Origin of the sequence: Paenibacillus pasadenensis (assembly GCF_023715725.1) — a bacterium.
GTDB classification, from domain to species: Bacteria; Bacillota; Bacilli; order Paenibacillales; family Paenibacillaceae; genus Paenibacillus_O; species Paenibacillus_O pasadenensis_A.
The window spans coordinates 173,015-230,685 of record NZ_JAMBOT010000001.1; the positions used below are offsets into that span (position 1 = coordinate 173,015).

At 54.4% G+C, this 57,671-nt stretch carries 50 protein-coding genes (2 of these 50 running past the window's edge); 7 read left to right on the top strand and 43 right to left on the bottom strand.

The window, feature by feature from the left end; translation table 11 throughout:
- A protein-coding gene (locus M3223_RS00815) for a glycosyltransferase family 2 protein (RefSeq protein ID WP_251558004.1) crosses the window boundary here: on the bottom strand, positions 1 to 156 show its beginning. The gene continues 1,128 nt to the left of window position 1, outside the view; the window shows 156 of its 1,284 coding nt (coding positions 1-156); it begins with the start codon at positions 154 to 156; its stop codon lies off the left edge, out of view.
- A 169-nt stretch (positions 157 to 325) separates the two neighbouring features.
- On the opposite strand from M3223_RS00815, the gene M3223_RS00820 reads away from it, so the two are divergent.
- Positions 326 to 1,825, top strand: coding sequence for a phytoene desaturase family protein (locus M3223_RS00820; protein ID WP_251558007.1), 1,500 nt, complete (start codon positions 326 to 328; stop codon positions 1,823 to 1,825).
- 103 nt (positions 1,826 to 1,928) lie between these two features.
- Here M3223_RS00820 and M3223_RS00825 read toward each other — a convergent pair whose 3' ends face one another.
- From M3223_RS00825 to corA, 14 genes are all read right to left on the bottom strand, one after another.
- Complete coding sequence (locus tag M3223_RS00825) at positions 1,929 to 2,105, bottom strand: hypothetical protein (protein WP_251558009.1); 177 nt, start codon at positions 2,103 to 2,105, stop codon at positions 1,929 to 1,931.
- Between the two features lie 315 nt (positions 2,106 to 2,420).
- Positions 2,421 to 2,828, bottom strand: coding sequence for a monovalent cation/H(+) antiporter subunit G (gene mnhG / locus M3223_RS00830; protein ID WP_251558011.1), 408 nt, complete (start codon positions 2,826 to 2,828; stop codon positions 2,421 to 2,423).
- Complete coding sequence (locus M3223_RS00835) at positions 2,821 to 3,096, bottom strand: Na(+)/H(+) antiporter subunit F1 (protein WP_251558013.1); 276 nt, start codon at positions 3,094 to 3,096, stop codon at positions 2,821 to 2,823. The genes mnhG and M3223_RS00835 overlap by 8 nt, the downstream gene beginning before the upstream one ends.
- A complete protein-coding gene (locus M3223_RS00840) occupies positions 3,096 to 3,572 on the bottom strand; it encodes a Na+/H+ antiporter subunit E (protein ID WP_251558015.1) in 477 nt (158 codons plus the stop codon). Before M3223_RS00840 ends, M3223_RS00835 begins: the two co-directional genes overlap by 1 nt.
- Positions 3,573 to 3,578: 6 nt before the next feature.
- On the bottom strand, positions 3,579 to 5,078 hold the full coding sequence (locus M3223_RS00845) for a Na+/H+ antiporter subunit D (RefSeq protein WP_251558017.1): 1,500 nt from the start codon (positions 5,076 to 5,078) through the stop codon (positions 3,579 to 3,581).
- Complete coding sequence (locus M3223_RS00850; RefSeq protein WP_251558019.1) at positions 5,071 to 5,409, bottom strand: Na(+)/H(+) antiporter subunit C; 339 nt, start codon at positions 5,407 to 5,409, stop codon at positions 5,071 to 5,073. Before M3223_RS00850 ends, M3223_RS00845 begins: the two co-directional genes overlap by 8 nt.
- Complete coding sequence (mbhE, locus tag M3223_RS00855) at positions 5,409 to 8,258, bottom strand: hydrogen gas-evolving membrane-bound hydrogenase subunit E (RefSeq protein WP_251558021.1); 2,850 nt, start codon at positions 8,256 to 8,258, stop codon at positions 5,409 to 5,411. The genes M3223_RS00850 and mbhE overlap by 1 nt, the downstream gene beginning before the upstream one ends.
- 206 nt (positions 8,259 to 8,464) lie before the next feature.
- Positions 8,465 to 9,673 carry a nitric oxide synthase oxygenase gene (locus tag M3223_RS00860; protein ID WP_251558023.1) on the bottom strand — a complete coding sequence of 403 codons (1,209 nt, stop codon included), beginning with the start codon at positions 9,671 to 9,673 and terminating at the stop codon, positions 8,465 to 8,467.
- Between the two features lie 4 nt (positions 9,674 to 9,677).
- Positions 9,678 to 10,649, bottom strand: coding sequence for an EcsC family protein (locus M3223_RS00865; protein ID WP_251558025.1), 972 nt, complete (start codon positions 10,647 to 10,649; stop codon positions 9,678 to 9,680).
- 1,203 nt (positions 10,650 to 11,852) lie between these two features.
- Positions 11,853 to 13,934 (bottom strand): HelD family protein, encoded by a 2,082-nt coding sequence (locus M3223_RS00870; protein ID WP_251558027.1) that lies wholly within the window; start codon positions 13,932 to 13,934, stop codon positions 11,853 to 11,855.
- A gap of 211 nt (positions 13,935 to 14,145) precedes the next feature.
- On the bottom strand, positions 14,146 to 14,427 hold the full coding sequence (locus tag M3223_RS00875) for a DUF1294 domain-containing protein (protein ID WP_251558029.1): 282 nt from the start codon (positions 14,425 to 14,427) through the stop codon (positions 14,146 to 14,148).
- A 47-nt stretch (positions 14,428 to 14,474) separates the two neighbouring features.
- Complete coding sequence (gene hrpB, locus M3223_RS00880; RefSeq protein WP_251558031.1) at positions 14,475 to 17,063, bottom strand: ATP-dependent helicase HrpB; 2,589 nt, start codon at positions 17,061 to 17,063, stop codon at positions 14,475 to 14,477.
- Positions 17,064 to 17,148: 85 nt separating this feature from the next.
- Entirely contained in the window at positions 17,149 to 17,487 is a 339-nt protein-coding gene (locus tag M3223_RS00885) for a VOC family protein (RefSeq protein WP_251558033.1), read from the bottom strand.
- A gap of 35 nt (positions 17,488 to 17,522) precedes the next feature.
- Complete coding sequence (gene corA / locus M3223_RS00890; protein ID WP_251558035.1) at positions 17,523 to 18,473, bottom strand: magnesium/cobalt transporter CorA; 951 nt, start codon at positions 18,471 to 18,473, stop codon at positions 17,523 to 17,525.
- Positions 18,474 to 18,691: 218 nt separating this feature from the next.
- Here corA and gluQRS point away from each other — a divergent pair, with 218 nt between their 5' ends.
- Positions 18,692 to 19,669, top strand: coding sequence for a tRNA glutamyl-Q(34) synthetase GluQRS (gene gluQRS, locus M3223_RS00895; protein ID WP_251558037.1), 978 nt, complete (start codon positions 18,692 to 18,694; stop codon positions 19,667 to 19,669).
- A gap of 17 nt (positions 19,670 to 19,686) precedes the next feature.
- Here the strand turns inward: gluQRS and M3223_RS00900 are convergent, their stop codons facing one another.
- Positions 19,687 to 20,376 (bottom strand): MOSC domain-containing protein, encoded by a 690-nt coding sequence (locus M3223_RS00900; RefSeq protein WP_251558039.1) that lies wholly within the window; start codon positions 20,374 to 20,376, stop codon positions 19,687 to 19,689.
- Positions 20,377 to 20,506: 130 nt separating this feature from the next.
- Complete coding sequence (locus M3223_RS00905) at positions 20,507 to 22,753, bottom strand: heavy metal translocating P-type ATPase (RefSeq protein ID WP_251558041.1); 2,247 nt, start codon at positions 22,751 to 22,753, stop codon at positions 20,507 to 20,509.
- A gap of 217 nt (positions 22,754 to 22,970) precedes the next feature.
- On the opposite strand from M3223_RS00905, the gene M3223_RS00910 reads away from it, so the two are divergent.
- Positions 22,971 to 24,404, top strand: coding sequence for a sensor domain-containing diguanylate cyclase (locus tag M3223_RS00910; RefSeq protein ID WP_251558043.1), 1,434 nt, complete (start codon positions 22,971 to 22,973; stop codon positions 24,402 to 24,404).
- A 156-nt stretch (positions 24,405 to 24,560) separates the two neighbouring features.
- Here the strand turns inward: M3223_RS00910 and M3223_RS00915 are convergent, their stop codons facing one another.
- The 6 genes from M3223_RS00915 to M3223_RS00940 form a co-directional block, all read right to left on the bottom strand.
- Positions 24,561 to 24,872, bottom strand: a complete 312-nt coding sequence (locus M3223_RS00915; protein WP_251558045.1) for a rhodanese-like domain-containing protein — start codon at positions 24,870 to 24,872, stop codon at positions 24,561 to 24,563.
- Positions 24,869 to 25,255, bottom strand: coding sequence for a DnaJ family domain-containing protein (locus M3223_RS00920; protein WP_251558047.1), 387 nt, complete (start codon positions 25,253 to 25,255; stop codon positions 24,869 to 24,871). Before M3223_RS00920 ends, M3223_RS00915 begins: the two co-directional genes overlap by 4 nt.
- Positions 25,255 to 25,566 carry a YbjQ family protein gene (locus M3223_RS00925; protein WP_251558049.1) on the bottom strand — a complete coding sequence of 104 codons (312 nt, stop codon included), beginning with the start codon at positions 25,564 to 25,566 and terminating at the stop codon, positions 25,255 to 25,257. The genes M3223_RS00920 and M3223_RS00925 overlap by 1 nt, the downstream gene beginning before the upstream one ends.
- A 214-nt stretch (positions 25,567 to 25,780) precedes the next feature.
- The gene (locus M3223_RS00930; protein ID WP_251558051.1) at positions 25,781 to 26,419 is read right to left on the bottom strand and encodes a bifunctional 4-hydroxy-2-oxoglutarate aldolase/2-dehydro-3-deoxy-phosphogluconate aldolase; all 639 of its coding nucleotides are present in this window, start codon (positions 26,417 to 26,419) and stop codon (positions 25,781 to 25,783) included.
- The gene (locus M3223_RS00935; protein ID WP_251558053.1) at positions 26,416 to 27,348 is read right to left on the bottom strand and encodes a dihydrodipicolinate synthase family protein; all 933 of its coding nucleotides are present in this window, start codon (positions 27,346 to 27,348) and stop codon (positions 26,416 to 26,418) included. The genes M3223_RS00930 and M3223_RS00935 overlap by 4 nt, the downstream gene beginning before the upstream one ends.
- Positions 27,349 to 27,378: 30 nt before the next feature.
- Positions 27,379 to 28,536 carry a mandelate racemase/muconate lactonizing enzyme family protein gene (locus M3223_RS00940; protein WP_251558055.1) on the bottom strand — a complete coding sequence of 386 codons (1,158 nt, stop codon included), beginning with the start codon at positions 28,534 to 28,536 and terminating at the stop codon, positions 27,379 to 27,381.
- Between the two features lie 138 nt (positions 28,537 to 28,674).
- On the opposite strand from M3223_RS00940, the gene M3223_RS00945 reads away from it, so the two are divergent.
- Positions 28,675 to 29,475 (top strand): IclR family transcriptional regulator, encoded by an 801-nt coding sequence (locus tag M3223_RS00945; protein ID WP_251558057.1) that lies wholly within the window; start codon positions 28,675 to 28,677, stop codon positions 29,473 to 29,475.
- Positions 29,476 to 29,490: 15 nt separating this feature from the next.
- A complete protein-coding gene (locus tag M3223_RS00950; protein WP_251558059.1) occupies positions 29,491 to 30,693 on the top strand; it encodes a helix-turn-helix domain-containing protein in 1,203 nt (400 codons plus the stop codon).
- A gap of 38 nt (positions 30,694 to 30,731) precedes the next feature.
- Here M3223_RS00950 and M3223_RS00955 read toward each other — a convergent pair whose 3' ends face one another.
- The 5 genes from M3223_RS00955 to M3223_RS00975 all read right to left on the bottom strand — a co-directional run bounded on the left by M3223_RS00955 (position 30,732) and on the right by M3223_RS00975 (position 35,772).
- Positions 30,732 to 31,709 carry a 2-dehydro-3-deoxygalactonokinase gene (locus tag M3223_RS00955; RefSeq protein WP_251558061.1) on the bottom strand — a complete coding sequence of 326 codons (978 nt, stop codon included), beginning with the start codon at positions 31,707 to 31,709 and terminating at the stop codon, positions 30,732 to 30,734.
- 92 nt (positions 31,710 to 31,801) lie between these two features.
- Positions 31,802 to 32,848 carry an ABC transporter ATP-binding protein gene (locus tag M3223_RS00960; RefSeq protein ID WP_251558063.1) on the bottom strand — a complete coding sequence of 349 codons (1,047 nt, stop codon included), beginning with the start codon at positions 32,846 to 32,848 and terminating at the stop codon, positions 31,802 to 31,804.
- 2 nt (positions 32,849 to 32,850) lie between these two features.
- Positions 32,851 to 33,705, bottom strand: a complete 855-nt coding sequence (locus M3223_RS00965) for an ABC transporter permease (RefSeq protein WP_251558065.1) — start codon at positions 33,703 to 33,705, stop codon at positions 32,851 to 32,853.
- A complete protein-coding gene (locus tag M3223_RS00970) occupies positions 33,702 to 34,562 on the bottom strand; it encodes an ABC transporter permease (protein ID WP_251558067.1) in 861 nt (286 codons plus the stop codon). The genes M3223_RS00965 and M3223_RS00970 overlap by 4 nt, the downstream gene beginning before the upstream one ends.
- 19 nt (positions 34,563 to 34,581) lie before the next feature.
- On the bottom strand, positions 34,582 to 35,772 hold the full coding sequence (locus M3223_RS00975; RefSeq protein ID WP_251558069.1) for an extracellular solute-binding protein: 1,191 nt from the start codon (positions 35,770 to 35,772) through the stop codon (positions 34,582 to 34,584).
- Positions 35,773 to 36,105: 333 nt separating this feature from the next.
- Between M3223_RS00975 and M3223_RS00980 the strand changes: the two genes are divergently transcribed.
- Positions 36,106 to 37,584, top strand: a complete 1,479-nt coding sequence (locus tag M3223_RS00980; RefSeq protein ID WP_251558071.1) for an RICIN domain-containing protein — start codon at positions 36,106 to 36,108, stop codon at positions 37,582 to 37,584.
- A gap of 100 nt (positions 37,585 to 37,684) precedes the next feature.
- On the opposite strand, the gene M3223_RS00985 is transcribed toward M3223_RS00980, so the two are convergent.
- From M3223_RS00985 to M3223_RS01020, 8 genes are all read right to left on the bottom strand, one after another.
- Positions 37,685 to 38,398, bottom strand: coding sequence for a GntR family transcriptional regulator (locus M3223_RS00985; protein WP_251558073.1), 714 nt, complete (start codon positions 38,396 to 38,398; stop codon positions 37,685 to 37,687).
- 154 nt (positions 38,399 to 38,552) lie between these two features.
- A complete protein-coding gene (locus M3223_RS00990) occupies positions 38,553 to 41,708 on the bottom strand; it encodes an efflux RND transporter permease subunit (RefSeq protein WP_251558075.1) in 3,156 nt (1,051 codons plus the stop codon).
- A 73-nt stretch (positions 41,709 to 41,781) separates the two neighbouring features.
- The gene (locus M3223_RS00995; protein ID WP_251558077.1) at positions 41,782 to 42,477 is read right to left on the bottom strand and encodes a response regulator transcription factor; all 696 of its coding nucleotides are present in this window, start codon (positions 42,475 to 42,477) and stop codon (positions 41,782 to 41,784) included.
- Positions 42,474 to 43,934 (bottom strand): sensor histidine kinase, encoded by a 1,461-nt coding sequence (locus M3223_RS01000; RefSeq protein WP_251558078.1) that lies wholly within the window; start codon positions 43,932 to 43,934, stop codon positions 42,474 to 42,476. Before M3223_RS01000 ends, M3223_RS00995 begins: the two co-directional genes overlap by 4 nt.
- Positions 43,935 to 44,087: 153 nt before the next feature.
- Positions 44,088 to 45,107 carry a DUF4184 family protein gene (locus M3223_RS01005; RefSeq protein WP_251558079.1) on the bottom strand — a complete coding sequence of 340 codons (1,020 nt, stop codon included), beginning with the start codon at positions 45,105 to 45,107 and terminating at the stop codon, positions 44,088 to 44,090.
- A 47-nt stretch (positions 45,108 to 45,154) separates the two neighbouring features.
- The gene (gene lepB, locus M3223_RS01010) at positions 45,155 to 45,712 is read right to left on the bottom strand and encodes a signal peptidase I (protein WP_251558080.1); all 558 of its coding nucleotides are present in this window, start codon (positions 45,710 to 45,712) and stop codon (positions 45,155 to 45,157) included.
- 204 nt (positions 45,713 to 45,916) lie between these two features.
- The gene (locus M3223_RS01015) at positions 45,917 to 47,176 is read right to left on the bottom strand and encodes an MFS transporter (protein WP_251558081.1); all 1,260 of its coding nucleotides are present in this window, start codon (positions 47,174 to 47,176) and stop codon (positions 45,917 to 45,919) included.
- Positions 47,177 to 47,321: 145 nt separating this feature from the next.
- Positions 47,322 to 50,078 carry an ATP-binding cassette domain-containing protein gene (locus M3223_RS01020; protein ID WP_251558082.1) on the bottom strand — a complete coding sequence of 919 codons (2,757 nt, stop codon included), beginning with the start codon at positions 50,076 to 50,078 and terminating at the stop codon, positions 47,322 to 47,324.
- A gap of 144 nt (positions 50,079 to 50,222) precedes the next feature.
- Here M3223_RS01020 and M3223_RS01025 point away from each other — a divergent pair, with 144 nt between their 5' ends.
- Positions 50,223 to 50,840 carry a biotin transporter BioY gene (locus tag M3223_RS01025; RefSeq protein ID WP_251558083.1) on the top strand — a complete coding sequence of 206 codons (618 nt, stop codon included), beginning with the start codon at positions 50,223 to 50,225 and terminating at the stop codon, positions 50,838 to 50,840.
- Between the two features lie 135 nt (positions 50,841 to 50,975).
- Here M3223_RS01025 and M3223_RS01030 read toward each other — a convergent pair whose 3' ends face one another.
- The 7 genes from M3223_RS01030 to M3223_RS01060 form a co-directional block, all read right to left on the bottom strand.
- Positions 50,976 to 51,473, bottom strand: a complete 498-nt coding sequence (locus M3223_RS01030; protein ID WP_251558084.1) for a RicAFT regulatory complex protein RicA family protein — start codon at positions 51,471 to 51,473, stop codon at positions 50,976 to 50,978.
- Between the two features lie 176 nt (positions 51,474 to 51,649).
- Entirely contained in the window at positions 51,650 to 52,222 is a 573-nt protein-coding gene (locus M3223_RS01035; RefSeq protein WP_251558086.1) for a phosphate propanoyltransferase, read from the bottom strand.
- Between the two features lie 653 nt (positions 52,223 to 52,875).
- Positions 52,876 to 53,748 carry a 2-oxoacid:ferredoxin oxidoreductase subunit beta gene (locus M3223_RS01040; RefSeq protein ID WP_251558087.1) on the bottom strand — a complete coding sequence of 291 codons (873 nt, stop codon included), beginning with the start codon at positions 53,746 to 53,748 and terminating at the stop codon, positions 52,876 to 52,878.
- Positions 53,735 to 55,483: a 2-oxoacid:acceptor oxidoreductase subunit alpha gene (locus M3223_RS01045; protein ID WP_251558088.1), complete on the bottom strand. Its 1,749-nt coding sequence runs from the start codon at positions 55,481 to 55,483 to the stop codon at positions 53,735 to 53,737. Before M3223_RS01045 ends, M3223_RS01040 begins: the two co-directional genes overlap by 14 nt.
- Before the next feature lie 232 nt (positions 55,484 to 55,715).
- Positions 55,716 to 56,666: a dipeptidase gene (locus M3223_RS01050; RefSeq protein ID WP_285891084.1), complete on the bottom strand. Its 951-nt coding sequence runs from the start codon at positions 56,664 to 56,666 to the stop codon at positions 55,716 to 55,718.
- 104 nt (positions 56,667 to 56,770) lie between these two features.
- Positions 56,771 to 57,031, bottom strand: a complete 261-nt coding sequence (locus tag M3223_RS01055; protein WP_006286829.1) for a stage V sporulation protein S — start codon at positions 57,029 to 57,031, stop codon at positions 56,771 to 56,773.
- Between the two features lie 89 nt (positions 57,032 to 57,120).
- Positions 57,121 to 57,671: the 3' portion of a TIGR00282 family metallophosphoesterase gene (locus M3223_RS01060; protein ID WP_251558089.1), read on the bottom strand. 244 nt of this gene lie beyond the right edge of the window; 551 of the gene's 795 nt are visible here — the last part of the coding sequence; its start codon lies off the right edge, out of view — the gene reads right to left on this strand; it ends in the stop codon at positions 57,121 to 57,123.

Consider the following 57,671-nt stretch of genomic DNA (forward strand, 5'->3'; position numbering starts at 1 on the left):
CTCTGGAGCTTCCGTATTCATGTTCGCAGACGAGCTGCGATGATAGAAAGATTTGCTCTCCTTCAGCCATCCCTCCAGCTGCGACTCTTTCAGCCGTTTACGAGACAGCAATATGAAGCCGCAAACAAGCAAAACTAGCGTGACCGCTCCGTTCATTCGCAATCTCCTCCAAAAAATCCGACTCTTTCTCTTAAATTGAGGTATTCACTGAGGCATTCCCGCCCACAATGGGTAAAAGATGCAATCGGAAGCTGTTCCGATAGCGCAAGGGATACAGCTTAGTATAGACGGACCTTAACCCTTCAAGACGGAGGAGGAACATGTGATGGGTAAAAAGATTATTGTAGTAGGCGGAGGGCTGGCTGGATTGGCGGCCGCGATCCGGCTGCGGTCGGACGGGCATGAGGTGACCGTTCTCGAAAAAAACGAACGCGCCGGAGGCAAGCTGAACATTCGCTCCGGCCTTGGGTATCAGTTCGATACAGGACCGTCCATCTTGACGATGCCCTGGACGCTGGAAAAGCTATTTGAATCTGCCGGACGCAGCCTGCACGACTATGTGACGCTGCAGCGGGTCGAGCCGCAGTGGAGAGGCATTTACGAGGATGGGACCGTGCTGGATCTGACTGGCGATCTGCCGGTTATGCTGGAAGCAATCGATTCACTGTCGCCAGCCGACCGCGGCCGTTTTCTCGGGTATTTGGACTATTGCCGGAAGCAGTACGATCTGTGCATGAAAAGCTTTTACAGCCGCACGTTATCTGGCCTTCCCGATCTCCGCCAGGAGCATTCGCTGCGGGAGCTGCTGGCAATGGACCCGATGAAATCTGTGTCCCAGCTGGCTGAGCAGCATTTGCAGCATCCGCATCTGCGGCAAATTTTCCAGTTTTTCACGATGTATATCGGCTCCTCCCCGTATGCCGCTCCGGCTGTTCTTTCGCAGCTTGTTTATGTGCAAATGGGACTTGGCATCTACTTTGTGAAGGGCGGCATGTACGAGATTGCCCGCGCAGAGCTGCGCCTGCTGGAGGAGCTTGGCGTACCGGTCCGCACCGGAGCCGAAGTAACGGCTATTATGGAGACCGACGGACAGGCAAGCGGCGTCCGGCTTGCTAGCGGCGAAGAGCTGAATGCCGATATTGTCGTCTGCAACCTGGAGGCGATTCCGGCACATCGTTCGCTGCTCCGGGACGCTCCCGGCAGCCAGCGCCAGCTGGCGAAGCTCGCCAAGTACGAACCGGCCGTATCCGGCCATGTGCTGCTGCTCGGCGTGAACCGCAGCTACGACGCGTTCAAGCATCACAATTTCTTTTTCTCGCATGATCCGCAGCGGGAATTTCATGAGATGTTTGTTGACCGTATTCCGACTGACGACCCAACCGTATATGTCGGCATCTCCTCCAAAAGCGATCCTTCCCAGGCGCCGGAAGGCTGCGAGAACTGGTTTGTGCTGACCCATGTGCCGCCGCTTCAGCCCGGCGAAAGCTGGGAGGAGCATCGCAGCCGCTACCGCGAGCTCGTTCTGGACAAGCTGGAGCGGATGGGCGCAGACAATCTGCGGTCGCATATCGTGTATGAGAACCAGTTCATTCCCGATGATCTGCAATCGCTGTACGGAGCAAACGGCGGTTCCATTTACGGAGCGGTTACCGACCGCAAGCTGAACGGCGGATTCAAAATTCCGAGCCGCAGCCCGCTGCTGGAAGGGCTCTATTTTGTCGGGGGCTCCACTCATCCGGGAGCCGGCGTGCCAATGGTTACCCTTAGCGGCCAGCTAACGGCTGACTTAATTCAAGAGGATCTGTCGCAGTCCGAAGCGATGTAACCTCATCTTAAAAAGCCCGCTTTCGAGTCGCGAAAGCGGGCTTTTCTGCGGGGTAACGTTCTTTTTAGACGGGGGCAGCTGACTGAAAGGAAAACATGGCGGCTCAGAGCCATCTTCCTCTGCCCCTTCCCCCGCGCCGCTCCCAGCGATACTCTTCCTCCAGAAGCTTAAGCGACATGCGCGCAAAAATAAGAAACATGACCATGCCAACGGCATAAACGCCGAATGGGCCAAGGAAAAAGAGAAAATAAAAGACCAAAATAAGTCCGATACGGCCCATAAGCGGAAGCATCCTTTTTCAATTTCTCCGTTTCCAGTGAAAATTTCCAGAATTAGATATTCAATAGGCATATATTACCACAATCCCAAAGGAATAACTACCATAATTATCCTTATGAGTTTCCAGACTTCTTATGCGCAAAAAAAGAAGCCTGCCTCGCTTAAAGTAGCGAGGCAGACTTATCTTTTTACGGTATCGCAAACATTTAACGGCTTTAATTTTTAGCTAAATCAACGAAAATTAATAATCAAATCCCTTTTTCATCCTATAATTCCTTTACCAACCAATAACCCTTTATCCTTCCGGCAACTATAACTACGGCAATGGATCTTCCTTCAGTATTTTCGGCTGGCCGCCATTATCCTTCGCAGCTTCACGCTCCTGCTGCAGCGCCTGCTTCAGATCATCCTGGCTGCTGCGCTCCCAAAGCTTCACCCCTGTGCGGTAAGCGGCACGCGCATTGAGATGCCCTGCCACCGGCCCTGTCAAAAATACAAACACAATGCCGAGCAGCAGCTTCACGCTGACGACGCCTTCTACAAGCGAGAAATAGAGAAATGCTCCAGTCAAAATAAACAACACGCCTAGCGTAGCGCTTTTGGTCGCGGCATGGGAGCGTAAATAGACGTCGGGCAGACGAATCAGCCCATAGGCGCTGAACAGGCTGAGCAAAGCTCCCAGCAGCACAAGCACGGCAGCCAGAAGCCCAAACGAACTATTCATCCTCCATCACCATCCCCCGCTCGATGTAACGCGCCAAGGCCACCGTTCCGATAAAGCTCACAATCCCGATAACCAATATGATGTCAAAATAAACCGTTGTATGCAGCAGCATGCCGAGCACCGCAATCATCGACAGCAGCAAAATGCCGATCGTATCCAGCGCGGCGATCCGATCCGATGCGGAAGGCCCTTTTAGCAGCCGGTACATGCAGCCGGTTATGGATAGCGCAAGCAGCACAAGCGACAATTGCAGCAGTGCAGCAACCATCAGCGCGTCACCTCCATAATCGCCTTTTCAAACGAATTGCGGATCTGATGCTTGAGCTGCTCGGCGTCTCCGATATCCATTGCATGAATATAAAGCGTCCGGTTATCATCAGAAACGTCCAGCGTCAGCGTTCCCGGCGTGAGACAAATCAGGCAGGCTAGCAGCGTCATCTCGCCGTTTGTTTTCAGCTCGGTTTGCAGCGCCACTATGCCCGGACGGATCGTCAGCCGCGGCTTCATAATCTGATAGATGACAGTGAAGCTGGACAGAAACAGCTCGCGCAGGAAAATCCATAATAAATGAAGCACGGCAACAACCTTGCGCAAATAAAACTCTCGCTTCAGGAACCGGTTGAGCAGTCCGATGAACACCATGCCCAGCATAAAACCGGCGATAAACCGGGTAAAGCCCATATCGTCATAGAGAAACATCCACAGAAACGCAATGAGCAGATTAATGAGAAATTGAGCGGCCATGCGCATCTACTCCTTCAGTACAGCATCAATATAAACGGTCGGATCAAGCAGCGTGAGCACAGCGGCGGATGACGCTTGCGCCAGCCATTCCGAGCCGACGCCGAGCAGTACAACAAGGAAGCAGAGCACTCCGGCGGTAATCCCGGCCCAGCGCGAAGATCCGGGGCTGCTTGACTCATTAAGAGAGCAGGCTGTCGGGCGTTCAGAGGCCGTGCCCCAAAACACCTTCATAAACAGCCGGACCAGCGTATAAAGCACAATGAGACTGGAAGCTAACGCTACAGCGGTCAGCACGTAAGCTCCGCTCTGCAGCCCGCCCTGGACCAGCAGCAGCTTGCCGGCAAAGCCGCTGAGCGGCGGAATTCCGGCGGCTGACAGCGCCGCAATCAGAAACATCCACGCTAACCCCGGACGGCTTGCATACAGCCCTCCCATCCTGTCCAGCCGCTGCGTTCCAGCCTCCCGGATCATCAAGCCGCCCAGCAGAAACAGCAGCGCTTTAGCCGCCATATCCTGCACCATATAAAAGACAAGCCCCTGCAGCGACGCCTCATTGGCGACAGCCAGCCCAAAAGCGGCAAAGCCGACGCTAATGACGATATTGAAATTAAGAATTCGCATCACGTCTTTGCTGCTCAGCGCGCCTGCCGCACCGAGCAGCATCGTCGCCCCGGCCATCCAGCCGATCCAGCTATGCGTTAGCTCAGGGTCACCTGGGAACAACAGCGTAAACGTGCGAATTAAGGCGTATAACCCTACCTTGGTCAGCAGCGCGGCGAACAGCGCCGTTACGGCCGGCGGCGGCGCTGCGTAGCTGCCCGGCAGCCAAAAAAACAGGAAAAGCCCGGCTTTTAGCGAGAATACGATCAAGAACAGCATGGCTATGACCGACAAGATGCCGTCCTGCCCCGCCGCCGCAATCCGTTCCGACAGATGGGCCATGTTGAGCGTGCCTGTAACGCCGTACAAATAAGCGACGGCAGCGACAAACAGCGTGGACGACATGATGTTGATCAGCATATATCCAAGCCCTGCCCGCAGCTGCTCCCTCGTTCCGCCAAGCAGAAGCAGCGAGTACGAGGAGATAAGCATCACTTCAAAACAGACAAACAGATTGAACAAATCTCCCGTCAGAAATGAGCCGTTGACTCCGGCCATCAGAAATTGAAAAAACGGATAAAAGTAAAATGTTTCTCTTTCCGCGCCAACCGAGCCGAAGGAATATAACAGACAGAACCCCGCAACGATTGTGGACGCTGTAACGAGCAGCGCAGCGATAAAGTCCGCTGTAAACATAATTCCATACGGAGCCTTCCAGCCGCCCATAGCCAGCGTTTGCACGCCGCCGGTTCCGGTCTGCCAAAGCAGCACGGCGCAGGCGGCTGCCGATGAGCTTTGCCCGATTACGCTCACCATGCGCTGAAGCTTGATGCTGGACCTGAAAAAAAGCAGCAGCACAGCGGTGCAAAGCGGTATCAGCAGCGGCAGCACAACGATGTTATTCATCCGCTTCACCTCTTAGCTGCTCGGTATCGTCTGTGCCGAGCTTTTTGTAGGTTTTGTAAGCCAGCACCAAATACAGCGAGGTGACGCCAAAGCTGATGACAATCGAGGTGAGGATAAGCGCCTGCGGCAGCGGGTCAACATAGCTCTCCGCCTGTCCGCCAAGCAGCGGCGGCGCTCCGGCTTTTAGCCCCGACATCGTCAGCAGCAGCAAATGCACGCTATGGGTGAGCAGAGACAAGCCGAGAATGACGCGCAGCAGGCTTCGCGCAAGAATCATATAAACGCCGACGGCAAACAAAGTGCCGACAGCAAGTGCGAGCAGCAGCTCCATTACTTGTCCCTCCCAATCGCCAAAATAATCGTCATCGCCATGCCGACAACAGTGAAATAAACGCCGAGATCAAACAGCACGGCGGTCGCCAGCTCGTTTTTGCCGAAAAACGGCAGCGTGGCGTATCCGAACGTATGCGTCAGAAACGGAACGCCAAACGGAAACGAGCCGATGCCTGTTAACAGCGCAATTGCGATGCCGCAGGCCGTGACGATGCGGAAATTGACCGGCAGCGCCGCACGGACGGTTTTGACGCCAAAGGCGATACTGAGCAGAACGAGCGCCGATGCCGTCATTAGCGCGCCGATAAAGCCGCCACCCGGCTCATGATGACCTGCAAACAACAGATACAGCGAGAAGGTCAGGATGAGAAACAGAATAACCTTGGATAAGGTTTGCAAAATGACGTCATTGCTGCGGGCATCCTTATACATCAGCCGAAATTCATGCTCGCGCTTCCCGCTCCCTTCGGCGGCGGCCTCATGCGGCCATTTCAGCCGAATTAAACCGTAAATTGCATAGGAAGCGATGCCAAGCACGACGATTTCCAGCATCGTATCGAAGCCGCGGAAGTCGACGAGAATGACGTTGACGACATTTTTCCCGCCCGCCAGCTCGTAGCTGTTTTTCAAATAATACTCGGCGATAGACGGGAAGGAGCGCCCGCTGAAGGCTCCGAGGGCCAGCACGGTGACAACGATGCCTGAAGCGGCCGCGATGATGCCGTTGATGACCTTCGTTTTTACGGCAGTCCGCTCTTTTTTGAGCGCAGGCAGATGGTAGAAACAGAGCAGGAACAGAGCTACCGACACCGTCTCCACAATCATCTGGGTCAGGGCAAGATCCGGCGCGCGGAACAGGACAAAAAACAGCACAACCAGGTAGCCCACCGTTCCTGTCAGCAAAATGGCCATCATTCGAGATTGGGCAAAAGGCACAGCCAGCGCTGAAGCAATCAACGCTCCTACAGCGATTCCCTCATAAATGGTTACAGGCGCCATGCCGTGCAGGCTGATGCGAAAACCTCCTGACAGCCAAACGGCTGCGGACAAGGCAACAATGAAAAATAGCACCACATATCCGGCGTAATGCCGCATAGAACCGGTCAGATACAGGGAGGTCAGTTTGCCGGAAGCACGGTCCAAACCCTTCAAGCCTCCGCTGTACAACCCATTCCAGCTGAAAGGCGTACGGGCGGCCCGATGAAGCAGCGGCAGCTTAGGAGCTGCAAGGAACAGCAGCGCTCCTGCCGCAAATACGCCAAACGTCATGAGCAGCTCAGGCGTCCAGCCATGCCATAACGATACCTTCGCGTACGATTCCGGCGCCCCCGGATAAACCGCTGCCAGCGCTGGCTGCAGCACGCCGGACGTAATCAGTCCTGGCATGACGCCGAGCAGGAGCGCCGCTCCGGCCAACAGCAATGGCGGCAGCAGCAGGCCGGGTGAAGCTTCATGAGGCTGCTTCTCCCGCTCCGTGCTTCCGGAGCCTCCGAATGTGCGCCAGACGAACACCGCGCTGTACAGGAACGTAAACGCGCTCGCCGTCCAGGCAACTATCGGAATGAGCACAGCCGCCGCGCTCCAGCCGCCGCTGCGGATCGCAGCAAGCGCTGAGCCGAAAAACAGCTCCTTGCTTATAAATCCGCCAAACGGCGGTACACCGGCCATCGACAGAGACGCCGCAAGCGATACGGCGAAAGTAACCGGCATGAGCCGCATAAGCCCGCCTAGATGGCGGATATCGCGTGTGCCTGTTTCATGATCGACAATCCCCGCCGCCATGAACAGCGCTCCTTTAAATGCCGCGTGATTGGCCAGATGCAAGAGCGCTGCCGCAGCGGCCGCTGAGCCGTACGCCGCAAGCTTCGCCTCCGCCCCGGGGGGATAAGCTGAAGCAAGGCCAAGCAAGGTCAGCACAAGGCCAAGCTGGCTGATCGTGGAATAGGCGAGCAGCGACTTAAGATCGGTCTGTTTGACTGCGCGAAAAGAGCCGTACAGCAGCGTTGCGAGACCGGAGACGGTCAACAGCACAAACCATACCGCTTCCCCTGCAAAAACAGGCAGCAATCTGGCGGCCAAATACAGTCCGGCTTTGACCATCGTTGCGGAATGCAGATACGCGCTGACCGGCGTTGGCGCCTCCATCGCGTCCGGCAGCCAGATATGAAACGGAAACTGCGCCGACTTGGTAAAAACGCCAAGCGCGATAAGCAGCATCGCCGGAACGAGCAGCGGGCTTGATTTCAGCGCATCCAGCGATCCGGCAAGCTCCGATATGCGCCAGCTCCCGCCGGCAAGGCCGAGCAGCAGAAAACCCGCCAGCATGGACAATCCGCCAAAGGCGGTAATGAGCAGCGATTTCATCGCTCCCGCCAGCGAGGCCTCCCGCTGATGCCAGAAGGCGATGAGCAGGAACGAGGTTATACTCGTCAGCTCCCAGAAGCCGTACAGCACGATCAGATGGTCGGACAGCACGACGCCGAGCATCGCTCCCATAAACAGCAGCAGGCAAACGTAAAATCTCGCCGCCGCTTCCTTGCGATGGTCGAGATAAAAGATTGAATACAGCACAACCAGCACGCCGATGCCGGCGATGAGCAGTGCAAACAGCATGCCGAGGCCGTCCAGCTTCAGCTCCAGGTTGATTCCAAGACTCGGAATCCAGCGTGCCGCAGCGGTAATTGCCCCTCCGTCCGAAATTTCGGCCAGCCTGGTAAGAAAAAAGAGAAGCATAAGTGCAGGCGCTGCCAGCGCAATCCAGCCGGGATGAACCCCGCGCAAGAGCTTGCCCAGCAGCGGCAGCGCAGCCGCCAGTAAAAAGGGCAGCAATACAATGGCGTGAAGCAAAGGTTGGCCTCCTTTTTTATGTACATGATCTGCTTCCAGTATTTCCTAACCAGGCGTTAAAAACCGTGTCATCTCTTCTATACCCGTGAAAGAGTCGGGTAAAAAAGACAAAAAGAGCCCGCTTTTGGCAGGCTCCTCCGGGTAAATCCGTATTAAATTAGTTTAATTTTAGCCCGGACGTAATTGGGCTGTCAAGCTTTTGGGCCCTAATGGAACGGACATGAAGGCGAAGACGGCGCGTTATGAGCGACGGGACAGCCTTGAGCATTGCTTTCAGTTGATAGAACAGAATTCGTTCCGAGCCCGCGCAACCGCTTCGGCTTGTCCTGCTGCAGCAGCCTCGGACGAAGGTTGAGCTCGCGCATCGCGCTGTCATGCCACACTGGCGTCAGCGAAGGCGACATCGGGGGGATGATCCAGGACCAGCGGGCGCTCACCTCGCGTCCGCGATCCGCTTCCTGCCGCTGAAAACGGGTGAACTGATCCGCCGCCGTATGATGGTCGACTATGCTCACTCCGGCCTTGCGGAACGAATGCAGCACCGCCACGTTCAGTTCGAGCAGCGCGCGATCCTTCCACAGCGTCATATTGCTGCTTCGGTCGAGACCGAGCGCATCCGCAACGTCGCCAATTCTGTTGTAGCGCTCCGCATCGCCAAAGTTGCGGGTGCCAATCTCCGTTTCCATGTACCAGCCGTTAAACGGAGCTGCAGGATATACAATGCCGCCGATTTCCAATGCCATATCCGATATGACCGGAATGCCGTACCAGCGCAGCCCTAGCTTGCCTATTGATGGATGCTCCGGATGCTCGATCCGTACTTCGGGAGCGAGCCGCTCCGGGATCGGAAACCACCGGGGATCTCCGTCACCGATACTAACAACGAGCGGCAGCAAATCGAAATCTCCGCCGCTTCCTCGCCAGCCAAGCTCGATGCACAGGGCAGTAAATTCATCCGAGGCCGGATCGCCGCGCCTGGGCGTTGTTCCGTCAGTAGAAGGGTAACCGGCATAACGCAGCAGCTGGTGATTCCAGACACGAACGGTGGACGGCGAACCATGACTGGCAAAAACGGTCATCATGGAGCGAATGCGTCCCCCGTTCCAAGCGGTTTCCAAATGCCGGAGCAGCGCATCCGCCGCCTCGGCCTCAGTCGAGACGCCGCGCGCGTCGATGACATCCAGCGATGACCAAAACAGCCTGCCGATGCAGCGGCTGTTGTTCCGCCAGGCGGCGCGCGCCCCCCAAGCCAGCTCCTCTGCGGAGTGGGTGTAGGTTCCTCCCGCTTTGATCTGCTCCTTTACGGCGCGGATTCGTTGCTCCGTCCATTCTGCGGATTTGCCGTTTTCTCCGCCGAACTGGTGCAGAAACGCCTCCGCTTCCGCCGCCAAGTCCCCGCCAATGCTGCTGCTCATGCTGTTACTCCCCGCTTTCTGCTAACCTCTCCATAATTCTTCTTTTGCGATAGAGCATGATCGACGCTTCCGTCACGTTTTTCAGCATGCCGCGATTCACAAAAGCTCCGAATACTAAACCTGCGATCGGAACAGCCTGCAAAAGCTTTTTCCAGCCCCAATTGTCCCGGTAAACCGTTATAACCTCGCGCCAGCCTTGAATGCGGGATACGGCGGCATTTGACGCCTCGTCGCCGCTCATTCGGGCCGAACGATTCAGTTCTTCCAGAATAGCACGTTTTCCGACGATATCCGAGGACGCGAACTGCATAACTTTTACCGTGAAAATCCGCTCTTCCTTCAGCGTCGGATCGTAGCCGTAACAAAGGCCGATTTCCTGAATGGCCTTTAACGACAATCCAAGCACGGCGGGCACGTCGATGGCAAGCGTGAACACGCCGCCAAAACCGGTTGTGGCCCCTTGAGCCGTCGCAAACATCGTCCGTTCTCCGGCGATTTTGGCAGAAGCCGCATCCATGACCGAAAGAGGATACGGTCCTCCGCCTGTGCCTTTAGCAGCCTGGTCGGCATTTTCAAGCAAGGAGCCGACCTTGCGTCCGGCAACAAGATACTTGCCGCCGTTTTGAATATAGCTGCCTAGCTCATCCAGGGCGAGACCGAGCTTTTCATGAATGATTTTTGGCGTAATCTTGTCCAGCATCTTAAACGGCAGGCGCGACAGCCTGTCCCAAATCATGAGATTTTTCTGGTCCTTTTCCCATGTCTCTACCTCGGCCAATGCGAGCCGAAGCTGCTCCGGCGTTTCCAGACGGGCGTCAGCAGCCGGCTTATTGGCGGAATCCTCCGCTACAGCTTGCGGCTCCAGATCTTGGTGAGGCTGCGGTTCAAGTGCGGGTTGTTCCAGTTTACCAAACGCCTCGTTTTTCTCCGGCTGAGTTCCTTCCACTTGCTCTATTTGCTCCGGGTTCCGGTTCATCGTATTCCTCCTCGACTGTAACACCTGGCATCCCCATGCGGACGGTAATTCGTATATACGGCTGCCCCCCGCTGCGGTTGCGATTATAAAGGATAGCGGTTAAAGACTCATTACCCCGTATTCCCTGAATTCATGCTCTCATGCAGGTGCTGAGATAAAAAGGATAAAAGCCGCCCGTCGTGGAGCAGCTTCTGAGCCTGGTTTCGGGAGGCGGCAGGTGTAAGACAGCAGGTGTGAGAAAGACGCCAGCCCAATTAGGGGTTTTGCTGTCTGTCGCTTCGTTTGTTATCGCGCGGAAATGAGACGTTAGGGAGGCGAAATAAGACCAAAATAGGGCTTAATTCGCTTGGAAGCTCTTCTCTTGGCAAGGTTAAGACCAAAATAGGGCTTATTTCGGCTGGAGGCTCTCCTTTGGACGGGTTTAAGACCAAAATAGGGCTTATTTCGCCTGGAGGCTCTCCTTTGGACGGATTTAAGACCAAAATAGGGCTTATTTGACTGGGAGCTCTCCTTTGGACGGGTTTAAGACCTATTAAGGACTTATTTCGCTTGGAAACTATTGTTCTGACAAGCTTAAGACCAATTTAGGGCTTATTTCGCCTGGAGGCTCTCCTTTGGACGGGTTTAAGACCAATTTAGGGCTTATTTCGCTTGGAAGCTATTGTTCTGACAAGCTTAAGACCAATTTAGGGCTTATTTCGGCTGGGAGCTCTCCTTTGGACGGGTTTAAGACCAATTTAGGACTTATTTCGGCTGGGAGCTCACCTTCTGACGGGTTTAAGACCAAAATAGGGCTTATTTTGCCTGGAGGCTCTCCTTCTGGCGGGTTTAAGACCAAAAAAGGACTTATTTGACTGGGAGCTCTCCTTTGGACGGGTTTAAGACCAAAATAGGGCTTATTTTCGCTTGGAGACTATTGTTCTGACAAGCTTAAGACCAATTTAGGACTTATTTCGGCTGGAAGCTCTCCTTTGGACGGGTTTAAGACCAAAATAGGGCTTATTTCGGCCGGAAGATCTCCTTTGGACGGGTTTAAGACCAATTTAGGGCTTATTTCGCCTGGAGGATCTCCTTTGGACGGGTTTAAGACCAAAATAGGGCTTATTTATCCGCATAAAAGCCATGGTTGGACCATCCTCAGACAAACACCGCCATACTAAAAGGCCGCCAGCCTCATCAGCTGACGGCACTCATCATGGCTCGTTAAGCTTCGTCGCCAATTAGCGACGTAGGCTCGCCCCGGTACAGCAGACGCAGCCTGTGCAGCGCCCTCGTACAAGCGACATACAACAGCTTGGCGTCAGCCTGTCCGTACGCGTCCGCTCCCGCATCGGCAACGAGCACGGCGTCGAATTCCAAACCTTTGGACAAATACGCCGGAACAACGGTTAAACCGCCGCCATACGCGGGCTGTCTGGCATTAACAAGCGCAGCGTCCAGTCCAGCTCCGGTCAAAGCGTCGTGGATGTCCTGGCACTCCCGCTCGGTCCGTCCGATAACGGCAATCGTCTGGAATAGCTCTTCCTTTTGCCAGCTCCGCACAACCTCGGCCAGCCGATTTCCCCAGTCTCCGTCCGCACATGGCTCCAATTCGACGGCGTCGCCGCTCCGAAATACCGGTACGGCAGGTTTGACGCTGCCGGACATGCCCGCCAGCACTCGGTTGGCAAAATCGATGATTTCCGTCGTGGAACGGTAGCTGCGGTCCAACTCAAAATATCCCGTGCTGCCATCCGCGAACAATCCGCTCAGCTCGTTCCAATCGCTAACGCCGGCGTACGCGTGAATTCCCTGCTGCAAATCGCCGAGCACCGTCATGGACGGCTGCTGCTGGCAAAGGCGCAGCGCCTCCAGCTGGAACGGAGAATAGTCCTGCGCTTCGTCGATGACGATATGGTCGAAAAACGGGCGTCCCAGGCCGTGCAGCTTGATATGCAGGTAAACAAGCGGCGCCAGATCCTCCGATTCCGCTTCTCCCTGCTTCAGACGCGCAGCCGTTGCCTTAGCCAGCGCAGCAGGCAGCAGCTCGGCTCCCTGTTTGCCCTCAAGCAGCTTGCGGTACAGCTGAGGCGCCGTGTAGGAAGGAATCTTTTTCGTAAACGCGTTCAGCTTGGCAACCGCTTTGGCGCGGATTTTTTTGTCGGCTACGCCGCGGTCCTTAAGCTCGGATTCCAGCCAGCGCTTGATCCGGCTGACAAGCCGTTCCCTGCGGCGCATGATCGACTCCTCGCCGTAGTCCGTCTCATGCCATTCCTTCATTTTTAAAGGCAGCAGCTTCCAGCCTGGCAGCGGTTCGAACGGTTCGTCCGGAAGCAGGCTCGCCTCCAGCTCCGCAAGCTTGGCATCCAGCGCTTCTTTAAAAACCGTACTGCCCTTTAGCTGGCCAGAGGCTTGTTGGAAATCCTCCGGAGTATGCGGCTGCTCAAACCAGAACTCCAGCGTTTCCGCCTGCGAGCGAAGTTCGACCTCTTTATCGAGCAGTTCAATCGCCCAATCGGCAAATGTCGTTTGCACGATGTCTCCAACGCCGAGCTCCGGCAGCACGCCGCTGATGTAATCCAGAAACATTCTGTTTGGAGCAAAAATAATCATCCGCTCGGAGCGGATCCGGCCCGAATATTGGTATAACAAAAAGGCGAGACGATGGAGCGCCACCGTCGTTTTTCCCGATCCTGCAACCCCTTGGATGAACAGCGCGAGGTTTTTGTCGGCACGGATAATCCGGTCCTGCTCCTGCTGAATCGTCGATACGATGTCGCGCAGCTTGTTGTCCTTGCTCTCGCCGAGCCGGAACAACAGAAATTCGTCCGTCACCGCATCCTCTTCCTGACCGCGCACAAAGCTGTCGACAAGCCGCAAAAGCTCGGTTTGACGCACCATCAGGTTACGCTTCAGATGCACCGTTCCGCCGATTTCACCGTCTGGAGAATCGTAGCTGACCGGCGCCTCTCCGCCGCTGAAGGAATAGAACAGGCTGGCAACCGGCGCCCTCCAATCCACTACGAGCAGGTCATTGGAGCCGGAACGGCCCACGCCAGCCTTGCCGATATAGAGCGGGAGCGGCAGCTCCTTGCCGTCTTCTTGAAAATCGATTCTTCCAAAATAGGCTTCCTTCTGCGCAATCTCCAGCCGCTGTCGGCGTTCTTCCTGTTGCAAATCCAGCATCTGCTCGGTAAAGTCATCGCCCGTATAACGGGGACCGATACCGCCGATCTGGCGCTTGATGTCCTCCACCGCTTCCTCAAGCCGCGCTTCCTCCGCTTGATAGGCACTTTGAGCACTCATGGTCAGTTACCTCCTAAGGGTTGCATTTAAAGATAGAAAAAGAATTTTACCATAATCGCACAATTTTTAGCAATGTCATATAAAGGGAGCCGGGAGTGTGCCATAAAAAAACGCCTCCCGTTGTTAGGAACGGAAGACGCTAAGCTTCTATAAGTGCACAGCTGGAGAAGTTGTGATGAAGGCTCCCGTCATTAATGAAGCCGAGTGCAGCTCAACCAGCGTAGTAAACGATCGCACCGAGAATCGCGATATTTAGTACGGTGATAAGCGGTATCCCGACGCGAAACGAGGCATGCTTCGTTTTGTGGCGCCATACGCTCATGCCGGCCCAGGCTCCGGCGCCGCCGCCGAGCAGACTGAAGGTGAACAGCGTCCGTTCCGAAATACGTCTGCGCTTCTTCCTTGCGGCGGATTTGTCCATGCCGAACAAAATAAAAGCGGCGGCGCTCATTACGAGCCAATAACCTGCCGCCAGCCAAAAAATCGAGTCCATCTTGGAGTACTCCTCCTTTGTAAAAAACGAAACGGGTCGACGTCCGCTCAGCTTCCTTTGGGCCGGACGCGGCTTGTCGCCTGAGCCTGAGTAGGGTCCTCCGGCCAGTAATGCTTCGGGTAACGCACTTTGAGCTCTTTGCGGACATCAAAGTACGTCGAGCTCCAAAAGCTCTCCAAATCCTTCGTTACCTGAACCGGACGCTGCGCCGGAGACAACAGATGAATGACCACCGGCAGACGACCGTTGCCGACACGCGGCGTCTGCAGCATGCCGAACAGCTCCTGCAGCCGCGCTGCCAAAAAAGGCGCCGCGGGGTCGCTGTAATCGACGGGAATACGCGAGCCGCTAGGAACCGTAAGGTGAGTCGGCGCATACGCATCCAGCTGGCGGCGCCGTTCCCAGCCGAGCAGCGAATCGAGCGCCGCAGCCAGATCTGCCTTTTGCAAACCGGCGGCGCTGCGGATGCCTGACACATACGGTGCGAGCCAGCTTTCCAGCTCGATTACGAGCGCTTCATCGGTTGCGTCCGGCCAATCCGGCTGAACGTTATGCATTAAAATCATTCTCGCCTGCAGCTGGCGCGTCGCCTTGCTCCAAGGAAGCAGACGCAGCAGCCCGTCTTGCCGGACGCCTTCAAGCAATGCGGCCGTCACACGCTCTGGCTCGGGTTTTTCGAGCTGAGCTTCACGGATTACAAGCGCCCCAAGGCGCATCCGTTTGCGGCAGCGTACGGCAGCTGCGGCACTGTCCCATTCAATGGCTTCTTCTGCGGTAAAAAGGGCGGGCTGAAGCGCCTCCAGCCGCATCATATCGACCGGCGCAGCCAGATCAATCCGGCTTTCCGTGCCGGAATCATCCAGCTCTGCCGCCACCAGATAGCTGTCAGCCGACAGCTGCTGGGCATGCGGGAGCGCCGCTCCTCTCCCGACCGCCAGCAGGTAGCGCCCGTCCGGACGCCGCTGCGCAATCCGGTCGGGATAAGCCAGCGCCAGCAGCAGCCCCGTGTCGGGCGCGCCGGCGGCAGCGAAAGCCGCGCCGACGCTAGCCCCGGAAGCGGCGCGGGCAGGCGCGTTTGCGCCGCCGCTGCGGGAGGTCTCCCCCGCAGCGGCCGTGCCCGGCGCGCCGGGCAGCGCGGCAAGCGCGCGCTCCCATTGGCGCGCCTCCGCGGCGGCTCTGGCGGCTGCGCCGGCCAGAGCGGCGTCGCCGCCGCGCCCGGCGGCGCGCAGCGCCTCCAGGCGCAGCCGCACATCGGCGCTGCGCTCGCCGCGCAGCGGGTCCCGCTCGCCGAGCAGCGCGGCGAGCTCGCAGGCGGCAGCGGCCCAGCCAAGGCGGGCCGCTTCAAGCGCCATATGCGCCAGGCGGGGATGCCCGCCAAGCGCAGCCATATGCCGCCCGTGCGGCGTAATCCGCCGCTCCGGCGACAAGGCGCCGAGCCGCTGCAGCAGCGCGACAGCCTGCTCGTAGGCCGCCTCCGGCGGCGCATCCAGCCAGTCCAGCTCCTGCGGACCGGCTGCACCCCATGCCGCCAGCTCCAGCGCCAGCGGAGCCAGATCGGCCTCCAGCAGCTCCGGCGTGCCAAACGGCGGCAGCAGCCGATGCGCTTCCTGGCTCCACAGCCGCCAGCATTGGCCCGGCGATGTCCGCCCCGCGCGGCCGCGCCGCTGATCGGCTGAAGCCTGCGACACCGGCACGGTCTCCAGCCGGGTCATGCCGGTGCGCGGTGAAAAACGCGGCACCCGCATTAATCCCGCGTCGACGACCGCTCGCACCCCGACGACCGTCAAGCTGGATTCCGCGATGGAGGTCGCAAGCACAATCTTGCGCCTGCCCGGAGGACATACCGCAACCGCCTCGTCCTGCGCGGACAGCGGCAGACTGCCGTGCAGCTGCCGGATATCGCATTCGGCAGGCACACCTCTGCGGCGCAGCTCGCCGTCCGTCCGCCGGATATCGGCCATGCCCGGCAAAAAAACAAGCACATCCCCATCCTGCTCGCGCAGCGCCTCCAGCACCGCCTCCGCCGCATCCTCTTCCAGCCGCGAACGGGAAGCCCGCGGCCGGTAATGCGTCTCCACCGGGTACTGCCTGCCCTCGCTCGATATAACCGGGGCTCCGCCGAGCAGTCCGGCAACTTTTGCCGCATCCAGCGTGGCCGACATGACTAGCAGCCGCATATCCTCTCTTAACAGCGCAGCCGACTGCAGGCAAAGGGCCAGGCCAAGATCGCCATGCAGATGGCGCTCATGGAACTCGTCAAAAATAACGGCGCCATACGCCTCCAGCGCCGGATCGTCCTGCAGCAGACGTGTCAATACGCCTTCCGTAACCACTTCGATTCGGGTCGCCGGACCAACCTTTGTTTCCAGGCGGACGCGGTATCCGATCGTTCCCCCTGGCTCTTCCCCAAGCTGCCGGGCCATAAAAGCCGCCGCGGAACGCGCCGCGAGCCGCCTCGGCTCCAGCATGAGCAGCTTGCGGCCGCCAAGCCAGCCGCAGCCAAGCAGCGCCAGCGGCACCCGCGTCGTTTTGCCCGCACCGGGCTGGGCGACAAGCACGGCTCTTGTTCCATTTTCCAATGCCTGCACCAGCTCGGGCAGCACCTGCTCAACCGGCAGCAGTTCTCTCTCGCTCATTTCTTTTCCTCCACCTGTCCAGCTGCTCCCAGCCTAATCGCAACAGCGGCTCCAACCCGTACGGATCCGATTTGCTTCCGGCGAATCAGGCCAGCACTTCAATGACAAACCCGCCCGGAGCCTGTACGTAAAACGTATAGCCATGCGAATGCTGGGGCTCTGAAGCCTCGTAACCGTCCGCCTTTAACCGCTCATGGATCTCGTTTACCTTTTCTTCGCTCTCCTGCCCAAATCCGATATGAAACGTGCCAGGGTACTGGACATTCTTGCCTTTCATCAGCGTCAATACCAGCCCATCGTCGTCGAACATAGCGGCAAAGCTTTGCCCGCGCTCGCCGCCTACCGTCAAACCAAAGTAGGTTTGCAAAAAGTCCCTAGCCGCCGCAACATCCGTTACGGTCAAATTGATATGGTTAAGCTTCATGTCTACAATCAGCCTCCTTATTTGTCCTAGTTGACTTAACTGAACCAGCCCTTGCGCTTGAACCAGAGAAACATGCCTCCGGCAACGGTGAACATAATGCCCAGCACAGCAAAATAGCCGTATTTCCACTCCAGCTCCGGCATATTCAAAAAGTTCATTCCGTAAATTCCGGCCAGAAAGGTCAGCGGCATAAAAATCGTCGTAATGACCGTCAGAGTTTTCATGATGCCGTTCATCCGGTTCGAATTGTAGCTGATAAAGCTGTCCCGCATGTCCGCCGTCATATCCCTGCATGCTTCCAGCGTTTCGGATTGCTTGAGCAGATGATCGTAAATATCATGATAAAATGCCCGCAAATCCTTTAATCCGGCGATGGATTCCATCGTTGTCATCCGGTAAAGCAAATCCCGCATCGGAACGATCGTTTTGCGAAGCTTGAGCAGCTTACCCCGGATTTCAAAAACCGTTTCGATGCCGGAACGGTCCGAATAACCTTTGCTGACAGGGTCCGCATCCAAAAGCTGATCCTCCAGCCCGTAAACTGCGGGAAAATATCGGTCTACTAAACGGTCGAGCACAGCGTGAGCCACGACCAGATGCCCTTTAGAAGGATGTTTGGCATTCACACCCGTCGTTTTCCACGCATCGTCAATTTCCGGGCATGAGCTAAAGTGGAACGTAACGGCATAGTTCGGCCCCAGGAACAGATTGACCTCATCCACCTTAAGCGTATCCGAAGCCAGCGAGTGCATGACGAAAAACTGGACATCGTCGTAAAAATCCACCTTTGGCCGCTGCAGCAAATGCAGGCAGTCCTCAATCGCCAGCGGGTGAAAATGAAAATAGTCTTCCAGCAGCTGCGTCTCCTGCCCGGTCGGCTGGCCGATATCGACCCAGTACCATACCGGCTGCATCGTTTTCAGCTCCTCCAGCGATACATCCTTCCGCAGCTTTTGCTGCTTGTCCATGGCCATTATTCGCAGCATTGAATTTAGCTCCATTCCTGCATTTGAGACAAGCCGCAACCCGGCTCACTCTTGCCTTTTCATTCTATTGGACGAATAACTGCCATTGCAGAGCTCAAGCTCCGTTCATTGCGAGCCCTGCTTCCAGATGCTATTATACCAGTCAGAACGGGCGCAGAGCTTCTGTATTCCCGAAAATGAAGCGGAAACTTTCGTTTCCGCGCGCAGGAGATGATTTCATGGCCGATATGACCGGCAGATTCGCTCCGACTCCGTCCGGCCTCATGCATCTTGGCAACGCCCGCACCGCACTGCTTGCATGGCTGCAAATCCGCAGCAGAGGCGGCTCCTTTCTTTTGCGTATGGAGGATATCGACGGGCCGCGCTCGCGTGCTGAATACGCCGAAGCTGCGCTGCGCGACCTTCGCTGGCTTGGCTTAGATTGGGACGAGGGTCCCGACGTCAGCGGAAATCGCGGCCCGTATACGCAAAGTGAGCGCCTGTCCTGCTATGAGGAGGCGCTGAGGCGACTGGAATCGCGAGATTTGCTATACCCTTGTTATTGCAGCAGGGCCGAGCTGGCCGCTGTTGCAAGCGCTCCGCACGGCTTGTCTTCGGAAGGTCCCGCGTATCCAGGAACATGCCGCAGGCTGAGTGCGGAGGAGCGCGCGGAACGGGCGCTGGTAAAACAGCCGTCGCTGCGTTTTGCCGTGCCGGAGGATGAGATCGTTACGTTCCAGGACGACTGCGCCGGTTTGCAAACTACCGCTCCCGGTGCCGGAGGAGACTTTGTGGTCCGGCGCGCCGACGGCATTTTCAGCTATCAGCTGGCCGTTACGGTTGACGACGCCTTGATGGGCGTAACCGATGTGCTTCGCGGCAGCGATTTGCTGGATTCCACTCCGCGCCAGCTTCTACTGTTTGAAGCGCTCGGCTGGCAGCCGCCGCGTTATGCGCATGTGCCGCTTCTCATGGGGCCAGACGGCAAACGGCTGGCAAAGCGGCATGGCGGCATCTCGCTGGCTGCCATACGCGAGTCCGGCGTCACGCCGCAGCAAGCCGTCGGATTGCTGGCGAATTGGAGCGGATTACTGGACCGGCCGGAGCCGGTGAAACCCGAGGAGCTTTTTGAGGCGTACCGCGAACGCGGGCTTCCCCGCGAGCCTGTAGTTGTGCTTGAAGAGGAGCTGGCGGTCAGCTTGGGCGGCAAGCCGTAACGGGGCCATTCTTGGTGTTACTCCGCTTCCGATAAAGCGGAGTTTTTATTTAGCCGCAGCTGTAAAGCATGTGTCCAGTCCTGCCCCAACGCTTCAACCTCCAGCACATGTTTGGCGCGTTCGCTCCAGCCCTCCGAGCGGTCATAAAACACCTCAAACGCCTCCATTACCGATACTTGGAGCGGATGACGGTGTTCCACCTGAACAATTACTCCCGCTTCAGCTATCCCTTCTTCGAGCACACGTAAATAATACCCGCCAAAGCCGGTTTCTTTAACCCATAGCGGCAGTTTGGGCTGATCCAGCCATACGCCAAGTTTATAACACGGCTGTCTCGGCTCCGTCACTTCAAACAGCGCCGATCCTATTCGAAGCCTGTCGCCAATGTTGATTTCTGCCTCCGTCATGCCGGCAACGGTCAGGTTTTCGCCAAAAAGACCCGGCCGCATCGGGCGTCCGAGCCTGTCCTGCCAGTACGAATAACGATCCGCCGAAAAAAGAAGAGCCGCTTTATCCGGACCGCCATGCGCGGAAGGCTCCGCCTGAGCGTCACCTTCCACGCCTCCCTGCAGCAGCCGCACCGCCCCTGTCCTTGGCTGTTTGTTGATTGCGGTTAAAATCGTTCTTCCTTTGTGCGTGAGCTGCTCCGGCTTCCCCGTCTGAATCGAAAGCAGCTGTCCATACGGATGATCATGTGCAGGCTTCAATTCGCTCGCTCCTTTACCGCCGTAGTAAATAAGGTATACTTCACCGTTCAGGCAATTGATTATCCCGCATCTTAGCACTTCGGCATGGCAAAGTCCAACCGGTCGTTATTTGGTCCGGCCTAACGACGACTCAATCCAAGCTTCTGCTCAGCTGACCCGATAATCGCAGCGCGTTGCCGACGACGGTTACGGAGCTGAGAGCCATCGCCGCGCCGGCCATCCACGGCTCCATCAGTCCCGCCGCAGCAACCGGAACGATGACCAAATTGTACATAAACGCAAATCCGAGGTTCTGCTTCATATTGCGCACCGTCAACCGGCTTGCCCGCAGCGCGCCTGCGATTCCGAGCAGGCTCGGCCGAAGCAGCGCCACATGACCGGCATCCAGCGCGGCATCCGTCCCGCCGGCCATCGCGAAGCCGGCATCCGCAGCTGCAAGAGCTGGCGCATCGTTCCAGCCGTCGCCGGCCATCGCCACTCCTTTACCCTGCTTTTGCAAAGAGCGAATCAGCTGCAGCTTGCCTTCCGGCAGCATGCCGGCTTCCACCCGCTGGATGCCCGCCTCCTTGGCAACTGCCGCAGCCGGACCTGCGCCGTCTCCAGTCGCCAGCCACACCTCCAGCCCTTCGCGCTTCAAAGCCTGAACCGCCTGCGCCGATGACGGCTTTAATCGGTCGCCAAGCGCAATTGCGCCGATGCACACGCCGTCCAGCGCCGCCAGCAGCACCGTTTCGCCCTGCGACTCCCGAATGGCCGTATAGTCCAAAGCCCGCTTTAACCCGCTCCAATTTTGCTGTGCGGCAAGCTGTTTTCCGCCTACCTCAATCCGGCCCTCGGGACATTCAGCCGATACGCCGTAACCCGGCCACTCCAGCAAATTTTCGGCTGTCGGCACGACCAGCCCTCTGCGCCGGGCATCCTCGCGGATGGCAAAGGCATAAGGATGCTGCGACGCGCCCTCCGCCGCTGCGGCCAGCCGCAGCACGGCGGCGGCTGACCAGCCCGGCGACGGCTGAATGGCGGACACACAAGGCTTTCCTTCCGTCAGCGTGCCGGTTTTGTCCAGCAAAATAACATCAAGACGCGCCATGCCCTCTAGCGCCGAAGCGTCTTTAATGACGATCCCCCGGCGGGCCAGCTTGCCCGCTGCAATTACAAGCGAAATCGGCGTCGCCAAACCGAGCGCGCACGGACAGGCTGCAAGCAGCACAGCCAAAGCGCTGAGGCTCGCACGGGAGGCGTTGCCAGGGTCGAACACCAAATACCACAGCAGAAACGTCACGGCTGCCGCAAGCAGCATAACCGGCACAAAAACGGCCGAAATGCGGTCAACCTTGCGCTGAATGCTCGTTTTAGCCGCCTGCGCCTGCCGCAGCAGCAAATCAATCCGGCTGAGCAAAGTGCCTTCCCCGGTCGTTTCGGTGCGAATGCGCAGCGTATCGCCTTGATTCCGCGTTCCGGCCCATACCCGGCTGCCGGGCTGCTTGGGCACCGCGCGGCTTTCGCCGGTCAGCAGCGACTCGTCCGCCTCCGACTGCCCGCCTGTGACGATTCCGTCGACAGGAATCAGCTCCCCGGTTGCAACAAGCACAATGTCTCCGTCCCTGACGTTGGAAGCCGGAACGGTGCGGACGCTGCCGTCGCGAACTACGCTGATTTCATCCGCTTTCAGCTTGGCAAAGCTGTCACCCTCGCGCAAGGCGCGGGCCGCGGAGCGGGCTTCCATGTATTTGCCCAGCAGGACGGCGGTAATAACAACAGCGCTTGTATCAAAATACAGCGACGCCGTTCCGGCATGATGCGAGCCGTTCGCCGCGCCTGCCGGGCTCCAGCCATGGGCAAATACCATGTAATGGCTGTAAAGATACGCCGCTGATGTGCCGAGCGCCACGAGCACGTCCATGTTGGCGGTTTTGGCCCGCAGCGCGCTCCAGGCATTTTGATAAAACGGCAAACCGATTCCCAATTGAATCAAAGTTGCCAGCGACAGCTGCACCCAGCCATTGCTCACCCATTCCGGCACAGGTACTGCGCTCAACGCCTCATAATGGCTCGCCATCGCCCAGAGAAGCGGCAGCGACAGGACTGCGGACAAAATAAGCCGCAAGCGCAGCGTCCGCATTTCCGCCAGATCGGCGCTGCGGTCACCGGGCTCCGACACTCCGAATCCAAGCGCGCGGATTTTATCTTTTATATCGTTCGGATTTCTGTCGCCCGGCTCGTACGTAATCCATGCTTTTCGAGAGGCATAGCTGACCGCCGCGTCTTGCACGCCGGCCATTTTAGCGAGCGCTTTTTCTATTCTGGCTGCACAAGCGGTGCAGCTCATCCCCTGTATGCCAAGATCCAACGAAGCGACCTCCGTCTGTCCGTTCACTTCAGCCTTCCCCCTTTGCAGCCTGTCCGGCTCCGTACCGGTTTGATAGATTCATAGAGCAGTTCGCTCTACTATATGGCTGATAGAGTCCGGAATATGCTGACTTTCGCAAATGTTTGCAATTCCGATCTGACAAATAACCTCATTGGAGAATCCGCCGCTGCCTGCCGATAATAGAATGTACACACAACCTTGGGAAGTAGTTGAAGGAGTAACGATGAAAGATAAAATAACCGATCAATTGCTGCAAATTCCATCCACCCGCAAACAGGTGAGCGCCGCCATAGCTGCGTCTATCATTATTGTAGCGGTGTCAGTATCCGTGCTGCCCTTCGGAACCAATCCGATGATTCAAATCCAGCCGTTTCTGCCGGCATTCATTGCCTGGTTTCTGTTCGCCGATCTGCTTACGGCGCATATGCTGTTCAGCCAGTACCGTGCGGCGGGCAATCGCTCTATCTTGATTTTAGCTGCAACGTATTTGTTCACTGGACTGATTATTATCCCGCATATTCTGACCTTTCCCGGCGTGTTCTCCGCCGCCGGTCTGCTGGGAGCCGGAACGCAAACCGCCATCTGGCTGTGGGTTGGCTGGCATGCCGGTTTTCCGCTGGGCATTCTCGCCTATTTGCTGGCCGGGCATTTGGAGCGCGACAAGCCGCTTCAGCCCCCTACGATTTGGCAGCCGATTCGAGTCACATTAATTGTGCTGCTCCTTGTTGCGGCTGCTGGAACCGCCGCCGTTCTGTTTAAGGACAGCCTGCCTGTATTAGTGAACAAGGGGGTGTTTACACCGCTGATGTATCAAAGAGTCGGACCTGCGGTGTGGCTCATTAACGCCGCGGCGATCGTTCTTCTTTTCCTCATGAAAAGAGGCCGGACCGTCCTCAACCTATGGCTGACCGTCGCCGTGCTCGCCTTTATGCTGGACGTCACCGTTACCATTTTTGCCGGATCGCGTTACTCGCTTGGATGGTATCTGGCGCGTGTGAACTCGCTTGTTTCCGCATTTGTCATCATTTGCGCGATTGTATATGAGGTGAACCGGCTTTACGTCCGGCTTGCCAAACATCAGAAGGCGCTGCTCCAGTCGCGGGAGGAGCTGTACGCGCTCAACGACGAGCTCAGCCGCCTCTCTCAAATTGACGGACTAACGGGCATCGCCAACCGCAGACGGTTCGACGAGCTGTTACATAAACAGCTTAAGGAGACGGAATCCAGCGGGTATCCGTTCAGCCTTTTGCTGCTCGATATCGATTATTTTAAAGCGTACAATGATCATTACGGACATCAGTCTGGCGACCGGGTGCTGAAACAAACGGCTCAGCTGATCGCAAACACCCTGCCCGACGGCACTGCCACCGCCGCCCGCTACGGCGGCGAGGAATTTGCTGTGCTGCTGCCTGGCAAAAACAAGGAACAAGCGATGCTGGCTGCGGAGGCCATTCGATCCGCTTTAACCGATGCGCGCATTACGCATGAACATTCAGCCGTCGCGCCGCATATTACACTGAGCATTGGAGCCGTCGCTTTAACGCCCGTTTCTGGAGCAGAAACCTGCCCGCTGCCGGGCTCGCTCGTGGAAGCTGCCGATCAGGCGTTGTACGCGTCAAAATCCGGGGGGCGCAACCGGGTCACCTTTGCATCTTAACAAAGCACAAAAAAGCTTCTTCTATTTGCCGCTGGGGCCGGTTCGTCCGGCCTTGGCAAATTGAAAGAAGCTTTTTACATGCATCGAATAGAATAACTTAGTCCGCAGTTATAACCGCTGCTGCGGACCTACAGCTCTCTTATGTCCGAATGAGAGTTAACGGCCCTGCACAACCTCGCCTTCCCATGCGAGCATGCCGCCCTCAACATTGACCGCATCGTACCCGATTGCGTTCAAATAATCGCTGACTCTGCCGCTGCGCGCGCCGCTCCGGCAAATGAGCCAAATCGTGCCGCTGTCGGCCTGCAGCTCATCCATGCTGTCCTGCAGCCGGGACATGGCGACGTGGCGGGCTTGCGGGATATGGCCGTCCTCCCACTCGTCGTCCTCGCGCACATCGACCAAATTAATGTTTTCTCCTTGCTGAAGCCTCTTCAGCAGCTCATCCGTGCTTTGCAATTTGTTCAACGGGATGTTTCCCCTTCCAGCTTATCTCTAATTTTGTCTTCGTACTCGGCATATGCAGCGAGGTGATCCCATCCGCGCGAGCCGGAAAGAGATTGCAGCCTCAGCCGCTTCACAGACAGCTCCTTGTTAAGGCTGCTGCGCTCCCCCTCATCCCGGCATGCGGCAAGCAGCCCGTTCAGGCTGGCAATGTCCCGTGAAAGCTGAACCTCCTCGGGAATCATGCCGGCATTTTTGAGCATGCGGTAACCGGCTCTCAGCTCTTCCGGAACATGGGACAAGTCGTCCAATTCCAGCGGTTTGCCCTTGCCCTTCAAGTCCCGGAACTCGCCCCGCTGCTGCGCCTCCCGGATTTTGTCCTCGGCGATCCGGTACAGGAAATCCATTAGATCATAACCGCAGTCCCGCTGCAAGTAACCATCAGCATGCCTTCCCGAACGACCTCGTAATCCAGATCCACGCCGACAATAGCATTAGCTCCAAGGCTCGACGCTTGACGCCGCATCTCCTCGATGGCAATATCTCGATCCTGTTTGAGCTTATCCTCATATGCGCCAGAACGCCCGCCTACCACATCCGTGATTGAGGCCAGAAAATCGCGGACAACATTCGCCCCCATGATAGCTTCCCCGTTCACAATTCCAGCGTACTCCCGAATCGGCCGCCCCTCAATTGTAGGCGTAGTCGTGATTAACATGCGGATTCCTCCTTCGCATTATGGACTGCGGCGTTCCTTTATGGCTCGCTCTCCGTCCATTTTACCCCTAGCAACCGTCCTTCTTCAACTGTGACGATACAAATAACCGCAGCAGGCACGCCGGGCTTCGGCTCCAGCACCAGCTTGAATCATTCTTCACAAAAAAAAAGCCGCTCAACTAAGAGCAGCCTGCAAAATTACCGGGTTCCGTAAACTAGATTTTTGTACTTGCTTCCAAAAACAAGCTCGCTTTTTCCGTCACCCAAGCATAATTTCCTTGATGAATTTGCTCCAGATTGATTAATGATCCGCCAACCCCAACCGCTGCGCAGCCTGTCTGCAAAAACTGCCCGACGTTCCGCTCGTTAACTCCGCCCACAGCAATCATCGGAACATCGCTAAGCGGTCCCTGCAGCTCCTTCAGATAACCGATTCCCAGGCTTGCGCCCGGAAAAACTTTAACGGCGGCCGCCCCTGCTTTCCAAGCCTTTACAATTTCGGTCGGCGTCATCGCCCCCGGGAAAATCGGAATGCCTTCGGATACTGCAAAACGAATTACCGTTTCATCCATATTAGGGGTAACGAGAAATTTTGCGCCGCCAGTAACCGCCCTTCTGGCATCGTCCAAATCCAGAACTGTACCCGCTCCGATGTACATCCGATCGCCGTGGGTTTGCTGCAAATTGCCGATCATATCCATTGCGCCGGGTGTATTCAAGGTGATCTCCATGACACGTACGCCTCCGTTTAACAGCGCATTCGCAAGGGCGGTGATATGAGCTTCTTGTACGCCCCTGGCGATCGCGATCAGGCGTGTTTGTTCGATAAGCTCGATGCCCTGCTCCCGGTTCATGCCCGCTGAGCCTGCTTCCACTTCAGCGCCAGCAGATCGAGATCCTTCAACGTATCAAACACTTCCTTGCGGATTCTGTCGTCGATAGGCGCGTTCGGATTGCGGACATATGCCGACTCAATGACTCCTCCCGCTTTCAACACCTCTTTATGGACGGCCATCGCATAACCCGGCAATGTTCCAATTCTCATAAACGGCAAGTATTGATAGAAGGTTCTGCGTGCCGTATCGAAATCGCCTGCTTTAAATGCCTGGTAGATTTTTACGCAAACTTCCGGGAATTCGCAGGCAGGCATCGTACCTACAGCGCCTCTAGCTAACTCCTCATAAAAATATAATCCGTTCATCCCGCCGAACACGGTCAGACGGCCGTCCGACTGCTCCAGCACCTCGGATACCTTCGGCGCAGTTGGCGGAGCCTCTACCTTGACATAGGAGATATTCTCGAACTCCTTGGAAAGGCGCGCCAAAAGCGCAGCCGGCATATTCACTCCGCTCGCCAGCGGGGCGTCTTGAATCATAATTGGAACCTCGACGGCCTGGGCAACGGCTGCAAAATAATCGTACAATCTGGCTCCGTCCGGCTTTGCCATATAGGGAGGCAGCACCATAAGCGCGTCCGCTCCGGCTTTTTCTGCACGCTTGCTTAATTGGACGGCCGTCTCCAGCCCGGTATGACCGCTGCCAAATACGAGAGGCACCTGCCCTTTTACCTCGTCAACCACAATTTCCGCAATTGCAGCCTTCTCGTCGTCCAGTAACGTGTACATTTCGCTTGCCATACCGAATAAAGCAATGCCGTCCACTTTAGCATGCAGCTGGAAACGGACAAGCTCGCGCAGACTGCCCTCATCCACTTCTCCGCTATCCGTAAAAGGCGTTGCCAGGATCGGGTATACACCTTCCAATTTCACCTTGTTTGCGCTCATAAGCTGATCCTCCATGTCTGTAAGTGTTCGTTAACGATTCATCATGCTGCGCAGCTGATCTTCATCTATTTCCACACCGAGGCCGGGACCCTCGGGAAGCTCATAAAATCCGTTTTCACAAACAAGAGGCTGCTTTAGGAGTTTATTGGCGACTTCCATTACGGTCGGCTGATATTCCAAAATCAAGAAATTCGGGATGTTCGCGCTGCTATGAATGGAAGCGGCGATACAAACTCCCAAACCGACGCTGAGATGCGGAGCAATCGGAGTGTTGAACGCTTCCGCCATCGTGGCGATTTTTTTCATTTCGGTGATGCCGACGCGCCCAAGATCCGGCTGCAAAATATCGCATGCTCTTTTCATAAGCCTGTCCTTAAACTGGTATCGGGTACGCTTGGCTTCACCGGTCGCCACAGCCATATCGAGCGCTCTGCTGACCTCCGCTGTCCCGTCGATATCTTCAGGGGCCGTCGGCGCCTCGAGAAATTCAATGTCCAGTTTTTCCAATTTGCGTCCCAGCTGAATGGCTTCCGGCACGGTATAGCTCCAGTGAACGTCAATCATCAGCCGGAAGCTGCTGCCCAAAGCCTCGCGCATATAAGCGGCTATTTCCGCATCCTCGCGGACTCCGTAGCCCAAATGGAGCTTAATGGCGTTGAAGCCTTTGGCTTTCCACTCTAGCGCCAGCTTGATTCTCTCTTCCCTTGTATCCTTGGGAATTCCGGAAACATAGGCGGGAATCCGGTCGCGGTAAGCTCCGCCTAAAAGCTGATACACCGGCAATTGAACCGATTTTCCGAGGATATCCCAAAGAGCTACATCCACAGCGGTTATGGCATCCACCATAAATCCGGAAAAATAACCCCGTTCGCGCATCGAGTCATAAAGCTTGCTCCAAATGACATCGATGTTTCTTGCGTCCTGGCCAATTAAAAAAGGAGTGAACAATTTGTCTATAATTTCTCCGGTTACTTCCGGAGCGACAGGCGCAAGCGCTTCTCCCCAGCCGTAAATTCCGCATTCGGTTGTAATTTTCACAAGCAGAGTTTCTAAATTGCGGGAATAGATGGAGCGGTATTCAGGTCGGACGTAATAGTCGCTATCCTTCCTTAAACCGCTGGAGCTGCCCAAATATACGGGACCTTGACGGATCTTTAGCGGAAAGATCTCGATGCTTTTAATTTTCATCGAACAGCGCTCTCCTTTCGATTATACATTTACATATCGCGCAATAAGATTCTATAATATGAATGTCACTATTACAACGATGAAGATTTTCACATAATCCGTGTAGTATTTTTATATCGGACCATACGAGGTGAATAGATGAAACAGGATCAAGCCGCAACGATGTTAACCCAGAGCGTCACCCGGGCGCTCGCCATTTTATCTTGCTTTTCGGACGAACAGCCTGAGCTGAGAGGGATTGATTTTGCCAAAAAGCTCGGTCTTACGCAAAGCAATGTTTCGAGGTTATTAACGACGATGGTCTCTTTAGGCTACGTCGAAAAGGACGGAATGAGCGGATTTTACCGGCTCGGCCCGGAAATTGTTTCACTAGGCGGCATAGCCCTCAACAATTATGAAATTAGAAAACAGGCGTTGCCCGAGCTCCATGAATTAGAAAGCAAGCTGGGACTCGGCGCAAATCTGGCGGTGCTGTATGGCGGTCAAATGTTTTATTTGGCCCATGTGGACAGCCATAAGTCACCTCGAATGTACACGATGATCGGGCGGAGAAATCCGCTGCATTGCACAGGAATCGGAAAAGTGCTTTTAGCCTATTCGGACAGGGTCAACGCCGAAGCGATAATCGAGGAAGAAGGTTTGCCTTCCTACACGAAAAAAACGATTACGGATTCAGGGATATTGTTCGGTCAGCTGGACGAGGTGCGCAGAAACGGTTATGCGGTAGAACACGAGGAATTAGCTCTCGGCAGAGCCTGTATTGCGGCTCCGGTAAAAGGAAGATCCGGTCAGGTTGTGGGAGGAATCAGCATTTCCGGGCCTTTATCCGACATGAATTTGCCCCAAAGGGAACACGAGTTATCCGCCATTCTAATTGAAGCGACAGACCGGGTATCGATGAAAATGGGCTATATAACCGCAACTTACAATCGGTTGTAGGGGATGAGCGGCGCCATGGTTACACATGAATGGTCCTATCCTGAGCAGGCCGTACTCAAGGAAAACTTTTATCGAATTGCCGTTCGGGATAAACATCAATGGCTCAAGGCCGAGTCTTCCGTAAAGCTGCGTATTTGCCGGGGCAATCAGCTCATCATGATAATTCGCGGCGATCGCCCCTACAGCAAGCCAAGCAACGCGCCTAAATTATGCGGTCATTTATTAAAGGTTTCGGTGATTAACATTGTGGAGGAAGTGCTGAGCGGAGCAGCTCTTGCGGACGCGGTTGAACTGGAGGAAGACGGATTTCTCGCCGTTTTGAACGTCAACGATACATGGATCCGGGAGACCGTTCTGCTCCTGGCCAAACGGATTCAGCAATCTCTGCTCTGGTTTTTGAATTATTCCGTGTCCATTGGAATCAGTAACCAAATGAACTGTTTTGCTCAGTTTTATACCTGTTATTCTCAAAGCATCGCTGCTCTCGAGCAAAAATTTTACCGCGGCCCGGGCTGCGTCCATTTTTATGCAAATGACCAGAATCAGCTGGCGGCTAAATCGGCATTACTCGTGAAGGAAAATGAAATCTCGGCGGAGCTAGAGACGTTTGCCTTTGAAAAAGTCCGTTCAAACGTAATTGCCTGCATCGAGCGGATTAAATCGGATGAGGCTTGCCCTCCCGGAGAATTCAAAGCGGCTTTTATCGGATGGGTTCTCCCTTGGCTGCAGCTTTACAAAAAATATGGAGCTTCACAGAAAAAGGCGCCTTTGCAGCCGTTTAGTCCGTTTGAACAAATTCACGAGCTGGAAACTCTGGATGATTTTCTGAGCTGGTATGGGGACTTTACGCACCATCTGGAGAAGCTTATTCGCCAAGGGTTCAAGGGGCTGCGGACGCGCGATGAAATTAAAAAGGCAAAAAGATATATCGCGGCGCATTATGCCCAAGATATCAGTATTAGAGAAGTGGCGGGACAGATCGGACTTAACAGCGCCTATTTCAGTCATTTATTTAAAAAAGAGATCGGCCAGGGTTTTACGGAATTTTTGACGCGCCATCGGTTGACGGAAGCCCAGCGGCTGTTAAGGGAGACGGCCAAACCTATCGGCGAAATATCGGATGAGGTCGGTTACAATGACGTCACTTATTTTCGCAAGTTATTCCGCCAGCAGCTGCAGATGACTCCGAGCGAATACCGCGCGCAGTTTACCTCTTAAATTAAAAACCCGCAGGGCTTTCCTGCGGGTTTTGCCGTTCACTTCGCATATTGCTGATAAATAGAGGCTGCTCCCTCGGCGCTTAACAGATCGGAGATTTCCTCCGAAATGACTTCTACCTGCAACTCGGGATAAACCTCTCGCAATACAGGTTCAAACACGGATGGAAATAAGGCTTTTCCGTATAGCACAATCCGGTTTGTCTGCTCTGTTATCATTTCCTCTACGAGCTTTAAATCAAGGGACAGCAGAGCTCCTAAAAACAAACTCGAAACCTCTTGACTGCTTCGTTGTTCCATCGTATCCAGCACTCGCGTGGAAAACAACACTCTTCCGAAGCCCGATCTGTGGGCCACATGCAATCCCTTTTTCACCCATTCGATCTCAGGAACGACCTCCTCCAGCGGCAGCAGACTGCTCTTCAAAATCGTATGCTGCGCGACGGCTGTCATTAATTCCCCAGTGATAGACGTTCGGCATTTTGTAATACCGCCATGGATTAACTGAATACATTTATGATGCGACCCGTAATGCATAAATAGGATATCGTCGTTTTTATTCTCGCCAAGGCTGTTTAAGTACCCGAAAATCTCGGCCTCTTCTCCCCGCATCATATCCTTGTCTTCCAATTCGGTAACAGCATCGAACCCTGTCTTGACGCCCGGAATAAAAATAACCGGCTTATCCGATAGACCCGGAAAAGATTGTACGACCAGCTTGGAAGCTAGCTGCTCCAAATTTACAGGCGCTTCGAGATGCGGAATTTCATATAAGCCCATATTGGAAGAAATCATGCCGGATGCGAAAACCGCATCAATTTGCGCCAATGATAACCGGTTTTCCAGCAGCAGTTCATCCACGCATTCCTTCAACGCTTGCTCCAATACTCGTTTATCGCCTGTTATCGCAACATCTCTCGCTCCTACTTGGCGTTTGGCAGATGCGAGCACGTTCTTTCCGTCCGTTAACCGAATTCGGCTTGTTGTCGTACCGGCATCAATGACAAATAATAACATGATCGATCCCCTTCTCCTTAAGCCTATGGTTGCTTTTCGTTGCCATTATAGCTCTTATGGATAAAAGGGGAGGATGGACATTCTTTTTAGATTCAGGTGTTATCTTTAGATGTTTGAGAAAAAACCGCTTCGAACCAATAAGCCCGTTCGGCCGGAACGGCGGCGAGGTATGTGCCTGGCGGATAAAGCTCCTCGGCATCGACAAAAAAGGTTTGGCCTTGCACCGCCGCCATATAACGGTAAGTGGAGCCGATAAACAGCGGCGCGCCAATTTCTGCATGGAAGCTGTACCAGCCGTCCTTATATGCCACTGCAGGATATTCGCTGAACAGCTGCGCCGCTATCTGGTCCGGCTGCAGGCGGATATTTTCCGAACGGAGCACAAGCTGCATCGGCTTGCCGTCTCTCAGCACGTTCAGCGTATGGCTTTCGCCCATGAACTGCGCGGCAAACAGCGTCTGCGGCTTGTAATAAACCTCCTGCGGCTTGCCGGCCTGCTCAATCCGCCCGTCCTTCATGATGACGACAAAATCGGCCATCGAGAGCGCCTCTTCCTGATCATGCGTCACGTACAGAGCGGTAATGCCAAACGATTGCTGGATGGCGCGAATTTCTACCCGCAGCCTCGACCTCACCTTAGCGTCCAGATTGGACAATGGCTCATCCATCAGCAGCAGATTCGGCTCCAGTACGAGCGCTCTTGCCAGCGCAATGCGCTGCTGCTGGCCGCCAGAGTACTGCTGCGGCTTGCGAGTCTTAATATCATGAGTCGGAATTTCAACCCGCGTGAGCACGTCATGAACCTTTTGCTCGATCATCGTCCGGCTCATTTTGCGCAGCTTCAGTCCGTACGCCACATTATCAAACACCGACATATGCGGCCATAACGCATAGTTTTGAAATACCATCGTCGCTCCCCTGTCGCGGGAAGGCGCACGGGTCACATCGCGGTCGCCGAAGCGCATCGTGCCGGAGTCGATGTCGTGAAATCCAGCCAGCGCGCGCAGCAGCGTCGTTTTGCCGCAGCCGCTCGGGCCTACGATTGCCGTCAAGCCGCCCTGCGGCAGGGACAAAGTAATATTATCGATACCGCGGCTGCTGCCGTACTGCTTGCTTACCTGATCCAGGCATATCTCCATCGTTATCCCCTCCCGAAGGCAGCCATATATTCGGATTTCATGAACCGCTGCATGAGCAGCAGCAAGATGATGCCGGGAATCATCAACAGCAATCCCGTTACCGATGCGGTTTGCATTTCATATCCCATAGCGGAGTTATACATGTAGACAGGCATCGTTGTAATAAACGGCGAGCCGATCAGCAGGCTGCCCGTGAACTCATCCAAGGAATAGAGGAATACGAGCAAGGACGAGGCAATAATGCCAGGAACGGCGATCGGCAGCGTAACGGTGAAAAAGGTGCGGATGCGTGAAGCCCCCAGATTGACGGCCGCCTCTTCCAGCGAAACGGAAATGCTCTGAAACACCGATACCATCGTCCAGACGGAAAAAACAAGCGCTCCGACAAGATGAATGAGCGTCACTCCGGTCAGCGTGCCGACCAGATCCCAGCGGTACATCAGCTCCATCGCATTGGTGAACACCGGCAGCTGCGGAAACGCTTGCGGCAGCAAAAAGATCAACAGCAGCACCGGCTTCGCCGGGATGCGGTAACGGGCAATCATATAAGCGAGCGGCACACAGAGCACAATGCAAAGGACGGTAACGAGCAGCGCAATGCCAAAGCTAACCGTCAGCGCTTCCGCCATCTTCCCTTCCAGCACCCGCGACCAGTATTGAAGCCCCCACTCCTGCGGAAGCGTATTGGGCCAGAACCATTTTTCCGCAAACGACCAGAGAATCAGGCTTGATAGGGGACCTAAAATAACAAAAATCGAAAACGCATAAATGACAAGACGGACGGCCAAACGGCCGATGTTTCCGCCAAACCCTCCTGAAGGGCTGGACGGACGGTTCAATTCCACGCCAGCGCTCATGATTTAGCCACCTTTTTCACGTAGTAAATCGCCGCTCCGAGCGATGCGAGGTATGAGATTACGCCAAGGGCGTTGGCCGCACCGGTGTCCTGGCGGTAAATGAGCTCGTAATACAGGTCGATCATCAGCATCTGGCTGCCTCCTGCATCGCCGAGCATCGCCGGGATGGAGAAGTTGCCGATCATGGATGTAAACGTGAGGATGCCAGCGACGCTAATTGTGCCCCACGACATTGGAATCATCATATCCTTGATAAGACGGAAGCCCCCTGCTCCGGAATTGCGCGCCGCCTCCAAATAACTGGAATTAATGCCTCTGAACGCTCCCATAACGAGCAAAAGCGTCAAGCCGATGTTTTTCCAGACGAGCGCTGCAATTAGGCCCAGCGTCGAAAAGGCGACTCCCGGCAAGCTGTCTGGATTGAACAGTCCGGTTGCGGCAAGCAGCGAGTTCAGCGTGCCGTGCGGTGCTAAAAACACGCGCATCGCATGGCCGACAACGACAAACGGCACAAACAGCGGGATTTTAAACAAAAACTCGACGAACGGATCTGCCTTCAAGCGCAGCCAGCCCGCCAGCAGAGAGGCAAGCGCCAGCACAAGCACAAGGCTGATGAGACAGATAAAGATCGTAAACAATAGATCCATGTAATAGGTTTCAATTACGTAGGCATAATTGGTAAACGTCCACTTTCCCGCCTCCGTTCGAAAGCTCCCGATGAGGGAGCCGGCGAACGGATACAGGAACAATCCGATTACGACGAGGGTGGCGGGTGCGATCATGAGAACCCCCGCCAAGAAACGGATCACGGAAGAGGACGCGCCTTTGGCAGTAGCCGCTGTATTTAGGTTCGGCACATTCTCCAACCTCCCGGCTTCAGTTTTTCTCGTAGGCGGCTTGCAGATTTTTGAAGTAATCGCCAAGCGGCAGCGATTGGCTGCGCTCGTTGAGGTCTTCCGCTGTCACGTATTTAAACAGCTTCTGTTTGCCCTCTTCGCTTACTTGAGGCAGCACGTCCTCGGCATTGATGCCCGGATACCAGCTGAACGCTTCTACGATCACTTTAGCCTGGATTGCAGGTGAGGTAAGGAAATCAGCGTATTTGAGCGCCGCTTCCTTATTTTTCGCATTTTTCGGAATGACTACATAAAGCGGCTGGCCTGGCAGGCCCGGCTCCGGCACCTCCAGCGCAAGATTAGGATTAAGGCGGCCGTCAGCGACCCATTGGTAGAACATATCGACCCATACCGGCCCCATGTCGATCTCGCCGCGGTTCAGCATATCCAGCGTGCCATTGTTGCCGTTTGTGTAAATAACCGGCAGCGATTTAAGCTGTTTCATGATTTCCGGCCATTTTTTCTCCAGCTCGGCATCGTACGGTCCTTCGGTCAGCGTTTTGTAATCTCCGGATTTGGCATACGTGTACGCGGTTGCAAATGCGACGCCGCTCATCCCGTTTTTGATGCCGTTATAGCCGAAGCGCTTCGGATTGGCTTGAATCCATTTTTCCAGATCGTCAAAGTTTTGCGGCGCTTCTTTAACCTTGTCCGGGTTGTAGGCAATAGCCACCTGGCTGTGATAGAGCGGAATGACGTAACCGTCAACGTCCGTGCCGAGGCTGTTTTTGCTGTCGGCGGACACAACGCTGGTTTTATTCGCAGATTGCGGGACCCACTTCTCTAGCAAATCGTTTTCGATCATCGATTTCATCACGCTCTGGTGGACGATAGCAACGTCGATATCCCATTCCTCTTTGCCTGCATCCTTCTGAGCCTTCAGCTTTTCAAAAATTTTCTGGGAGCCGGCGTCTCCCGGACCGGTGCCAACCACATTCACATCCGCATCGGGATACACTTTTTCAAGCTCGGGAATGACGTTTTTTTCCTGCAGCTCGGTCATATTGGTGTCGCCTGCAGTAGCCAGGTTGAGCTTCATTTTTGTCTCTGTCGCCGGGCTGCTGCCTGAATTCGAAGACTCATTCGTTGCCGCGTTTTCCGCTCCGCAGCTAGCCAGCAGCACCGCTGCCGATGCTCCTGCAGCCATAACCTGGATCAATTTACGTTTCATTCTGTGTAACCCTCCTTGGAAAGTGCAATCGATCGGTTGATGACGGCCCATTGATGTCTAGACTTCCGATGCTTGTATTGTGCAGGAGATTTGTTTGACCTAAATCAACCTTATGTGAAGGTTTCGCAAAGATGTCTAGACATAAAAAAAACGATGATGAGTGCTCAGTGAAACGAATGTTTATATTTCGTTGATCTGCTAGCTATTAAATTTGTCGAATTCTGTAGTAATCTGAAGGTCAGTGAAAGCGCTTTATATTCAATTCTGAAAGGAGGCATAAAGAAAAATAAGTGCTTGAGCAACAAAATGGTTTAAGGAGAGGTGACCTCATTTATGTCAAACGTTACATTCCCCAACGGGCTGAAGAAAGCAATGTCCGTGTTTACAGCATCGCTAATTATGTTCACGGCAATGCTGGTATGGGCTCAACAGGCTCATGCCGCGTCAGGTCTAATCGTAAATAATGCGGAAAGAACGGATACGTCCGGTAATCCGATCTGGTCGCAAGGCGGCTGGATGATGCAAGAAGGAACTACGTTTTACTGGTACGGCATGGACTTTTCTGTAAAAGGCCACAAACAAATTAACGTATACACGTCGACCGATTTTGTTAATTGGACGCCGCATAAGGACATTGTCGATTTTGATACTATTAACGCTAAGCTTGATGCGGATAATGATTCAACGACGGGCCGCTTCGCTCATAGTCAGTGGGTAGGAAGACCGGTAGTCAAGTATAACGGCGTATTGGACAAATATGTGTTGATGGCTGAATGGGGAAACGGAGACCAGGACGGCAGCCGGAATAAATTAACGATTTTTACAAGCGATTCGGTGACTGGACCGTTTACGTACGAGAAGCATATTGCTAAACCAGCCGGCTGGGGAATGGGCGACCTCGGTTCCATTTACACCGACAGCGACGGCAGCACGTACATTACTTATTCCGACGACTACAACGGAAATATAAACAGCGCGATCCGCGTTAGCAAGCTCGCGCCGAACTTTTTGAGCATCGAACAGCAAATGTTCACCATTCCGCATAACTTTATCCCGACCAACGCTCCTAAAAAGGAAGCGTCCACTCTATTCAAAAAAGGCTCCAAATATATGCTCTTGGCTTCGAGAACAGACGGCTGGACATCAACGGAAACGTACTGCTACTCGGCTTCCAATCTGGCTGGCCCTTGGTCTGGAGGCAGTTCATGCGCAACAAGCCCTAACTCTGCTAATTCCTTCGATAATCAAGTGGATCAAGTGCTCCCGATTCAAGGTGCGCAAGGCACCGTTTATCTGTTTATCGGCGACCGCTGGAACAATATGAAAAACGGCAACGGCACGATGGGAAGCACTCAGCTTGGACGCAACAACTGGTATCCCGTCACCTTCGACAGCAATGATAAACTTACGATCAACGGGCTTACGCAATGGTTCCTTGATCCTGTAAACGGCACATGGAGCGCCCCTCCTGTAGCTTCTCCGCTGCAGTTTTACTCCATGGTGAACGGAAACTCGAATAAAGCGATAACGGTTGCCGTTCATTCGACCGCAACCGGCTCGGCAATCGAGCAGCAGCCGTACGGATCTTCTAAAGCGGACGGCGCAAATAACGTTATTAAAACGGCAAGCAGCTTCGAGAGCCAATTATGGCAGCTCGTTAATTTAGGCGGGGGTTACTACAAGCTAAAAAATGCAGGCAGCAACAAAGTGCTTGGCCTTGATGCCGGCAGCACGGCTGACGGAGCATTAAACAAACAGTGGCCGGAATCGGGTTCTGCGAATCAGAGCTGGAGCTTTACTGTAATTCCTTAATGAACGATAGGTTTCAAAAAAGACAGGGCAGCCAGCACATCACGCATGTGATATACTAGCTGCCCTATTTTCGCCTATGTTAACAAAATGCTAGAACCAATTAACGCATTCGATCAATCCAAAAGCGAAATACGTCGTTGCGGAAGTAATCGTACGCATAAAATACGGGAAAATTGTTCTCGTCATAATGAGTTTGCTGCATCAGCAGCACCCCCGTATCGGGATGAACGGCCAAGCTTTTTACATAGGGATCGCTAGCAGGCGGAACCTTAATTTCGGTATGGCTTTTGCGAATCGTAATGCCTAACTCGTGCTCCAAAAACTGAAACAGAGATCCGCTGAACGCTGCGCTGTCAAACGAACGGCCAGCAATCGATTTCGGCAAAATGTAAACCGATGTCATCACAGGTTCTCCGTCCGCCATTCTGCCGCGTTCCAAAATGACAACGGGATCCCCGGCTTTCAGGTTCAAATAGGCGGCCCACTCTTCCGTGCATTCGCCGTGCCGCACCGTCTGATGCCGGTCGCTCTCCTGCAGACCTGCCGCCCTCAACATTTCGCTCGTCGATTGAAGCCGGTTCAGATTGCTCGGCACATGATCCAACTGCCGGATCACAAATGTGCCGACTCCGTGCTGAACCCGAATTTTCCCTTCTTCCTCCAGCTTTTTGACCGCTGCCCGGAACGTTTCCCTGCTTACTCCAAACTTCGCTGCCATTTCCGGCTCCGATGGAAACCGGTACCCTGGAGGCAGCAAGCCGCGGTCCATTTGCTCCTCAAGCGCTTTTTTTATTTCCATGTATCGTGGCGACAAGCCTGATCACCTGCCCTCTTTTGCATTTTACGCAGCATGTCTAGACCTCTTAAAGCGAGTATGAGGACTAATTATGTTCTTCATGTTAGCGTTATGCAAATTAAATGTAAAAAAAGGCCAACCCGTTAAGGTTTGGCCTTTCGTTATGCTCGGTTTAACCGTTCAATTCCTTTACTGCTTGCCGCTTCACGCGGCGGCGGTTCAGGAATTCGTATACGATTGGCACGATAATCAGCGTCAGCAGCGTCGAGCTGATAAGACCGCCGATAACAGTCACACCGAGACCCTTGGAAATCAAGGCGCCTGATTCAAAGCCGAGCGCCAGCGGCAGCAGAGCGCCGACTGTCGCCAAAGCCGTCATCAGAATCGGACGAAGACGCGTGCCGGCTGCTTCCAGAAGCGCCTCGCGAACCGTATGGCCTTCGCGTTCCATATGGATAACGCGGTCAATCAGTACGATGGCATTGGTTACGACGATGCCGATCAGCATAAGCATACCGATCAGAGCCGTCACGCTAACGGTCTCACCGACAATCAGCAGTCCTACCAACGCGCCGATAACTGTGAACGGCAGCGAGAACAGAATCGTCAGTGGCGTAAGCCCGCCGCCAAACGTGATAACAAGCACGAGGTATACAACGGCGATAGCAACGAGAATCGCTAATCCAAGCTGGGTGAACGACTCATTGATATCTTGCGTTACGCCGCCCATTTGAACATCCACATTGTCCGGCAGATCAAGTCCGTCAATAATCTTCTGCACTTCGGCAGAAGCCTTGCTGACGTCGCTCGAGGTAACCTCGGCCGTTACATCAGCGTAAACGCGCTCTCCCTGACGGGTAATCGTATTTGGGGAGGTGCCCTCCTCGATTGCCGCCACGTCAGAAAGTTTTACGGTTGTGCCAAGCGGCGTCGTAATCGGCGCATTTTCCAGAGACGCTTTGTCGGTATAGGAACGGGATTCCGTTTTAACGTAAACGTTAAGCTCATCGCCGTCCTTCTCAATTGTTGTTACCACTGGACGCTCGCGAACTGGACTGAGCGCCATCGCCAGCTGGCCTGCGGAAAGCCCGTTTTCACTCAGCTTTTTACTGTCAGCAACGATCCGGTACTGGGAATACGTCTCCGACAGGCTTGTATCCAGGTTTTTCAGGTGTTTAACCGGCTCCAGCTGCTTTTTCACATCAGCCACGATCGGCTCCAATGTTTTCATGTCCGGGCCGAATACGGTAACCGTCAAGCCGCTGCCGCCAAGTCCGCCGCCGGTGAAGTCCTGCTGTTTCCATTCGCCTTGGCTGCCGCTCTCCTGGAGCAGCTTGATGACGGCTTCCTTCTCATCCTCGAAGTTTTTGAATTCCGGATCGTACTTGAGGTTGAACAGCGCCTGTTTCGTCGCGCCAGGATTCATCGGGTTGCTGCCGCCGATGGAATACTGAACGACCTCAACGCCTTCACGTGCCAGAAGCTTTTTCTCCGCATCCAGCGCGTATTTCTCCACATCCTCCAGCTTTTCACCCGGCGTCGGGTTGTACGTGACGATCATGGAGTTGTCGCCGGTGTTGGAAATAAAGCTGACGCCAATGAGCGGGAACAAGAACAGGCTTCCGACGAGCAGCAATACCGCCGCCCCGAACGAAACCGCTTTATGGTTCAGCGTCCAATTCAGTAAACGTTTGTAGCTGTTGCCCAGACGGCTCGGTTTGTCTTCATGTTTTGTGCCTTTCAGCCCATTGCGGAACATCATATGAGCCAGCATCGGCACGATTGTAATGGCTACGAGCAGCGATGCCAGCAGCGCGAATACGATTGTCAGAGCAAACGGCAGGAATATTTCGCCGATCGGGCCCGTAACAAAGCCAAGCGGCAGAAATACGGCAATCGTTACGATGGTAGATGCCAAAATCGGAAGAAACATTTCGCGCGTAGCGGAGAGCATAAGCTCCTTGCCCTTCAGCTTTTCATCGGACATTGCCATGCGCCGGTAAATATTTTCGATAACGACGATGGAATCGTCGACGACACGTCCGATTGCGACGGTCATCGCGCCAAGCGTCATGATGTTAAGGGTTATGTCCATCTCCTGCAAGATCAGCACTGCAATGAGAAGGGAGAGCGGTATCGAGACAACCGCGATAATCGTCGAGCGCAGATCGCGCAGGAAGACCAGAATGATCAGAATGGCAAAGGCTGCTCCGAGCAATGCTTTGGAAATCATCGTCTCGACCGAATCTTTAATCGGCTCGCCTTGGTCAAGCGTAATGATGGAGCTCATGCCATCATGATCTTTAACAAGCTCGTTCATGCGCTTCGTGACGGATTCGGTCACATCGACCGTATTGGCATCGGCCGCTTTAACGATGGACAAGCCAATGGCGTCCTTGCCGTTCGTGCGGGAAATCGACTCCGCTTTGTCCAGCACCTTAACGTCTGCTACCTGGCTGAGCTTAACGGTAGGAAGCTTGAAGCTCCCTGCGCCTGCACCAGCGCCTGTTCCAGCTCCTTGGCCTCCGCCACCGGTTGTTCCTTGTGCGCCTCCTGCACCTGCGCCAGCGCCTCCTGCACCGGATGGCATCAGCGGAATTTCGATATTAAGCAGATCCTGCTCCGACATAACATTTCCGTCTACGACAATTGACTTCTCCTCGTCGCCGAACGGGAAAATGCCCAGCGGTACGCTGATTGCCGCAGCTTTAATCGCATTTTGCACCGATTCAGCCGTCAGGCCCAGTTTGGCCAGCTCTTCTGTTTTATAGCTGAGCTCAGCCTCTTTGACGTTTTGACCGGATATTTGCACCGATGCTACGCCTTCAACCGATCTAAGCTCCGACAGCACGTTGTTTTCTACAACTGAAGTCAGCTCGGCAAGATTCAACTTGTCATTTGAAACGCTGAGCGACAGAACCGGGAACGCGTTCAGGGATATCCGTGAAACGGTCGGATCCTGAATTCCGTCCTTCAAGTTCAGGCTGTCGAGAGCTTCACGCACCTCATCCTGAGCTTTGTCCATGTTTTTGCTGTAGTTGTATTCAATAACAATCGACGAAGCGTTCTCCATCGAGGTGGAGGAAACATTTTTCACTCCGTCTAAATTTCTCGTCGCCTGCTCAATCGGCAACGTGACGGCATCCATAATTTCCTCAGGTGAAGCTCCCGGATAAACCGTCGTGACGCTGACGATCGGAACGGAAATATCCGGCATCGTCTCCATCTTCATGTTTGTACCGGCATAAATACCGGCAAACAGAATGATAATCGTCATAATCCATAAAGCAAATTTGTTATTCAATGAAAAATTAATGATGCTTTTCAAGCAGACATCCACTCCTTCTCTCTACTCTACTATTTATCGGTTAAGCGGCAATAATGCCGCACATACCTTTAGATTAAGATAATTTAAAACGGTATCCGATTCCCCACACCGTCTCGATGTATTTCGGATCTGATGGGAACTCTTCGATTTTTTCCCGGAGCCTGCGGATATGAACGGTCACGGTTGCTATATCGCCCAATGAATCGAAACCCCAAATCCGCTCGAACAATTCTTCCTTGCTGAATACTCGTCCCGGATACGAGGCGAGCAGCTGAATCAGCTCAAATTCCTTGTTCGTTAAGCCCTTCTCCTCACCGTTCACCGTCACCTGGTGCGCGGTTTTGTCGATAAGCAGCCCGCGTACGCGAATTTGCTCCGGCGCTTCGGCCGCAGCCGTACCGGTCAGACGGTCGAAACGGCTCAGATGCGCCTTGACGCGGGCAACCATTTCGCCGGGACTGAACGGTTTGGTCATGTAGTCGTCCGCACCTAGCCCGAGGCCGCGAATTTTATCGATATCCTCTTTGCGTGCGGAGATCATTAGAATTGGCGTGTTTTTGTTTTGGCGGATTTTGCGGCAAATTTCAAAGCCGTCCATAAAGGGAAGCATCACATCAAGCACGAAGAGATCGTATGTCTCCTGTAAAGCCTTTTGCAGCCCGACATCGCCTCTAGGTTCAATGTCGACAAAAAATCCGTGGCTTTCCAGGTAATCTCGCTGAAGTTCGGCAATTGCTCCTTCATCCTCAATGATCAAAATTCGTTTCAACGATTGTCCTCCTCCCGTCCGCCTGCCAGCGGCAGAAGTATTACAAAAGCGGCACCGCCGAGCGGGCGATTCATCGCGGAAACAATCCCGCCATGCTCTTCCACGATCTGGCGGACGATGGAGAGCCCCAGGCCGCTTCCCCCTGTCTCTGAGCATCGCGACAAATCCGCGCGGTAAAACCGGTCGAATAAATGCGGCAGCGCCTCCGTCTCAATGCCCGGGCCGTTGTCCTCCACCGTCAGGCTGGCAAAAGAGCCGGATAAACCGATGCCCACTGTGACGGAAGGAGAATCATCCCGATCCGTTCCGCGCATCGCCATATATTTGCAGCTGTTCTGCAGCATATTGCCGAGCACCCGGCTCAGCTTTTCAGCATCGGCACGAACAACAACCGGCTTATTTTCCGTTCGAAGATGAAGCTGTATCCCCATTTTTTCCATTTCAAACTGCTGATCTTCCATATAGTGCCTCAAAAATGCGGTAAGATCCATGTTCAGGAAGTGAAATTCCTCTTTGTGCAAATCCAGCTTGGAATAAAGGAATAATTCGTCGATCAACCGGTCCATCCCGTCCGCCTTGTTGTAAATCGTGCGCATGTATCTTTCTTGTTTTTCCGGCGTGTTGGCGACTCCGTCCATAATTCCCTCGACGTAGCCTTTAATAGCTGTAATCGGCGTTTTGAGGTCGTGTGAAATATGAGATAGCAGCATTTTACGGTTCTCCTCGTACTGCTGCATTTTCACGATAGTCGCTTTGAGCCTGAGGCGCATCTCCTCAAACGCCCTGCCGACCTCGCCGAGCTCATTGCGGGAGCGCGGAAGCGGCACTGGCTCCAGATTGCCTTCCTTTAAAGAAAGAGCGGCGTTTTTCAGCGTGGCAAGCGGCCGAGTAATGCTTCGCGCTACAAAATAACTGGTTAAAACAATAAAAAGCACAACGATTAGAAGCAAAAATAGATTTACATATGGCTTCCAAAAAACAGGTATATCGTCTTCCCGGTAAATTAGAGCCGCCTTCGCCAGCTTTCCATCCGGATAGCTGAATTTTACGTTGTAAACCGAATAGCTGTAGCCGCCCACGGTCTGTTTTTCCGATACGTTGCTTGTGTCTGAAAACCAGTCTTTGGGATAAGGGTTCACTTGTGCAACCTTCGAGGCATAAAGCTCCCCGTCCGGTTTCGTGTAAACAAAGCCGCTCTTAATTTCCTCAAGCCGGTGGTCCAGATTGCTTACATAACCTTCATCCAGCAGCTTGCCCGAATCCTGGTTGAGCACGTACCACATCTCACCGAGCAGCACCGTTTGGCGGTAGGACTTATCCCGGTTTTGCGCAAACACGTCCCGCAAATCGGTATACCCTAGCAGATGGACGAAGAACGCGAGCAGCATGATGCCAAGCAGCAGCGGCACAAACGTGATCATAATGTACGAAAGCAGCAGCCTCAAACGTATCGACAAACCGGCATTCCCCCTCCCGGCTGCAGCTCCAACCTGAAGCTGATTTTATTGTAATCGACAGATATGAACCAATTTGAACGCAATTCTTACAAAAGTATAAACGCTTTTCAACAAAATACAAAAAAACCGGGATCGCGGGGATCCCGGTTGAACTTATAATTTACTGCGCGCATCAGCAGTTCGCGGAATAACAGCTGCAGAAGCTGTATATCGCGGAGTACTGGAGGACAACAGCCATACAAGGAGCGACAGCACCCATATATACGCAATCCAGATGAAAAGCGGATTGGCGCTGTAAACGTCCGGCATCGTTTCACTGAGTATGGAAAACGTCTTGAACGCTGCGGCTAAAAGAAAGACAAGCATCAGCCCCGCAAGCCTGCCGGCAAGCAAACCGCCTCTGCCTCCAGTGAGCAGCCCCGCTGCGAACAATCCGAACAACACGGCGCTGCAGGCGGATACAAGCCATAAGCCAATATCGTCCGGACGTTCGGCAAACAAAATTTTAGGCGCAAACAGCAGAAAACCGGCAGCCGCTGATACCATCCAGGCGAGCAGCTTGCTCAGCGGCCGCTGGCGGCGGAATTCAAGCGGCATTGCGGGTTGGGAAGATTGGCTGCGCCGGGCACGCAGCCATTTGCCGTAGTCGAACATTAGCCAAAGCGCAAAAGCCAGCATACCGAGCAGAGAGAATAGATATTGGAGCCAGCTGTACAGCTTTATCCCCGCTGTTTGCTGATAAAGCAGCTCAGGATAACGGAGCACAAGCCAGCCGTACGTATGCGTCATGCCATCCATGAACAGATGCGTTAAATAACCGATGTAAAGCGACATAAAGAACCACAACCAGCCGGAAACACCGCTTGGACTGCGGTTAATTGCGGACTCCGCCCTGTCAGCCGCGTAACGGTCCAATGAACCGGCTGCGGGCAGCAGCCGGGGCAGCAGCGGCAGCAAAATGCGGTAAAACGCGGCTGCGGCTGCGATGCTTACGGGAACGCCAAGCAGCAAAAAGCCCTGCCAGTAATGGCCGATTGAGCGGTATGGCTCCATGGCAATAAAATATTCCATATCCGGGCTCATGCTTCCGAGCGCCAAGCCGGTGACGCTAAGGCGCGGCACAAGCTTTTTGAGCGGTATGGCAAACAGCGGATGAGAAAAAGTAAACGGCATAAGGCGCTCCTTCCTTTAGTCAGTGCTGCTTCAGCTGTGCCGAGCAGTTAATCGACAAATCCGGCTTGATGAAACGGCCAGATGCGGAAAATGATTTTGCCCTCCAGGCTGCTGATGCGCACCGGTCCGAGCTCTCTGCTGTCCACGCTATACTCACGGTTGTCGCCAAGCACAAAGACATGTCCGGCCGGCACAGTGAAGGGCAGCTTAAGCGATAGCGGCTCCGTTCTTCCCAAGGCGTACGGCTCTCTCAGCGGAGCTCCGTCTATGTACAGCCGTCCGTCCTTCATCGTAACCGTCTCCCCTGGCAGCCCGACCACTCTTTTCACGAGCCGCAGTTCGCTTTCGGGTCCGTAGATGATGACGATATCCTGACGCCGGGGAGAGCCGGCAACGTACGCCAGCTTATTTTCCAGCAGCCGCTCTCCTTCTCTCAATGTTGTCTGCATGCTTATGTTGTGCACTTCCGTCTGCGCAATAGCGTATTGCTGCACAAGCAAGGATATTAAAATCGCAAGAACCAGCATCGCGATCAACTCAAGCCATCGGGGGACTAGATACCGCTGGCGGCTCTGTTCCCCGGAAGAGACCGGTTCCGGCTCCATAATCAGGTTGGCTCCTTTGCAGCCGCAGGCCGCGGCAAATGCTTCTTAAACGACTAGACGAGATAAAATTAGGAAAAGTTTTCAAATCTGGATTTTAATTTGCCAAACGGCTGCATATAAAAAAGCCGGTCCATGACTGGACCGGATTGCACCGGAAACGAGCAGAACTCCGATGCCAGCATCTGCACAGTAAACTTGCCGCCGTTATGTCGGCTTTTCCACTGCTGTTGAGCCAGCCTTGCGCCGTGAACCGAACGCAAACAGCAGCGTTCCAATCCAGCCGCATGCCGAGGCGGCCAGCAGCAATGTGGTCAGCGGCAAATCAGCCGTAAGTTCACTCGTGCTAAGCAGCGGTCCAATTGTTCCCCGGATTCCAAAGAGCAAGAGATGAATGGAAAATACAGCGCCTTCCCTGCCCGGAGCAAGCTTGAATATAAACGAGAGAATGCCAATATCCCAGATTGCTTCGCCTACTCCTTGAATGAAGCTGCCTGCCATAACAGCCGTGAACGACTGCCAGAAGCCGTAAATCATCGGCACAATCGCATAAGCCGCAATTCCCGCAAGCAGCGTGTACCGAATGTCAAAGCGGTCAATCAGCCGGCCGGCAATCAGATAGGTTAACAGCAGCGCTGTAAAATAAGCGACACGGGACAATCCTATTTCCGTATTCGACAGGTCCAGTACGGATACCTGCATAATCTGATAGAGCGGATTAGCCAGCATGTTGCCAAAACCGGCAAACATCGTCGCTCCCAGAAAAACGGCCAGCGCCCGATTGCCGCGCACAAGCTCCCACTGGCTGCGCAAATTAAATCGTGGAGCCGCGATGCGGCGCGGAGGCTCCTTGCGAACCTTCATTGTGTTGAACAGCAGAATGGAAGCTGCCCCCATTAACGAGGCGGCAAGGAGCGGTCCGGACGGGCCTGCCGCTTCCGACCAGACGCCAACGCCGAACGACAGCGGAATCATCAGGACGCCGGATGCCATCCGCACATAACCCATCAGCCGGCCGCGCAGATCAGGCGGGTACACCTTGGGCAGAAACGCCGCATATGCGGGAGCTTGAATGCCCATGAGAAATTGAAAGGCGACCGCGGTTGCGACATAAACCTCCGGCTGCGGAAATAATGCCGGGAATATGATCAGCAGCCGTCCGATTAAGTTCGGGATGACAACGAAGGTTTTGGCATGTCCGATTTTTTCAATAAGCCCCGCCCAGATCGGAGAAAAAATAAGACCTAACGCCGGAGCTGCGACTAGCAGACCGGCTTGGGCGTTGGTCGCCCCTTCCTTGAGCGCGAAAGCGATGAAGAACTGATTGATGACTACATTAAAAAGACTGAACAAACAGCTGGCGGCAAGGTCAATTCGTGCATTGAGCCAGACGCGGGGGCTCATGACCATCCCGTACTTCAACAGACGGGCACGGTTTGGCCGTCCTTCTGCTTCCACTTTCGGCACCTTCGCTTCTTCGTTGGACTAGATTCCTCTGCTCCGGCAGAGATATCCCCCACATTATCCGCGATTGAGCCGCATCTGTACATGCTTTTTCCTTATCTTATTTTGTCGTATTGTTATGTGATTCCTGGCGTCAAGCCTAGGAAAATCACGGAATGAGCCGCGATAGTACGAACAACAGGAGTGACAATCCGCAAGCAGCCAGCAGCAGCATCCAATCGTTCCGGCTGAAGCGAAGCCGGAACGCCAGCGTTTTCGCTTTAGCGCCGTGTCCGAAGCCGCGGGCTTCAAGCGCATCCGCTACGGCATCCCCTATCCGCAGCAGCGACAGTAAAAACGGAATGGCAATGCTGGCCATCATACGCGGCGGAACTTTGCCGGGACGTGCCGGCAGCTTTCCGCGAGCCGCCGCTATTCGTGCATACCGCTGCCACTCCATTGTAAGCATGGGCAGAAAGCGAAATAAGAGCGAGATGGCCAATGTAATTCGAACTACAGGAACGCCTAACCGGGCCAAAGGCGCAAGCAGCTGATCCGCCGCTCTCTGCATACGAAAAGGCGGAATTAGCGCAAGCATTGGCAAACCGAGCAGCATAATGGACAGCAAGCGCGCAAGAGCAAACGCTGCCGTCAGTGCCGGCTCTGCCTCAAACCCTAACGGGGCGAGCCGCAGACCGGCGATGCCAGCCAATATGAGTGTCAAAATGGCGTAGCCGCGGACTAACGCTGCGTAAGGCGTAACGAGCTTGCGGTGCGGCAGGATAATCAGCACTGCTGCCAGCAATGAAGTTAACACGCCAGTCCAGCTCTGCTGGGCCATCATCGCGGCGGAAACAAGCGCAAAGCCGCCGATCAGCGCGCGCGGATCGGGCAGAGCCTTCTCTGCTGCAGGAATAAAGGCTGTCTGCGCAGGTTCATTCACTGGTGCATGAACTAGAGCATTAGCTGGAGCATTGGCTGGAGCATTGGCTGGAGCATTGCCGTTCGGGGCTACTCTTTTTTGGCCGGGAGCTTCAGCTTCCCTGGACATGCTGTTTCGCTCAGGCAAATCCTCCTGCCAGGATGAATCCTTTTCAACGTTTTGTCGTCTGGATTCGGCTTTTGATCCAGCTGCAGCTGCGCGAGAGCTCAAAGCCTCGCTCGCAGCTGCGCCCGCCAACCGCGCAGCAAGCTCCTTCGGCGTATGCCACAGCGTGCCGCCAGCTCCTAACAACTGAGCGGCAAAGAGCCTTTGCGGCGCGGATGCACCGCCGTCGCGGGCAAGCCGGCGGGCATATTCCGCCGCAGGCAGCGTTTTCCGGATGCGTCCGCCCTGCATAATGGCGACTTCGTCCGCAATCGGAAGCAGCGCCTCCAGACCGTGCACCGCCGCAACCACGCTGCGGCCAGCAGCCCGGTGCGACTGCAAAATAGCGCTCAGCCGTTCCAGACCGTCCGGGTCCAGACCTGCAGTCGGCTCGTCCAGCAAAAGCCAGGCAGGCTGGCAGGCGAGCACGCAGGCGAGCGCGAGCCGCCGCTGCTGGCCGCCGCTTAACGTCCAGGGATCTTGCTCCAGCAATGCTTCCGGCAATCCTGCAGCTTGAAATGCGTCAGCAATGCGGCGTTTATTGTCTTCCTGGCCCAGACGGTATGGCTTCAACGAGTAGTTCATTTCTTGCCGCACCGTCCGGCAAAACCACTGCGATTCGGACTGCTGCAGCGTCACGCCTAATTGAAGCAGCGTGTCCCGGACAGGCCGCTGCTGGTCCCATAAGGGCATGCTTCTGTAGTAAATGCTGCCCGCAGCCGGTTTGCGAAGTCCGGCCAGCGATTCCAAAAGCGTCGACTTGCCGGAGCCGTTGCTGCCGACAAGCAGCGTAATCGCTCCGGCGCGAAAACGGAGCCGTTGGCCGCTTTCAGCACTCCCTGCAGCCGCATCGGGGAGAAAATTCTCTGTGATAAGATCATCCTGCTGCGGTTGAACCGTATCCGTCTGATCGTTTTCATCACCGGATTCGGCCCCGCTGCTGTTATCCCCAGCTTCCACATGAACGCTCTCCATGACGTTAAACACAGCCGCCAGCTCATGCGGAGCCAGTGGCCCAGATGGAGCTTGAACGCCAAGTTTACGCAATTCATAGGCCGTTTCCACGATATATGGCAGCTTTAACCCCGCCTGCTCGCAATGCGAAAGAGTGTCTCCGTTTTTCTCCAGAAAACGCTTTGCATTGCCGTCAAAGATGACGGAGCCAGCCTGAATCGCTACCACCCGGTCACTCCGGCGCAGCTCCTCCAGCTTTTGAGTTGCCCAGATGATCGTCCGGCCTCCGTCATGCAGCTCCCGGACGCGCGTCAGAACAAGTGCCGCAGAATCTGCGTCCAGCATAGAGGTTGCTTCGTCAAACAGCAGCATCGGCGCCCCCGCTGCAACGGCACCGGCAATCGCAACAAGCTGTTTCTGTCCGCCGGATAGTCCGTCAACAGGTGCATGGGCCAGCTCCAATAGGCGGAAAGAATCAAGTGTCCGCTCCGCCAGCTGCTTAATAAGCCTTCCATCCACCCCTGCATACTCCAAGGTTAACACAACATCTTCCCATGGTGTCGTACCGGCGAGAGCCGCATCCGGGCGCTGCAGCACAACCGGGAACGGCTTCCGGTCATACGGAGCAGCGGCATGCCGCCGCAAACGCGGTCCGTCCAGAAACATTCCAAGTCCAGCCAGCTCGCGCAGCAGCGTCGATTTGCCGCTTCCGTTGAGCCCGGCAAGCACAACCCACTCTCCCTGCTCAATCTTCAGATCGGCCGGTCCAAATATGAGCCTCATCCCGTCTGCACCTTCAGCCTCTACCCGATGCCCGATCATCTCCAGCAGCAGAGGGCTGTTTGGGACGGTTCCAGGTGCAGCTCCCTCTATATTTTCTTTCATTTCATCCTGCCTCCACATGCGGTACAGAAAAACTTGAAACCCGCTTCTCAAAGCTTTAGCTCTATGCTACAATCCGTTTGTTAACCAAATCTATCAGATTAAAGTTTACATATCAATCTGCATATTTAAAGGAGAGAATTGTTGATGTCGTCCATGTCCCCGCTGCGCAGAGTTGTATTTATCGCTTTGTTTGCAGCTCTGTTCGTGCTGTTCAGTGCCATCCAGATTCAGTTCGGCGTTTCCCCGGTGCCGTTTACCCTGCAAACGATGGCTGTTGCCCTGGCAGGAGCGTTTCTCGGCCCGAGAGACGGCTTCCTCAGCATTCTGTTAGTATACGCGCTGGCTGCAACCGGCCTGCCGATGATTGACGGTAGAGGCGGGCTTGCTCTATTTGCGGGAGCAACAGCCGGATTTTTATGGATGTTCCCGATTTGCGCCTTTATTATCGGACTCATCGTGCCTAGAATATTGCAGACTATTGGCGCACGTAACAAAACGCTTGCTTTCCTGCTGGTTTTAACTGTAATGGAGGTTGTCGGCTCGCTGTTAACTTACGTAGGAGGAATCCCTTGGCTGATGCATGTCGCCGGCATGAGCTTTGAAAAAGCGATGGTTGTAGGCTGCTACCCTTATCTGCTTCCGGACCTGCTCAAAAATGTCGTTGTAGCCGCTGCGGCAATTGCTCTCCGCCCTTATCTGCCTTCCCTTCGTCTGCTGCGCCGCAAAGGCTCATCCGCTGAGCCCTATGCCCGCCAAGCTTGAGCGCTTAATATTCACCACATGAAACAGCCGCGCAGATGCTCTGCGCGGCTGTTATTTTGCATTCCGTTGGATGGCGGATTAGGCTGTCGACGCTGCGAACACTCGCAAGAGCGGGCAGCAATCCCTGTTACGCGTTTATTCGTCGCAGCTTTCCGGATCTTCCGGACGTGCGCCGTCAAGCGTAATTTTTTCAGCCACCGTATCCTGAATGATCGAAACGACCATTTGCAGCAGGTAGTTGATATCCGTCTGGCTTTGCTGAAATTGGCCAATAATCGGAATTCCGTCCAGCTCATTTTGCAGCTCGTCCATTTCCCCTTCGATTTTTTGCACCATGGAAGGGTTTTTGAACGTCTGTTCAAACGCAACGAGCTCTTTTTGTTTCTTCTTCAGCCCCGCCATTAGCGTCTGGACCCGGTCATTTCCTTTGATCTGCTGCTCAGCCTTGCGGAACTGCTGAACCTCGTCGGAGGAGTAGATCAGACCGGCCAGCTCGCGGGCTTTCTGCATAATGTCTTCGCGTACGAGCAGATCCCTTGTGTTGTATACCTCTACCGGGCAATTCGGACCGTGGTCGTGAATGCTCGAATGTTTACCGTCCGCAGTCGGAGATGCGGTATGTTGTTCTGCCATTGCAATTCGCTCCTGTCTCATGCTTGGTATAGAACGACGCGGCTTGCGCCTATGCTTGTCTTACTAACACCTTATTATACCATTGCCTGAACATAAAAACGACTGCCCCGTACAGGGCAGCCGCATTGAATTTGCAGGAACCGGTATTCATACAGGTTATACTCGCATCCCTTGAATTAACCGATAACCTCAGCCGTATCGCCATTTTTGACGCCGGAGGCATTGGCTTCGTCCGTGTCGATATGCATGTCGAGCGCAAAGCTTTCATGCACACGCGCAATAACATTTTCGAACACAAGCCCGCGCTCGCCGCCAACGCGGACTTTGAGCAGCTGCTGATCCTGAATGCCCCAGTTTGCCGCATCGCTTGTGTGGAAGTGAATGTGGCGCGCCGCCACGATTACGCCTTCCTCAATCGTCACCTCGCCAGCAGGACCGATGATCGTAATGCCGGCCGAACCGGCAATGTTGCCGGATTCGCGCACAGGAGCGTTAACGCCGATGGCAAAAGCATCCGTGCGCGACACTTCCAGCTGGGTCGCTTTACGCGCCGGGCCGAGAATGCGAACTTTCGGGAAAGAGCCCTTAGGACCTTTTACCGCAACCGTTTCGTTAGCGGCATACTGGCCGGGCTGGGAAAGAGGTTTAAATTCGGTCAGCTGGTAGCCGGCTCCGAACAGAACCTCGATATGCTCTTGCGATAAATGAATATGGCGTGCGGAGACGCCAACAGGTACGAGTTTGGACATGACAATTCTTCCTTTCTCCACTCTTGCTTTTCTCTCTGATGTACGCCTTGCAAGGCCAATTCGGCCGTGGAATTCGAACCGTTGACTTGCCTCTCAGGCAATACCGATTATAACGAAAATTACCCCTCCATGTCTAATGGACACAAGGGATTTTAACTTGTTCACACTTTGGAACAATTAATTGACTTGCCTATCTATATGTTAGACACTATTCTTATTCCAATAAATACCACACAATGAAATGGCTCAACCATTTTCTATTCGTGTAATGCTCTAACTTTAATCGATAAGGAGATTGTAGCGGATGAGGGTTGTAGGCTTCTTGTTTGATCTGTTTGTATTCACTTGTATACTCATCATTCTTTTTTTCTTGCTTTGGCTATTCTATGCTCAATTTAATGTGCTTAACGGCACAATGAATGTCCTTCAAATGCTCTCCTTTGGCGTCATCGTCATGGCCTCTTTCGGAATTACCGCTGCTATGTCTGATTACAGAAGAAGAAAGTATAGATGATATAATCGGCTTTTCCTAATAGGCTAAAATAAAAAAACGTTTATCCGAATCAATTCCACGATGGAATCTCTCGAATAAACGTTTTTCCCATCGTTACGCCGTTAATCCACTTCGCAACGATGGAATATTAGTATAAAAATTAAACAAAGTCCGCCGTGAGCTTCTCAAACTCCTCGCGGGACAGCTGAATGTCCTGGTTCGCGAGTCCTTGCTCCTTGAAGCCCGTTACGAGATTTTCGTACGAGCGGCGCTTCGTGTCCTGATAAACAAGGCCGGTGACGAGTCCGTTTGTCTCCATAATCTTTGTCATTGCCATCAAACGGTTCGACGGATCGTAACCTTCGCCAGCTTCGCCGTCGAGGTTAACGATGTTTTCCTTGAACCAGTCGTACGTATTGACCTTGTTGAAGGTAACGCAAGGGCTGAATACGTTGATGAGCGAGAAGCCATCATGCTTGATGCCCGCTTCGATCAGAGCCGTCAGCTGCTTCAAGTCGCTGGAGAACGATTGAGCAACAAAAGTCGCGCCAGCCGACAGTGCGATTTCAAGCGGAGACAGTACAGATTCAATCGAGCCTTCCGGCGTTGATTTGGTCTTAAAGCCCTCGGCGCTGCGCGGCGACGTTTGGCCTTTGGTCAGGCCGTAGATCTGATTGTCCATAACGATGTACGTGACGTTCACGTTACGGCGAATCGCATGTACCGTATGGGCCATGCCGATTGCAAAGCCGTCTCCGTCGCCGCCGGACGCGATTACGGTCAGCTCGCGGTTTGCGAGCTTAACGCCTTGGGCGATTGGCAGAGCGCGGCCGTGAATGCCGTGCAGGCCATATGCATTAATGTAACCGGAAATCCGGCCGGAGCAGCCAATCCCGGAAATAACCGCGAGCTGTTCCGGCTCCAGACCGACGTTCGCTGAAGCGCGCTGAATCGCAGCCTGAATGGAGAAGTCACCGCAGCCAGGGCACCAGTTCGGTTTAACGTTGTTGCGGAAGTCTTTAAACGTTGCCAACTTTGCTCAACTCCTTCGACGCTTCGTAAACTTCGGACGGCAGGAACGGATTGCCATCGTATTTGAGCTGGCTGCGGATTTTGTCCGCGAAGCCGCAATGCAGTTTGATTTGTGCAGCCAGCTGGGCGGTCGCGTTGTTTTCGAGCACAACGACCGTTTCAGCCGCCTCCAGGTAAGGTACCAGCTGCTCTGTTGGGAACGGATGAATCTGGCGCACCAGAATGCGTCCTGTCGTAATGCCATCCTGCTCTAAACGAACGCGGCCTTCATCGATCGTGCCCCCCGTGGAGCCCATGCCGATGATAAGCACTTGCGGACGCTCATGCGGCACATCAACACGAATCGCTTCAGGAACAACCAGACTGCTCAGCTTGCCAAGCCGTTTGTCCATCATACGCTTGCGGTTCAACGAGTTCTCGGACGGACGTCCGGTCTCATCATGCTCAACGCCGGTCACATGATGCAAACCGCCCTTGTCGCCCGGTATCGAACGCGGAGATACGCCGTCTTCCGTCAGCTCATAACGCTTGAACAGCACATTTTGCTCCAGCTCTGGCAGCTCGCGGGTCAGCTTGCCGCGGCGGATTTGGATGCGGTCATAATCCAGCGGCTCGCAGCTCTGCTTGCCAAGAGACAGCTGCAGGTCGGTCATAACGATAACCGGCACCTGGTATTCTTCGGCAATGTTAAACGCTTCAATCATATCGTAGAAGCAGTCCTCGATGCTCGCCGGAGCGATAACAACCTTCGGAATCTCGCCATGCGTTCCGTAGATCATCGCGTTCAGGTCAGATTGCTCCTGCTTCGTCGGCAAACCGGTGGACGGTCCGCCACGCTGCGTATCAACGATAACGAGCGGCTGCTCCGTCATGCCGGCCAGGCCAATCGCTTCCATCATGAGAGACAGGCCCGGGCCTGCGGATGCGGTCATCGTCCGAACGCCGGCATAGTTGGCGCCGATCGCCATCGTTACGGCAGCAATCTCATCCTCGGTTTGCACAACCGTACCGCCAAGCTTCGGCAGTTTTTTGATCAGATATTCCATAATCTCGGATGCCGGAGTAATCGGGTACGCGCTCATCAGACGGCAGCCTGCCGCTACCGTGCCGAGACCAATCGCTTCGTTGCCGATCATAAACAGCTTTTGTGTTCCATCGGCGGGCTCCAGAGCAAATTCCTCCAGCGGTCCTCCCGCCTGCTCCAGAACAAATTCTGCTCCGCGTTTTACGGCTTCAACGTTTTTCTCCACAATAGCCGGGCCTTTGCGGCCAAATTCTTCCTCAACGGCGCGGTTGAATACTTCAAGCGGCAATCCCAGCAGCGCCCAAGAAGCGCCGGAAGCAACCATGTTTTTCATCAGTGACGTTCCCAGCTCTTCGGCAATGGAAGTGATTGGTACCGCGAACAGGCGAGCGTCGCTTCCTTCCGGCAGCGCCGGGTTGAACTTCGCGTCGGCGACGACTACGCCGCCCGGACGCAGCTCAGGCGCGTTAAGATCGATGCTCTCCTGATCAAATGCGACCAGAATGTCCAGATCATCCGAAATCGCTCGGATCGGCTGCGTGCTGATGCGAATTTTGTTATTGGTATGGCCGCCTTTAATCCGGGAAGAGAAATGACGGTATCCGTATAAATAATATCCAAGACGGTTAAGGGCCGTAGAGAAAATGCGGTCGGTACTTTCGACGCCTTCACCCTGTTGACCTCCGATTTTCCAAGACAGCTGACTAATCACGATAAGTCCAACTCCTCATCTGCTATGAGACCTGAATCACAATCTTTCATAAATTTTATGCTTGCACCCTGAAAAATGCAAGGAATTATCGGATATTGCTGCATACGGGATTTCAATGGAACCTATAACGGAAACTGATAATCTAATTGGAGCATGAATGAAGCCCTTAAACAGCGTGCTTTCAGCGATTTTCGCATGAGCTCGTCTACCCCGACAGTCGGAGCCAATCCGGCTATTCAGGCAGATTTTTCAGCAAAAAGCTCATCGCATTTTCATTCAGCAGCTTGTCTGCAAATGTCTTCCCATAGGCCTTCTCCACCGCAACCGCCAAGTTCCCCGCTTCGCCGGGATGCCTCAGCCCGTCGATATAAACGTCGATGCCGTCGAAATCAGACCCCAGCATCAAATGATTTTCGCCGCCGAGAGAACAGATCCGCTCGATATGTGGCAGCAGATCCTCAACCTCAACTTTATTTTTATCGGAGACAAAATATGGCACATAAGTCAGGCCGATTCGTCCGTCCAGCGCAATGAGCGCGCGAATCTGGTCATCCGTCAAATTACGGGGATGCGGACAAACCGCTCTCGTATTGGAGTGCGACGCGATGAGCGGCCGCTCCGTCAGCTCCGCCAGCTCCCAAAACGCCGTATCGGTCAAATGCGAGACATCGAGCAGCAAACCAAGCTCCTTGCTAATCCGCACCAGCTCGCGCCCTTTAGCGGTCAGACCGCCCTGCCTTGGCTCCAGAACGCCGTCCGCAGCCCAACTGGCATAGTTCCAGGTCAATCCAAGGATACGGACTCCAAGCTCATATACGGTGCGCAGCAGCGCCCAATCGCCTTCGAGCCCGTCGGCGCCTTCCAGCGTAATTAATGCCGCAATTTTGCCCTGCGCAACGGCTTGCTGCAAATCGTCACGACATACCACCATCTTATAATCGGGGCATGATGCAATTTTCTCCCGGAACAGATCAATGCTCCGCAGCACCGGATAGATGTTCTTCGGTTTGGATTCCGATAAATAAATGGCATAGGCTTGCAGCATATAATGCCCCATTTTCTGACGGTCCAATGTCACATCCAATGTTACCGCGCCTTTATTGACGCTTGCATCAAGCGGATTTAACTCCGAATGATATAACATTTTGCTAAGAACATCACAATGAAAGTCAGCTATGGCCATTTCAATCATCCTCCTGACAGAAGTTTGTGATATGCGTCTTTCTTCGCAACAAAAAAACCTGCTTACACGGTAAACAGGTCGATTCAAGTTGGTCGATTCAATTATTATCGCGGCTCCACAATAAGCTTGATTGCGGTCCGGTCTTCTCCATCAATGACAATATCCGTAAAGGCCGGGATGCAGATAAGGTCAACGCCGCTTGGCGCCACGAACCCTCGGGCAATTGCGACGGCTTTGATGGCCTGATTCAAAGCGCCTGCCCCAATCGCCTGCAACTCGGCAGCTCCACGTTCCCTTAGAACCCCGGCCAGCGCCCCTGCTACGGAATTTGGATTGGACTTTGCGGAAACTTTTAAAACTTCCATGGAAAGTACCTCCTCGGGAATGGGTGGCATGACATAATATATTCATAACCTATTCGAGAGAGGACAAAAAATTCCTTCTTGGACGATTTCTAGAACATCGCCAGGGAAGTTTCAGTCAGGCGGATCTTCTCCAGCCGCTGTGCGCGTCCGGTTGCTTCGTCCAGCGTTGCCACGATTCCGTGCAAATGCCAATCGCCTTCGGCGACCACAAAACGAGACGGCATCCCGGTCAAAAATTTGTACAGCACCGCATCGCGCTCCATGCCGAGAATGCCGTCCATCGGGCCCGTCATGCCGACATCGGTCAGAAATGCCGTTCCTTGAGGCAAAATGCGGTCGTCATTCGTCTGAACATGTGTATGCGTACCAACAACGATGGAAGCACGGCCGTCCATATACCAGCCCATGGCGATCTTTTCTGAGGTCGCCTCGGCGTGAAAATCGACCAGTACACAATTGGTCTCGCGCTGCAGCCGCTCCAGATGGTCATCGGCGGCACGGAAAGGACAGTCGTTCGGCGGAAGAAACGTTCTGCCCTGTACGTTCAGAATGCCCAGCTTTTTGCTGCCAGCTTTGATGACAGCGGAACCGATGCCCGGAGCTTCGCTGGAGAAGTTCGCCGGTCGGACGAGCCTTGGCT

Excerpts from the sequence above, each read along its gene's own strand:
- M3223_RS01055 (WP_006286829.1), bottom strand. The coding sequence starts at position 57,031 with ATGGAAGTTTTAAAAGTTTCCGCAAAGTCCAATCCAAATTCCGTAGCA.
- M3223_RS00835 (WP_251558013.1), bottom strand. The coding sequence starts at position 3,096 with ATGGTTGCTGCACTGCTGCAATTGTCGCTTGTGCTGCTTGCGCTATCC.
- M3223_RS00980 (WP_251558071.1), top strand. The coding sequence starts at position 36,106 with ATGTCAAACGTTACATTCCCCAACGGGCTGAAGAAAGCAATGTCCGTG.
- M3223_RS00825 (WP_251558009.1), bottom strand. The coding sequence starts at position 2,105 with ATGGGCCGTATCGGACTTATTTTGGTCTTTTATTTTCTCTTTTTCCTT.
- M3223_RS01035 (WP_251558086.1), bottom strand. The coding sequence starts at position 52,222 with ATGTCCAAACTCGTACCTGTTGGCGTCTCCGCACGCCATATTCATTTA.
- M3223_RS00845 (WP_251558017.1), bottom strand. The coding sequence starts at position 5,078 with ATGAATAACATCGTTGTGCTGCCGCTGCTGATACCGCTTTGCACCGCT.
- mnhG (WP_251558011.1), bottom strand. The coding sequence starts at position 2,828 with ATGAATAGTTCGTTTGGGCTTCTGGCTGCCGTGCTTGTGCTGCTGGGA.
- M3223_RS00945 (WP_251558057.1), top strand. The coding sequence starts at position 28,675 with ATGAAACAGGATCAAGCCGCAACGATGTTAACCCAGAGCGTCACCCGG.
- M3223_RS00870 (WP_251558027.1), bottom strand. The coding sequence starts at position 13,934 with ATGAGTGCTCAAAGTGCCTATCAAGCGGAGGAAGCGCGGCTTGAGGAA.
- M3223_RS00975 (WP_251558069.1), bottom strand. The coding sequence starts at position 35,772 with ATGAAACGTAAATTGATCCAGGTTATGGCTGCAGGAGCATCGGCAGCG.
- M3223_RS00935 (WP_251558053.1), bottom strand. The coding sequence starts at position 27,348 with ATGAGCGCAAACAAGGTGAAATTGGAAGGTGTATACCCGATCCTGGCA.
- M3223_RS00820 (WP_251558007.1), top strand. The coding sequence starts at position 326 with ATGGGTAAAAAGATTATTGTAGTAGGCGGAGGGCTGGCTGGATTGGCG.
- gluQRS (WP_251558037.1), top strand. The coding sequence starts at position 18,692 with ATGGCCGATATGACCGGCAGATTCGCTCCGACTCCGTCCGGCCTCATG.
- M3223_RS00885 (WP_251558033.1), bottom strand. The coding sequence starts at position 17,487 with ATGAAGCTTAACCATATCAATTTGACCGTAACGGATGTTGCGGCGGCT.
- M3223_RS00925 (WP_251558049.1), bottom strand. The coding sequence starts at position 25,566 with ATGTTAATCACGACTACGCCTACAATTGAGGGGCGGCCGATTCGGGAG.
- M3223_RS00940 (WP_251558055.1), bottom strand. The coding sequence starts at position 28,536 with ATGAAAATTAAAAGCATCGAGATCTTTCCGCTAAAGATCCGTCAAGGT.
- M3223_RS00930 (WP_251558051.1), bottom strand. The coding sequence starts at position 26,419 with ATGAACCGGGAGCAGGGCATCGAGCTTATCGAACAAACACGCCTGATC.
- M3223_RS01020 (WP_251558082.1), bottom strand. The coding sequence starts at position 50,078 with ATGAAAGAAAATATAGAGGGAGCTGCACCTGGAACCGTCCCAAACAGC.
- M3223_RS00955 (WP_251558061.1), bottom strand. The coding sequence starts at position 31,709 with ATGTTATTATTTGTCATTGATGCCGGTACGACAACAAGCCGAATTCGG.
- M3223_RS00920 (WP_251558047.1), bottom strand. The coding sequence starts at position 25,255 with ATGGATTTCCTGTACCGGATCGCCGAGGACAAAATCCGGGAGGCGCAG.
- M3223_RS00850 (WP_251558019.1), bottom strand. The coding sequence starts at position 5,409 with ATGGAGCTGCTGCTCGCACTTGCTGTCGGCACTTTGTTTGCCGTCGGC.
- M3223_RS01005 (WP_251558079.1), bottom strand. The coding sequence starts at position 45,107 with ATGCCGTTTACTTTTTCTCATCCGCTGTTTGCCATACCGCTCAAAAAG.
- hrpB (WP_251558031.1), bottom strand. The coding sequence starts at position 17,063 with ATGAGCGAGAGAGAACTGCTGCCGGTTGAGCAGGTGCTGCCCGAGCTG.
- M3223_RS01030 (WP_251558084.1), bottom strand. The coding sequence starts at position 51,473 with ATGGCAGAACAACATACCGCATCTCCGACTGCGGACGGTAAACATTCG.
- M3223_RS00965 (WP_251558065.1), bottom strand. The coding sequence starts at position 33,705 with ATGAGCGCTGGCGTGGAATTGAACCGTCCGTCCAGCCCTTCAGGAGGG.
- M3223_RS00960 (WP_251558063.1), bottom strand. The coding sequence starts at position 32,848 with ATGGAGATATGCCTGGATCAGGTAAGCAAGCAGTACGGCAGCAGCCGC.
- M3223_RS00840 (WP_251558015.1), bottom strand. The coding sequence starts at position 3,572 with ATGGCCGCTCAATTTCTCATTAATCTGCTCATTGCGTTTCTGTGGATG.
- M3223_RS01025 (WP_251558083.1), top strand. The coding sequence starts at position 50,223 with ATGTCGTCCATGTCCCCGCTGCGCAGAGTTGTATTTATCGCTTTGTTT.
- M3223_RS00860 (WP_251558023.1), bottom strand. The coding sequence starts at position 9,673 with ATGAGCAGCAGCATTGGCGGGGACTTGGCGGCGGAAGCGGAGGCGTTT.
- M3223_RS00875 (WP_251558029.1), bottom strand. The coding sequence starts at position 14,427 with ATGGACTCGATTTTTTGGCTGGCGGCAGGTTATTGGCTCGTAATGAGC.
- corA (WP_251558035.1), bottom strand. The coding sequence starts at position 18,473 with ATGCTGCGAATAATGGCCATGGACAAGCAGCAAAAGCTGCGGAAGGAT.
- M3223_RS01050 (WP_285891084.1), bottom strand. The coding sequence starts at position 56,666 with ATGGCCATAGCTGACTTTCATTGTGATGTTCTTAGCAAAATGTTATAT.
- M3223_RS00950 (WP_251558059.1), top strand. The coding sequence starts at position 29,491 with ATGGTTACACATGAATGGTCCTATCCTGAGCAGGCCGTACTCAAGGAA.
- M3223_RS00865 (WP_251558025.1), bottom strand. The coding sequence starts at position 10,649 with ATGAACCGGAACCCGGAGCAAATAGAGCAAGTGGAAGGAACTCAGCCG.
- lepB (WP_251558080.1), bottom strand. The coding sequence starts at position 45,712 with ATGGAGCCGGAACCGGTCTCTTCCGGGGAACAGAGCCGCCAGCGGTAT.
- M3223_RS00910 (WP_251558043.1), top strand. The coding sequence starts at position 22,971 with ATGAAAGATAAAATAACCGATCAATTGCTGCAAATTCCATCCACCCGC.